We start from the raw sequence: 57,671 nt of genomic DNA on the forward strand, positions 1-57,671 counted from the left end.
ATGCATTCAGCAAATTCTCGTGATCCTTGAGTGGATCAAACCGTCCTACCATACCGATTAGCCAGCGATCCCCCACACTCCAGTCCGCACGCAGCCGTACACGCGCCTCTCCATCTATACAAAAGCGAACCAAATCATAGCCGTTGGAAATTACTTGCAATTTATCCGCCGCATAACCTAGATCACGATGTACTTCCAAGGCTTTTTGCGCGCAACATATGATGGTTGAGGGCACCCCGGAACTGATACGGGCACATAATCTGGCTACCCAAATGGTAGAGCGCTTCGATCTCTCCGTATCCAGCATAGTATGGTGAATACCCCAGAATACACGCTTTACGCCAGCCAGACGGGCAATAACGCCACCAATCAGGTCAGCGTGGTACATCCACGTTTGCACCACTTGCGGGCGAACCTGACGCAGCAGCTGCCACAGTTGCCACAATCCACTGGCCGTAACCCGGCCCCGTGGCATGCTCAGACAAGACACCTGCACCCCAGCCGAACGCAACAATGAGCCATATTTTCCATCATCCATTAACGAGACGACATAATGTTTGACAGTTTTGTCACTGGTACATAAACGGTACAGGACAACCTCGGCACCGCCATCGTTGAGACCAGAGATAACGTGAAAGATACAGCTCATCAAACAACTCGCCTCAATACCAGCATTAAAATCTTATAAAAGAATATCGACAGTATTAACAATAAAATTGGGAAAATAGAAGCAACAAAATTAGATGGGTTTGCATAAAAAATAGAAATAAAACTAATTTTTACGGCAGCGTAAGCCAGAAAAATACAACGCAATGAATCAGATTTGATGGCACCAAAAAAAACCTGCAGTAACTTTATAAATCCCCCAAATACCACACTTGTTATAAAAACCCCGAGAACATGCGCCTGCATAAGCCCTAATGTTATCAAATCAACAGGAATCGTTCCGGTTACACCATAATCCCCTTTTTTTGCACCTGAGATGACCAAAGTATTAATTTGTTCAACACCTTCAATCAAACCTGTAGTCCATGAAGAAGGAAGGAGATATAGTGGTGAATACAGTAAATCAGTAAAACCTCGATATAAATAATCTCCTCGTTCTAGCTGAGAAAAAAAACTCACGAAAGGGAAAGAAATTTCTTTCACCACATAGTATGAAAAGTTATCAGCTCCCTTTATTTCAAAGACATTGCTGATGATATATAGAAAATATAAAGTAGCTAGGCTACCGATCGTTCCGCCAATCACAACCATCTTGGCTGGAAAATGCCTCAGATAAATAAAAGCCAGTAGAAATACACATAAATAAATAACGAAGCCAGCTCTGCCAGACCACGAATACAATATATAAACTGAAAATAGAAATGCCAGCCAGAATCCCACAAAATTGAAAAATGTTTTGTTGCCATCTCTTCTGGCAGCCCAAAAAATATAGGAGGAAAAAAGAACCAAGTGGCCAAAAGGCTGCAAGAAACTCCACGGGTTATCTATCTCAAATATTCCCGATCTGATAGCCCTGGAATATTCAAGATAAGAAAAAAAGCCTCCAAAAGCACTGACATACAAATATCTCAATATAAAAGCGATAATAAGCATAGACCATGCAATAAATGCCAACTCTTTATAGCTAAGAAAAAAAATTCGTGATGATATCCTGATAGTAAAAGAAGTTGCTGATCTTAAAATATTCCACCCTAAAAATATGCCAAAAATAGAAAATAGAACGGATAAGTTATAAAATATCCAATAGTCTTTATCAAAAGCTATTCTTCCTGCTCCAAGAAAACCAGTTCCGGAGATGGCAGCATGTACAACAGCAACCCATCCCAACCCATATACCATGCCTATTGCCAATAGCGACCAAGATACCAGTGGCGGGTATTCCTTTCTCTGTGCACACACAACAGCCAATGCCAGTGAAACAAAAAAGATCAGAATACCTGCGACACTCGTTATAACAATCATTCAACAGCAGAAAATTATTGAGGCTGATTTCGACAAATCAACGAATGCTATCTTGGTATCAATAGCCTAAAATATGCATTAATCGCATTCTCGACATTAAAAAACAATGCACGTTCTATACTGTTAGCTGTATCAGATATTTGCAGATCTTCTGATATTGCCTTCGCCAATGCTTCCATATCTCCCATCGGTACCAGCTTCCCCCATTTACCTCCCTCCAGAATTTCATCTGGCCCATTCGGGCAATCCGTACTCACAACAGCAGCACCACAAGCCATTGCCTGAATCAGTACATTTGGCAATCCCTCCCATCTGGAAGACAGCACAAACAACTGTACACGACTCATCCATGCAAAAGGATTTTCTGAAAAACCCGGCAGTTGGATACTATCCTGCACCCCGAGAGATGCTGCCAGCTGTTCCAGCTCCGCACGCAACTCGCCTTCTCCCAGGATTACAAGACGGCAGTCGTACACGGCGCGTACCTGAGCGAAGGCACGAATCAGGGTAGAAAAATCTTTTTGCAGCGTGAGCCTTCCCACACCTAGAATAACAGGTGGTTTACTCTCTCCCAGCCACGGGTGTTCCAGCGGCATCCTGGATTTTTCGATCAATTCTGGTGTTACCACCGGGTTGAAAACCACAGATATCCGGTCACGCGGGAGGTTAATAGTTTTTGCCAGATCATTCGCCACGCCTCCGGATACTGCTGTCACCCCATCCGCTTTACGATAGGCCCACCGCATCATGTATAGCACCACACGCGAGCGCAGATCTTTTGAAGAGCTTCCGGATAACGAAACATTGTTACGTTCACTCACTACCAAGCGGACAGGTACTCTGGCCAGCATCCGTGCCACGACAGCAATCACATTGGCATGATTGAGCGCAGATAACATAGCCCGAGGGCGTTCCCGACGTAGATAACGCACCAGGCCGGGCAGGCTGGTCAGCACCCGGCTGGATTGCAAATCCACCACGCGCACCCCGGGTGATATTTCGGAAAGATAAGGGCCCTCTGCCTGCGCCAGTACAAGATCTATCTTCAAACCTCGATCAGCAAAACCATTGGCCAGCGTGACCATGGCTCGCTCGGCACCACCACCGCGCAGAGATGGAAGGTATATGGCAATATGCATCAGTTTTTCTCCACTGAAGAGGTGATCAAATCATCCACCATAAAATCTTGAGGATAAAAGCTTCCCTCCACCCATGTCATATCACTCTTCCAGTAACCTGGACATGGCAGATAACCATAAGATGCGAATGCATAACTCATCTCTACAACCAACGGGACGCCATCAGAAAAAACAAAATCCAGGGCAAGAGACTGTGATCCGGTTTTTTCTGCCAGATCAAATGTCATCCTGATACAAGCTTCGGGAATCAATTTCGGGTCATACAGAATTTTTCCACTCCCGGATGCTCTGAAATCCCCTTCACGCACCATCCTTTTTATGCCAAAAGCCCTTTTTCCTATGACAATCACCCGAATATCAAAATCGTTATCGGGAACAAAATCCTGGAAATAGGCATAATTTCTTTGAACCGGTAAACGTTTAAGGGTGGGATTTTTAATCAGTGCACGGAAGATTCCCCTGGAGATATTGAAAAAGGAAACAAAAGTCTTGTCTCTCCTAAACTGCCACCAGCGCTCACTCAAAGCATTCCAGCGCGAAACCGGTGGAAACCCGGTTGAAAAAGCCTTGTTGATAAGCTTTTCTGCTTTGTTTATATCATTCACCAGAGAAACATTACTGCTTCCAGCCCCCCCCCTCAGTTTGAAAACTTTTGGATATTCCGTTTTCCGGGCCCACTCCAGCGCCTTATCTCGACCAAGAAAAACGTAACTCTTAACCATAGGAACCCCTAAAGCTTCCATCAAGTATTTCTGTGCTATCTTGTCGTCAAAATGCCAACAAGTCTCAAAACTCGGAAAAACCTGGATCCCCATCAATTCCACAGCTTTTATCAACCCTCGTGCAATCAGCATGTCTTCAGCATAAGTCTGACTCCAGTTCCACATCAAAAACGAACAGTCAGCCAGTTCCCTAATAATATCGGATGAATGACAATCAACTGTTTTATACGGAATATTTTTTTGCCGGCAATACTCTACCCAACGGTCACTAAAGCTCCCTGACCGATTATGTATGCCGATCTTCTTCACAATAGATCTTCCACTAAAAGATTTTTTCAGCACATTTTCTGTAAGCAAGAAATCCCCATACCGCCATCACAACTCGTGCACCCACCAGCATGACCACTGCGCCATAAATTCCAAAAACCGGAACAATACTCAGCCCTATTAAAAAAAACAGAACAGATACCCATACAGAAATCAATCGGACATATCTGTCTTTCCCAGCCAGTACCAATCCGTTATGATGGAACGATAAAGTCATGAAATAAGCTAAAATCCCGCAGCTCATGAGCTTAATGTAATAAGCAATGCCAGCACTTTTATCAGCAAACAAAATTGTCGTAATAAAATCAGAAAAAATAAAACAAAGGATCATGAGTAATAAACCCATGAGCAGCATCAGCTTATGAAACTTTGGAATTACATTTCTATTTCTGGCCAAATAGGGGAAAAATGCATTCGAAATTATCATCCCGGCAGAATTGAATACATCGATTACTTTTGCCGCTGCACTGAAAAACCCTACTGCTATTGGCCCTTCAAACGTTCCCAGTAGAAAAAAAGCAGAATTGTTATACAAATTGGGCGCCAGTTGAGAAATAAAAATATCCCGCCCTTCTCTGTACACATCTTTTATCTTTTTTAGAGGAGGGATTTTGTACGAAACTTTATACTGACTGAATATCCAGAAAGCAGAAAAAATTGCACACCCGGCCATCGCTGCTGCATTTAATGCCGGAACCAGGTAATAATCTGACTCATCCTTAATAAGGATAAACATACCAGACAACATCAACAGTTTCGATGTGATACTAATAATAGCGCTCTGTCGCATTCGCTCCATGCCTCGGAAAAACCAGAGGGGAAACAAAGCCTGTGCAAAGATAAAAGCAAACGAAAATATGTACAGCCAAAAATGTTGATAAAAATCACTTATAAACAACACCATCGGAAAATAGATCAGCGCACTTGCCACGATAAGTAACATCGTAGCAGTAATAGTTTCGCTGTAGATAACAGCGATCTCTTCAGAATTATCACGATTTTGCGCAATTTTTCTAACTGCCGTTATCGTGAAACCATATTGCATCACTGCAGAAAAATACAAAGCAAAAGACAACGCATAGTTGACCAGCCCGAAACCCTCTATGCCCAGCACACGCACCAGATATGGCAGGGTTATTAATGGCACCAGATAATCCAGGCCTCGCACTATTGCAAGTGATACCAGATTGCCTAATACCCTGCGAAGATCGTTATTTTTTCTGGAAATATCAGCCAACGCAGTACATAAAAATTCTAGTGATCAAGAAATTTTGGGGACAAATATTTATAAATCTTCGTAGTTTTTGAATCCCAAGTACGGTACTACAGTCTCAGATCCGATTCCTGCGGGTCAAGAACATATTTGAGATCGTACAGAACAGCATTAGGTTTACCCAGTGCGCGAATGGCAGAAACACCCATGTCTTTGAACTGATGATGCGCCACGGCCAGGATAATGGCATCATAGCTGCCGGGTTTGGGCGCTTCGATCGGCGTGATACCGTATTCGTGCTGCGCTTCCTGGGGGGATACCCAAGGGTCGTATACATCTACGGCACAATTGTAGTCCTTGAGTTCGGCAACAATGTCCACGATGCGGGTATTGCGCAGATCAGGGCAGTTCTCCTTGAAAGCGAGGCCCATGACCAGTACCCGAGCCCCTTCCACCTGGATGCGTTTCTTGGTCATGGCCTTGACCAGTTGGGCAACAACGTAAGTTCCCATGCTGTCATTCAGCCGCCGACCAGCAAGAATGATTTCCGGATGGTAACCAATCGCCTGGGCCTTATGCGTCAGGTAGTACGGATCAACCCCGATGCAGTGGCCGCCCACCAAACCGGGGCGGAACGGCAGGAAATTCCATTTGCTGCCTGCTGCCTTGAGTACGGCCTCGGTATCAATTCCCATCTTGTTGAAAATCAATGCCAGTTCGTTGATGAGCGCGATGTTCAGGTCACGTTGAGTGTTTTCAATCACTTTGGCAGCTTCAGCCACTTTAATGCTTTCCGCTTTATGTGTACCGACAGTAATGATTTCGTTATACAGCCTATCTACTAGATCAGCGACTTCCGAAGTGGAACCGGAAGTCACTTTTCTGATAGTAGTGACGCGGTGCTCCTTGTCACCAGGATTGATCCGTTCCGGACTGTAGCCACAGTAAAAATCCTGGTTGAATTTAAGGCCGGATACACGTTCCAATACCGGCACACAATCTTCCTCGGTACATCCAGGGTAGACCGTGGATTCGTAAATGACAACATCACCCTTTTTCAATACCCTGCCAACCGTTTCAGAAGCTTTGATAAGTGGAGTGAGATCAGGGCGTTTGTACTCATCAATTGGTGTGGGAACAGTAACGATATAGCAGTTGCAGGCGCGCAGATCATCAACGTTCGTGGTATATGTCAGACACTTTGCTGCTGCCAGCTCCTCTCGGGTAGTTTCCAGTGTAAAATCGTTTCCGTTTTTGAGTTCATCGATACGATACTGATTGATGTCGAATCCGACCACAGGACGCTTACGGCCAAATTCAACAGCCAGTGGAAGGCCCACATAGCCAAGTCCGACAACGGCAAGCCTGATGTCATGGAGTTGCATTTTGTCTCCTACAGATTGAAGTAATCGCGATACCACACCACAAAGTTGGCTATCCCTTGCTCAACCGGCGTGGCTGGTTTGTAATCAAATTGTTCGACGAGATCGGAAACATCGGCATAAGTATCCGGCACATCGCCGGGTTGCAGAGGCAACATTTCCATCTCGGCTTTTTTTCCGAGGGCTTTTTCCAGGGCAGCGATGTAATCCATCAGCTCGACCGGACTATTATTACCTATGTTGTATACCCGCCAGGGAGCCATACTGGTGCCAGCATCCGGGCTTGCTCCACTCCAGACCGGGCTGGATCGGGCAGGCTGATCCAGTACACGAATGACTCCTTCAACGATGTCATCGATATAAGTAAAATCTCTGCGATGTTTACCATAATTGAAAACCGGAATTTTCTCTCCGGCCAGTATCGCTCTGGTAAATTTGAACAGCGCCATATCCGGACGCCCCCACGGGCCATAAACGGTGAAAAAGCGCAGACCAGTAGTCGGCAGATTATACAAATGGCTGTAGGTATGGGCCATCAGCTCGTTCGATTTTTTGCTGGCTGCATAAAGGCTTAGCGGATGATCAACGTTGTGATGTACTGAGAACGGCATCATCGTGTTGGCGCCATAGACGCTGGAACTGCTGGCATACACCAGATGCTCGACATCATTATGGCGACAACCTTCAAGAATATGAGCAAAGCCGACAATATTGCTGTCAATATAAGCAAGCGGGTTTTCGATGGAATAGCGCACCCCGGCCTGCGCTGCCAGATTCACCACGCGTTGCGGTTTGTGCGTTTCAAAACAGGCTTTGATACCTTCACGATCTGCCAGATCGAGACGCAAATGGGTGTAACCAGGATGATCAGTAAATCGGATAAGGCGATCTTCCTTCAATTTGGGATCATAATAATCATTATGGTTATCAATACCGATGACGGTATCACCTCGTTCAAGCAACCGCAGCACCAGGGTAGACCCAATAAAACCGGCTGAACCGGTAATAAGTACTTTCAATTCATCGCTCCCGAATAAATCACGTGTATAAACTTCATTGGACCAGTAATGACTCGTTTTGGGGTTCGACACCACGCTACTGTCATACTTGGACTTCCAGCACATAGCAGGAAATCAGATACGGTCAGATCTAAATTCCCGAAATACAAAACGCGCAACCTCAAACTTCAGTTGAATGGATACCTTCGCATTTACCCGATAGCACTTCACAACATCTCATTTCTTTATTACATGAAGCACCCCAGAGCACTAAAAGATTATCATTGTGTCTCATTTGCACAAAAGAAGATAAAACCAGGAAATCAGGTTTTCCCTGATATTTGGGAAAATTCGTGAATGGCAGTTAAAATATACCAGATAGGCGGCAAGAAAAATAACAATAGCGTACTGCCCTATAAATGATGTATAAGTACTCCCTGTGCGTGCTGATATAATTAATCATCCAATCCGGATCATCTCATCAGCAAGCCGTTAAAAACATAACAAGGATAGTCGAACAAAGCGCACAGCGACCAAAACAATTGGCGGACGGACGAGAAGCAAACATCGTGTAACACCGCAAATAATCCATCATAGTGGCTTTTTAACAGTCTGTCAGCCCGCAAAAAGTAAATCCCTGTATCAATAAAAGAGAAAGCTGAAAAATTTTCGGATTTCAACGTGGTATGGAAAATCTGGATTGTTCAACAACATATTGATTGTTTGCGTGGGTAATATATGCAGAAGCCCCATGGCGGAAGCAGTTTTGAAACACACGCTGACCACCGCGGGTAAAACGAGTCGTTTTGTCAGTTCTGCTGGTTTAGGCGCATTGATAGACCATGAAGCTGATCCTGTAGCCTGCCGGTTAATGGTGGAAAAAGGGCTCGATATCTCCGCCCACCGTGCCCGACAATTGACCGATGATATGATTCACAAGGCTGATCTCATACTGGTCATGGAAGCATGGCAAAAATCTGCGATAGAAGCACGTACACCCAGTGCAAAAGGAAAAATATTCCGTCTCGGAGAATGGGAAAAAATTGATATTAGCGACCCGTATCGGAAAGATTCATCAGAATTCATACGATCACTGGCGCTCATTGAACAAAGCGTAGCTCAGTGGGCAGCAAAATTATGAAAGCTCGCTATTTACATTTACCTGAAATATTTACCTGACCCCTAAATACTTTGACTCCTAGGTTAATGTACACCTTCACAAAGGCCAGCAAACCTCTTCAAGTATGATCAGTGTATTTACCAAATCCTGTCTTGTCCCGCTGATATTATGCCAACTTGCAGCCTGTACCATAATACCGGGCCAGCACATGAGCCCGTTCACACGTCAATCCAGTGTGGAAATGCCCTCCCGGGAAAACGATGAAGCCATTCTGAAGAGGCTCAATATTCAGACGATCAATGCTGAACTGATCATCGAGCTCGAGAAAAATTACAAAAATTTCAGCCTCGCCCCTGATAATGTTGCCAATCACTATTTCGATTATCGTATCGGTTCTAGTACTATCAAAGGTACTCCCATAAAAAATGAGCCCTACACTCAATACCGGGTGGGGCCGAGAGATATTCTCAATATCACTGTCTGGGATCACCCCGAACTCACCATTCCTGCCGGAGAATTCCGCTCTGCCGAAGCTGCAGGAAATGTAGTCGGTGAAGACGGCACATTTTTCTACCCTTATGTCGGTATCGTTCAGGCTGCCGGGCGAACAGTCGAAGATATTCGCGAAGAGCTGACCAAGAGACTTTCGAAATACATTGAGTTCGTTCAACTCGATGTACGGGTAGCGGCCTACCGCAGCCAGCGGGTCTATGTAGTAGGCGAAGTTACTCAACCCGGCGTTCAGCTGGTCAGGGATATTCCCCTAACGGTACTGGAGGCCATCAACAATGCTGGGGGCGTAAACTCTGATGCGGATTTACGCAATATCATCCTGACACGAGACGATAAAACCTACAGTATCAACCTGCTCAGCCTCTATGAAGGAGGAGACGTTACCCAAAATGTTCTGCTCCAGCATGGTGATGTACTGAATGTGCCAGACAGCTCACTGAACAAAGTTTTCGTACTGGGAGAAACCAATCATTTCGTCGCCGGTGGTGCTATCGGCCGGTCACGAAGTCTGGTAATGAATAAGGCGCGCATGACGCTGACTGAGGCGCTCAGCGAGGCCGGTGGCTTCGATCAGGAAACCTCCGATCCCGCCAGAATCTTTGTTTTCCGTGGAGGACTAGGCAAACCGGAGATCTACCATCTGAACGCAAAATCGCCTGATGCCCTGCTTCTGGCCGACCGTTTTCCGCTGCAACCCCGTGATGTCATCTATGTCGACCGAGCCGAAGGAATACGCTGGAACCAGATCATCGGACAGATTCAGCCAACGATAAATCTGTTGAACGCATTTGATGGTGCATTGAGAATTCAACCCTTTCTGAGACATTAGCACCAGTATCGTTTCATTGTTATATCACTGTACCGCTGTCAGCCTCACAGCACAAAGCCATACAAGACCGAGGCATAGAACTGCATCATTGCTTCAATAAGAAACCATCCTCCAATCCTGTAACTCATTTATCTTGTGATATGCCATCCGACTCATCAAGAAACCTTACGGAGCCTGTAACCCCCCAAGTCAATGACGAAATTGATTTGGGTGAATTGCTGGATATACTGGCCGATAACAAGAAACTGATTCTTGTCATCACATTCATCACCTGTCTTATCGGTGCTGCCATATCATATCTGAGCCATCCAATCTATAAAGCAGACAGCTTGTTACAGATCAAGGAAAACGGCCAGTCCATGGTGGAACAACTGGATTCTCTATCAAACTTCTTGGAGACCAAAACCCCTGTACAAGCCGAAATCGAGCTGATCAAATCCAGGATGATCTTGGGAAAAACGATCAAGAATCTGCATCTCGACATCGTTGCCGCTCCCAAATTCTTCCCTCTCATAGGGAGTGCAGCAGCAAGATGGTTGCAACGGCTTAATGGCGACGACACACTATCTACTCCACCCTTCGGATTGGCGCATTATGCCTGGGGAGGGGAGGCCATCCAGGTAGATACACTCGAAGTTCCCGAAAACTGGAAGAACGAAGAAATCATTTTACGGGCAACCAGTGAAAGCCAGTTCAAACTTATCTATCAGGATGAGGTTTTTCTCGAAGGTGAAGTGGGCAAGCTGGCCGTCAAACAACCGAAAGGTTATTTGCAGCCTGTCAAAATTTTTGTCACCTATCTGCGATCACGCCCCGATACCTTGTTCATCCTGACACGTCGTTCCAAAGGTGAAGCAATTCGACGATTGAAGGAAACCCTTTCCATTACAGAAATTGGTAAGGGTACCGGTATCCTTGAATTAGCCATCGAATCAGATGATCGAAAAGAAGCCGTTCGCATTGTCAATGAAATTGCCAACACCTATCTCCAGCAGAATGTCGAGCAAAAATCGGCAGAATCCCAGAAAACACTTGTATTCCTGGAGAAACAATTACCAGCACTCAAGGAGCAATTGGAAACAGCCACCAGTGTCCTAAACGATTACAGAATCCGCAAGGGCTCGATCAATCTGGATCTTGAAACTCAGAACATACTAACAGGAACAGTCGAACTGAATACCCAGGTTACACTCTTGCAGCAAAAACGGGATGAATTACGACAGAAATTCACGGAATCTCATCCTAATGTCATTGCAATTGACAAGCAGATCAGCAGACTACAGGCACAAATCAATGCTTTTGATAGAAAAATCGGGGGGTTACCGGAAACTCAACAAATTATTCTGAGATTATCACGAGATGTGGAAGTCAATGCTGAACTCTACACTACGCTGCTGAACCATGCCCAGACCATACGTGTTGCCAAAGCAGGCACGGTAGGCAACGTAAGAATCATTGATTACGCCATGCTACCTGATCTGCCGGTCAAACCCAAAAAAACTCTGATCATGGGCACTGCATTGATAGCAGGGTTAATGATAGGAATCGTAATTACTTTTATTCGCAAATCACTCAGCTATGGTATAAAAGATCCCAGCATAATCGAGAAATCTTTGAATATACCGGTTTATGCAACGATCCAGTACAGCAAATATCAAAAATTAATCGAAAAGAAACTGAAAAGTGAACCAACATCGAGCAATCATTCTCCACTTTTACTAGCACTGGAAAATAAAGAAGATCTTGCGATGGAGAGTCTGCGCAGTTTGCGTACTACCCTGCACTTTGCGTTTCTGGAGGCACACAACAATATTGTCATGATTACCGGACCGAGTCCAGGAATCGGTAAAACGTTTGTTTCAGCGAATCTGGCCATCACAATGGCGGATGCCGGCAAAAAAGTATTGCTGATAGATGGAGATTTACGCCGAGGTAATATTCATAAACACATGCGCTTGGACAGAGAAAACGGCCTCTCCGAACTGATCAGCCGATCAATTGATCTGAGTGATGCGATCAAATCAATTCCACAAGCAGCTATCGATTTTATTCCGACCGGCAAAGTCCCACCTAATCCCTCGGAATTACTGCTGCATGAGCGCTTCAGTCAATTGCTGAAGACTGTCAGTAATCAATATGATCTGGTCATTATCGATTCTCCACCCATCCTGGCTGCCACTGATGCCGCTATCATCGGTCGTCTGGCCAGTGTCACCCTGATGGCAGTCAAAGCCGGAACTCACCCGCTACGAGAACTCGAACAGAGTGTAAAGAAACTTGTACAAGCAGGCGTAAATCTGAAGGGTGTGATATTCAATGGCATTCCTGAGACCTTGTCGCGCCACAAATATGGTCAGTATGTATACCAGTACGATTACCGGAGTAAAAAGCGATGAATGAACTCACCTCTACATTCTTCAGTATTTCTACAGATATAAACAAACCAGTAAAACCTGAGCTTTCAGAACAAATTACTCTATTCGCCATCAGTACAATACTGGCGGGTCTTACCATCCGCCTAGCAATTTCTCTGGCACATACTTACGGCATTCTGGATCATCCAGGACAGCACAAACAGCACAAGCACCTCACACCATTCGTAGGAGGAACTGGAATCTTCGCTGCCCTGCTCGTCGCCTTCTGTTTCTTAATCGGTTATTATCCGGAACAGTCAGTGAAGTGGCTGGGACTGGGGATCAGTTCTGTCATTATTTTTACTATGGGTTTTGCTGATGACATCCTCCAGCTCCACTATAAAACACGCCTGGCCGTACAAACTGTCGCCGTTCTGATCATGACGCTGGTAAGCGGGATTGTATTGACTGATCTTGGCAATATTTTCCCTGGTGAAACTCTGTCGCTGGGAATTTTCGCCATACCTTTCACGCTCTTTGCCACTATCGGGGGTATCAATGCACTGAACATGATAGATGGAATAGACGGATTATCCGGTTCCGTAACACTCATGAGCCTGATACTGCTGGGTTCAGTAGCGCTGATAGGCGACAATCAACCCAGTCTCATTATCATCATTGCCCTCATCGGTGGCACCATAGGATTTCTGTTTTTCAATCTCCGCTATAGGCTGCAACCCCGGGCAAGAGTATTTCTTGGTGATAACGGCAGTATGCTATTGGGATTCGTGATTACCTGGCTTCTGATAGATCTTTCTCAAGGCAGTAACCGGGCCATGACACCCGTTACTGCTCTCTGGCTGTTTTCCGTTCCTCTGATGGATACCATCAGTATCATGCTGCGCCGAATCTGGCAGCACAAGTCGCCATTTGAACCAGATCATAATCATTTGCATCATATCCTTCTCAACGCCGGCTACCGTGTCAACGATGTCATATTTGCCATTGTCTTGATACATTTGTTGTTTGGTCTGATCGGACTCACCGGCCTGTATCTGAAAATAAATGAACTCACCATGTTCATGGGTTTCCTGCTACTTTTTTCCGGATATTTCTACTTGTCTCTCCATCCCTGGTACTTTATTACGGCCTTGCGTCAGTTTCACACGCTTTGGGGGCTTACCCCGACACAGAGTCATGGTTTCTTCCTGGGCAGCTACACTCCAAAGGAAGCGGAAAACCTGGTCCGTATGCTTTCACAGGAACTGAGACCCAGCATGGATTCACTGGTACATGTAATCAAAAATAAAACTCCATCATCAAACGATGAAGAAAACCAGTATGCTGTCGTCGTCAATATACGTTTACTGGATACAGATGTCAGAATAAAAGACAAAACCGAGAGCTTCGTAACTTCAGCTCAGAAGCGTATAAACGAACATTGCGGTATCCAGTTGCGTCCTTTTGTAGAACACAACCCGCGGAATGATAGAAGAATACAGGATAAAAATAATTCTTCAGGAAACAAACGTGTGGCCGACCGGCGCAAACCCAACCAAAAACTGCTGGTATTTGAAGCAATGTTTGATCAGACTTCAATATCTGAACGAGATTATTACCAAGAATCAGTAGAATCAGTAGAACCACCAACCAACCAGAGTAATTCCTAAAGATCCAACTTTCTTCAATTCAGCCAGGAGTGCGAAAGCAGTCACAAAAAGGAATATTTTTTGTTTCCTTGCAGGCACAGAGCCAGACCGGGCCGGTTTCCCTGACAGCGAATACCATAGGATTCATCCCGGTACCCCGGTGAGCACCGTCACAAAATGGTTGTGACTGGCTGAATCCACATCGACACCAGTAATACCGTTTATTGGCTTCCAGTTGAACTTGGATCGGAAATTTGGGTTTCGCCCCGGATTCATCCATGGTTCGATTCCGGCTGACGAGGCTGACAAGTTACAGGTACACCTGTCAGTCAAACAAACTCAGCGCTGTCTTACTACCCGCAGCAATATTACGCGCCGCCATTGTAGATTGAATATCAGCCAATCGCTGCCGGCTTCTTTTCACACCATTCTCGCTCAATGGCACTCTATTATCATCAACCAGAATACCGTTCAGCGTCGATGAAAAAAGCCTGGCAATATGCGCCATCTGGTCAAATACTCTTTCACCGTTCGCGACTCGAGGAACATCCAGCAGAAAAGTAATACCCCGGGTAGTCAGTGTTCGCATGTTGGCAGGTAAAAATGGAGCTGACTCAAAGTTACCCAGTGAAAACATCACCTCATTGGTTTCACTGTCACGATATTTGAACACACCGTCTGATTCCAGCCGGAAGCCGGAAGCTTCTGCCAGTGCCCGAATCTTGGTCCCGACAAAAGCCCCTCCATCCTTACTGATGATATTGATCCCCATAATCACATCGACATCAGCACAGAATCTGTCCAGATCAACTGCCCTGGCATAAGCTTCCGAAATATCGGGACATTCGATTTCCGCCTGAACTTGTGCGGAAAAATCCTCGACCATGTCACGGAATCTCGACAGATTGATTTCAGTGACCGGCCCGGAACGATCTGCAAGCTGCAAACATCCTTTCAGCTGGATATAAGTATTCCTGGGGCTAAGAGTATCGAGCGAGATTTCCTCCCATGACTGCCCTTCTTGCAGACCAAACCAGTGTACCGGCTTACCATAATCAAATTTCTGCTGCAGCAGATCAATCAGTTTCTCGTGTGGGATAGGTAAGCTTGAGCGGATATCGGCAATGTAATTGATCGTGCTGTCGATATCGATCATTTTCTTCTGTATACCGGGCTCTTTCGGTATCGGCTGGTCATCCGCGATTTGCCGATCAACCGAGATATTGGCAGAACCTGCAGCAGTATCCGGTGCAGAGGATGCTTCATCACCAAATTGTGGTTCGATCCGCTCGCTGCCAAACACTGGCTTATGTTCATCATTCAGTAAAACATCATCATGCTCGTGCCTGAATATATTCTGAACTTTGCGATGATAGCGTGCCAGCTGAATCCTGTTGAATATGACGACACCGACAATAATGACTGCGCCGATAATAACCAGACTGATCTGCAAATCACTCATAAACTGTTATCCCCCTTTGGCACGATTATAATCGTTCTACACACACTCAAGTAGTTCATCAACGAATATCAGATGTTTGCGGATAAATCCTCGGCGGCCATGATTTTATCGATATCCACCGTCACCACCCGGGAAACTCCCTGCTCACGCATAGTTACACCGATCAACTGCTGCGCCATCTGCATGGTGATTTTGTTGTGGCTGATGAAAAGAAACTGGGTCTCCCCGGACATACGTTTGACAAGCTCACAAAAACGCACTGAATTACTGTCATCCAATGGCGCATCTACCTCATCCAACAGGCAAAACGGTGCAGGATTCAACCGAAACAGGGAAAATACCAGCGCCAATGCTGTCAATGCTTTTTCCCCGCCGGAAAGCAAGTGGATGGAACTATTCCGTTTACCCGGCGGATGAGCATTCAACTGCACACCGGCATCCAGAATATCCTCACCGCTCAGCACCAGCTCTGCAACCCCTCCACCAAAAATGGAAGCAAACAACCCGGCCAGATTCTGATTGACCTGATCGAATGTTTCTCGCAAACGCTCCCGGGTTTCGCGGTCGATCCGATGAATAGCCTGCTCCAATGTCGTAATGGCTTCACGTAAATCATGAGATTGCTCTTCGAGATGAATCCGGCGTGATCTCAATGCCTCCAACTCCTGTAATGCTGCCAGATTGACCGGCCCGAGAGCAGTGATCTCGCCGGTAAGCCGGTTGATGCGTGTTTGCAGTTTTGCTGGCGATTCATTGATGAACTTCGGCACCATTTCCAGCACAGTTTCACCTGATTCCGCCAACTTGTCTGCAAACCGGGCTTCGGTCATTTCCGCTTCCTGTTCACGGAGCCGCGCCTGACCAACCGCCTCACCACATTCTTGCAGCCGTTGTTCGGCATACATCCGGGTCTGTTCCATTTCCCGCAATGTATCGTCCATATTTTCCAGCTCGTGCCGAACTGCCATCAGCGCCTGTTCATGCTGATCATGCTGCATCTGCCAATGTGCTGTATCCGCTGTCAGTGTCGATTCATCCAGATCGGCGCGAGCGTGCTGCAATTTTTGCATATTCTCCGCCAGAACGACGCTGTTCCGGGTAATCATACCGATACGCCGTTCACAATCAATGACTCTGTTCTGACAATCCTGTTCGCCGAAAGCAGCTTTATGCAACCTCTCCGATAAATGTTGCATCAGTAATCGCTGTGATGCCAGTGCCTGCCCGGATGACTGGCAGGCGGATTCTGCCTGATTTACCTGCGCTTCCAACTCCACTCTTTCTGTCTCACACACAACGAGATCTGTTTCCGCCTGCTGTTTCTGTGACGATTCTTCTTCGATCTGCACCACCAGATCAGCCAGTTCAATTTCAAGTTGAGCCTGCTGTTGCGTCACGCGCTCGATTTGCTGTGTCAACCGCACAACTTGTATCTGCCGATCGTGTTGCTGCGTTCTGATTTCTTCGATCACTTTGCGAAGTTGCACGATATCCGCCACGATCCGCTGATCATCCCGTTCCACCGCAGCCAGCGCCTGCTGCCGGGATAAAACAGACTGTCCGATTTGTTCACATTCTTCCCTGATCTGAGCAATTTCGCGCTGGCGCTGCAAGATACCATGCACTACAGAATCAGGCGCAAAGTAACTTACTCCACAACCAGTCACACTGTGCCCTTCTGCCGTTACCAGCATCTCTCCGCTGGTGAGCAACGATCTTTCAGCCAGCGCAGCTGCCAGGCTGTCGGTGACGAATACGCCGTGCAGCCAGTTTTCCAGCACGGCCTGCGCCGCCGGGCTGCGGCAACTCAGCAATGTACTGAGTGGCTTCCATGTTTGTTGATCCGGCCTGGCAGTATTGACATTGCTTACTGATCGATCCGGCACGAGTTCGCACACGGCCCATTTTGCCGATGGCCGCTGTGCTTCCCATTCCAGTGTCTGTTCCAACCGGTCTACGGTGACTGCCTGGATACGCTCGCGCAGCACGGCTTCCAGCGCTGTCTCCCAGCCTGATTCAATCGAAATCTGCTGCCACAGCCTCGGCAACAGATTCAACTGAAGTCTGGCCATCCACGCATTCAACTCCTGGTTATCCTCGATCTGATCCTGCAAGCGTTGCAGAACATCACACCGGGCATTTGCCCGGGCCATATCTCGCTCAAGCGATTGAATGATTTGCAAGATCGCATCACGTTCATGCTGTACGGTATGCATCTGCGTTTCCAGTATGCTAAGCGAATGCTGCTTCTGCTCCAGCATAACTGCAAGCTCTGCAGATTCCATCTGCAATTCATCCAGTTGCACCGGGTCGATCTCTGGCTGGCTCGACTGTTCTTCCAGCAAGCGTTCGCGGCGCACCATCAGCTGATGCAACGTTTTTTCAGCATACGCCCGCTGGTTTTGCTGCAATTTCTCATTCTGTCTGGCCAGAGCCAGCTTTTCCCGCAACCCGGTCAACTGCACCTGATCCGCTTGCGCAACCGATTCCATTTGCGGCAGCTTCCCGGCCTCCACGGCGTGTTCCCCTTTGCAGGACAAGTGATAATTCTTTGCCTGCTCCAGTTTATCCTGCCAGGACGTCAGGTTTCCGTTGACCTCATTCAGTTGCTGCTCGTGGTTCTGCAGTTGCATCGCAGCCTCGGTAATCTGACGATCGAGCTGTTCTCTGTTTGCACGAATATGCCGAATGCTTTGTTCGATACGTGCAATTTCACCATTGGCAGCATATAACTCTCCCTGAATCTGATGCTGGCGATCATTCACTACCCGGTGGTACAGGCGCAACTCATCCAGCTTTTCGCCTATTTCCTGCATACCGGACCGGATGGTTTCCATTTCCTGCACCAGGCGTTCAACCTCTGCCTGTGCCTGGCGCCGTGATTCGGCGGCCTGCTGCTTGTGCAACGTCCAGAGTGTATGCTGCGCGGCAGTCAACTGCCCGTGCAAATCCTGATAACGAGCTGCACGTTCCGCCTGTGCTTCAAGATACTGCTGCTGTTTGTCCAACTCTTCGAGAATATCGTCTACACGTTGCAGATTGCCACGTGCATCAGTCAGGCGCAGCCCGGTTTCATGACGCTTTTCGTGATATCGGGTAATGCCGGCTGCTTCTTCGAGAAAGGTGCGCAGCTCCTGTGGCCTGGCCTCGATAATGCGGGAAATCATCCCTTGTTCGATGATGGCGTAACCACGCCCGCTGACACCCGTTCCCAGGAACATGTCGGTGATATCCCGCCGGCGCACATGAATATTATTGATGTAATAGGACGATTCTCCATCACGCTGGATTACACGCCTGATGGCAATTTCGCCATAGGATTTCCACTGGCCCGCCGCTTTGCCCGAGCTGTTATCGAATACCAGCTCGACACTAGCCCGGCCGACCGGCTTGCGCATGGCGGATCCATTGAAAATCACATCCTGCAGTGACTCTCCTCGCAGTGCCGAGGCACGTGATTCCCCCAGCACCCAGCGTACTGCATCGATGACATTAGATTTGCCGCAACCATTCGGTCCGACAATCCCGACCAGATTCCCCGGCACAGGCACTACCGCAGGATCGACGAATGTTTTGAAACCGGACAGTTTGATTTCGGTCAGGCGCAATTTGGAAGGTAACAGGTTATAATTTCAGCCAAACAAGTTATTTTAACAGGCTGTCGAAAAACGTGAGCAGCGGATATAGCATAAGACGGAAACGGATAAAACAGCGGAATTTACCGGAAGTAAATAAGCATTTAGGTCTGTTCCAACACAGCAATGCACCTATCAGGGCGTTTCCCAACCTGCTAAACAATTTGCGATTTGCCTGCCGTACACATCGAGGAGACTATGACCACCCAACCTTCGAAGCAACTGGAAATCTTCGAAAATCCCGTACAGACACGCGACTACCGGATTCACATGGAAATACCGGAGTTTACCTGTCTCTGCCCCAAAACCGGACAGCCGGATTTTGCACGACTGATGCTGGATTATATTCCCGATAAAAAATGTATCGAACTCAAGAGTCTCAAGCTCTACATCTGGTCATACCGTGATGAAGGTGCTTTCCACGAAGCAGTGACCAACCGGATTCTGGATGATCTGGTGGCCGCCATGAAACCCCGCTTTATCCGGCTGACTTCGAAATTCTATGTACGCGGGGGTATTTTCACCAATGTCGTCGCGGAACACCGCAAGAAAGGGTGGCGACCCCAGCCGCCTGTATTACTGGAAGCGTTTGAACAGCAATTCAATACCCACGGCTGATCATTCTTTTCTATAAATCCCGCCAACTTTTTCTGGAAACTACCATGGACCAGTATCGCGAAGAATATGACGCAATGGGTACTGTGCGAGTACCTGCGGCCGCTCTCTGGGGCGCACAAACGCAACGATCGCTCAGCAACTTCAACATTTCGGGCGAACGTATGCCACCGGACCTAATCCACGCACTGGCGCTAGTCAAACGCGCCGCCGCCAGTGTCAACCATGATCTGGGATTACTGGACGAGAACATCGCCCGGGCAATCGTCACCGCTGCCGATGAAGTACTGGCAGGGAAACATACCAACGAATTCCCGTTGGTAATCTGGCAGACCGGATCTGGCACCCAGACAAACATGAATATGAACGAGGTACTGGCCAATCGTGCTTCGGAAATTCTGGGTGGTACACGTGGCAAAGATCGCAAGGTGCACCCTAATGACCACGTCAACAAAGGGCAATCTTCCAATGATGTTTTTCCCACTGCTATGCACATTGCTGCCGTGGAAGCTATCTGCAACCGATTAATTCCGGCTCTAGAAACGTTGCGTAAAACCCTGGCTTCCAAATCGGAAGAGTTTTCAGAGATCGTCAAAATCGGCCGAACACATTTGCAGGATGCCACCCCGCTCACACTGGGACAGGAGTTCTCGGGCTATGTTTCACAGCTCGACCATAGCCTAGCTCATCTCGAATCTGCGCTACCGCATCTGCTCGAACTGGCGCTGGGAGGGACAGCCGTAGGCACTGGTCTCAACACTCACCCGGAATTTGCAAAGCGTGTCGCAGCAGAAATTGCACGCCTCAGCGGCTATCCTTTCATAACGGCTGCCAATAAATTTGAGGCGCTGGCGGCGCATGATGCCCTGGTCCATGCACATGGAGTGCTGAAAACACTGGCAGCAGCACTAATCAAAATTGCCAATGACGTTCGCTGGCTGGCATCCGGCCCGCGTTGCGGCATTGGTGAAATCTTTATTCCGGAAAACGAACCCGGTAGTTCGATCATGCCCGGAAAAGTCAATCCCACCCAGTCAGAGGCAGTTGTCATGCTTGCTTGTCAAGTCATGGGCAATGATGTTGCAATCAATCTGGGGGGAGCCATGGGAAATTTCGAACTTAATACCATGAAACCCCTGATCATCCACAATTTTTTACAAAGCACACGTTTGCTCACGGATGGTGCAGAAAGCTTTAATACCCATTGTGCGAGCGGTATTACGGCCAATACAGTTCGAATCAAGCACCATTTACAAGAATCACTGATGCTGGTTACCGCATTTACTCCTTACATCGGTTACGACAGGGCAGCTGAAATAGCCAAAAAAGCCCACCATGAAATGCTGACACTAAAAGAAGCCGCAATCAGGCTAAGTTATGTCACTGCAGAACAATTCGATATGTGGGTTGATCCACGAAAAATGACAGGAAAGTGAAAAAGAAAAGGTGCTGCGAAGAAGAGGGAGAGAAATTTACTGAGCCCGTACAAACGGCCAACCAATTTTAATGAACTGGCTTCTCAAAAAGTAAGGCAACCTAGACCTAGTAGAATCCAGGTTGCCTGAATATAGTACAAAAAATGATAAATATTAGTATTTGCCGCCAATTCCACCAAACCAGATCACAGCACCGATTACAATAAAAGCTGCTGTGCTAACCAAAATTACTTTCCATGCTGCACCATTTTTCTCGATTTCCCTTTGAGTTGTCGCTGCATCATCGTATCCCATGCTTTATCCTCCTAATAATAATTAAACTTTTTATCCTGCCTCGGATAAACTCCCATTCGCGCGGGAAACCGACGGCGACTTTTTAAGTCTAGGTACCCGACACTACCTGCCTTATGTGTTTTTTACCTCTGCAAATCCATAAAGCTAAGAATGATTCTAACCCAGATTTTTTTACAATGGAAGCAACTATTTTGGCAACAACTCAATCCAAATGAGACTGAGAGATTATCATTCCACATATAGCTGCCATACAAAGCAAAAATTCGGCGGATAACCCATGTCAATCAGCACGAAGCCGGCTGATTGATATGATTAGCCCAATCCAGTGCATTGAGCTCTGCTTTTACCAAATCAGGCTGATCGAGAAATTCGAGCTCCACCATAGCTTTCTCAACCTGTTCCGCATTTCCTCTTTCTCTTGCTTCAATCAACCGCAGTTTACAGCCAAGCCGACCTTCACGATGCACGAGGGCACGAATAACTTCATCCGGCATTTCCAGTTTATCCACGATCTGCTGAATTTCCATCCCGAAGAGTGTATCCAGCAAAGACATTATCCCTATCATGAAAGCCCGATCATGGTAATTTTTGTCATGCGGGCGATCAATGGTTGCAATCAGCTCCATCAGTCTTCCACGGATAGCCGCAGTTTGCATCAATGCATTGGCTTCATTCAATTCTCTAGAAGGATCTGCAGCATACAGCAGCAACTGAACCCACCTTCTCAAGGGCCGGTAACCCATCGCAATGATGGCCTGCCGTATTGAGCCGATTTTTTGAGGCAATGCCGCCGCTACCGAATTAACCATCCGCAAAAGGCTGTAACTCAAACCTGGTTCGCGCTTGAGCAATTGTTCTATTTCATCGATTTTCGCATCACGCATCACCAGCGACAGCAACCGCAGAAGAGATAATTTACCGGATTCGATTTTGCCACCAGAAACAATGACCGGCCTAGCAAAAAAATAACCCTGGAACATCTCGAAACCCAGATCCATACACATTCTGGCACGTTCTGGATTATCTACTTTTTCCGCCAGTAGGACAACCGGCCATGCTTTCAGCTTCTGAATCAATTCGCTGATTTCGCTATCTGTCAAGGCCAGCACATCAACCTTGACCACATTGACAATTGGAAGCAATGCACTGATTCTATTGTCAATCAGGGTCACATCATCCAGTGCAAGCTGATACCCCATCTGTTTCAGCTCGGTACAACGCTGCACTACTTCAGGCGTAGCAGAAACTGTTTCCAACAGTTCCAGCACCACATGTTTACTGGACAGCAACAAAATGGTATCGTCCATGAGTAGTTCATGGTTGATATTGATAAACCCACGCAGATTACCCAGTACCTGCTGAATTCCCAGGTAACCATACATATTTACCACCACATTGGCAGAAGCACGGAAACCGTCTGAAATTTTTGCCTGATTATCTTCTGTTGTCCGAAACAGGAGTTCGTATGCGATCAGATTCTGATTACGATCCAGAATCGGCTGTTTGCCCAGAAAAATACTCTCCATTAAACGTTACTCATTAACAGGTGTAATCATTACGCGACTCTTGCCGGAGTGTTTGGCCTGGTAAAGTGCCTCATCTGCACGTTTGAGCAAGGATTTCTGGTTTTCGTGAAATTGTCGAGAAGCAACGCCACTACTAAAGGTAACTAGAACAGAATTACCTTCCATATCCGATAACGCTTTTCTGGAAAAATTATTCTGTAGACGTTGCATCACCCAGACTGCTGATTCCAACGTAGTATCCGGCAACAGTATGACGAATTCTTCACCGCCGTAGCGGGCGACCACGTCACTTGGCCGTAATGATTTCTTTGCCATCTTTACAAAGTGAATCAGGACATCATCACCAAACTGATGGCCATGGGTATCATTGATTTGCTTGAAATCATCCAGATCAAGCATAACCGCACACAATGTATTCTCATTCCGGTCAGCACGCGCTGCCTCTCGCACATAAACAGCATCCAGCCCACGCCGATTGAACGCGCCGGTCATCGGATCGTAATGTATTAACTCTCGCAGTTGCTCCAGCTCCAGTTTGAGTAACTCGATCTGCTTCTCTGTGACTCGCACCTGCTCCTGCGCACTGTACATTTCATTGCTGTAACGCAGATTTCGGGTTTCCCCCAGCACAGTATCCAGGATATTGATAATTTCGTTTACATCACTGGTCTCCCGGATACGACGTGCGTACTGTTCGACCTGCTGACCATACTCATCCGCGCCAACCACTGGATTCCGGTTTTTTACTATCCCTCTGGTCTTTTTCTTGCCGGCAGTCGAAGATTTGACCAACCGCAATCGCTTCTTATCATCTGAAATCTGCATGATCATCCTCCTGAAACTTCACTGTAATCGTCGTAATCACCCGGAGATATCCGAGAGGCTGCCTGGGGAGCACCACTGCAAGCCAGGAAGAACATCATCCCGAAGCATGCCTTCTGCAGCAGCAAGACTAGCAGAATCTATTAGAAGCAAAAGAAGGAATTGGGGAAAATCACGCCGGTTATTCGGGCATCCACAGGCCAGACATTCGGCTACCAGCAAGGCAAGGATGAAAACCAGTTGTACTGAAATTGCCGGATCAGAGCATATTCATACTAACGAAGTACTGCTGCTACAACATTATTTGATACACACTGCCCGTACCTGATGAATATCGGTAATTCCCTGTAACACTTTTTCAATCCCGTCCTGTTTCAGGGTGCGCATACCGTCATGCAGTGCAGTTATCAGCATCTCAGCAACACGTGCGTGTTCCTGTATATTTTTCTTGAGTGCATCGGTAGCAGTCAGCAATTCATGCAAACCCACCCGGCCGGCATAACCCGTTTGTGTACAGTGGTCACAACCAACCGGTTCATACAGGGTAATCTGCCCGTTTTCATCGCCATACTGCTGAACCCAGCGGGATTCGATTTCACGGTAGGCTGCCTTAGGGTCAACCTTGAAGCGCTCGATATTCTTCAGTTCTACACAATACTCTGTCAGCAGCGCATGAATTTCCTCCCGGCTGGCTACGTGAGGTTTCTTACATTTGCACAGTCGCTTGGCCAGACGTTGTGCCAGAATCCCGAGTAAGGCATCAGCAAAATTGAACGGATCCATACCCATATCCAGCAAACGGATGATGGATTCGGGTGCACTGTTGGTATGCAGGGTTGCGAAAACCAGATGCCCGGTAAGCGAAGCCTCGATACCGATACTGGTTGTTTCCTTGTCCCGCATTTCACCTACCATGATGATATCGGGATCTGCCCGCAGAAAGGATTTCATTATCGTGGCGAATGTCAGGCCGGCTTTAGGGTTGATCTGCACCTGACGCAACCCTTTCTGCGTAATTTCAACCGGATCTTCCGCCGTCCAGATTTTGGTTTCTGGCCGGTTCAGGTATTTGAGAATGGAATGCAACGTCGTTGTTTTACCGGAGCCCGTCGGACCGCAGACGAAGAACAGTCCGTAAGGTTTACTGATGATCGATTTCAGTCGTTCCAGGTTGAAGGGGGTAAATCCCATTTTCTCCAGCGGAATCGGTTCCCCAGCAGCCAGAATACGCATCACCACGTCTTCCACACCACCAGCAGAAGGAATCGTCGCGACCCGAAGCTCGATATCAAGGGGGGCGAATTTGCGAAATTTAATCTTGCCATCCTGCGGTTTGCGTTTTTCTGAAATATCAAGATCACACATGATCTTGATACGAGTGACCAGCGGATTGCGGTAACTGGCAGGAATTTCGATATAAGGCATCAGTGAGCCATCCTTGCGAAAGCGAATACTGGTTTTCCCCTTACCTGGTAAAGGTTCGACATGAATATCAGAAGCGCCTGTTTTATAGGCGTCCATGATGATGCGGTTGACCAGCTTGACCAGCTCGTTATCCGCAGCAGCGGAAGCTTCATCCGTTTCAGTTTCTCTGCTTTCTTCTCCGCCATCACCCTCACCTAGATTGGAAAGCATTTCATCGATGCTTCCACCAAGATTCTCGGTTTCATTGCTGCCATAAAACAGATCCAGCATGGCCTGAAATTCGCGCCGGGTACAAACCGTGTAGATGATCCTGCGCTTTGGAAAAATCTGGTTGACGATACGTAACGCCCTGATACGTTCGGGATCCAGAGTCAGGACCATCAGCCCTTCAGTTCCATCATCAATCGGCAGCCAACTGTTGCTCTCGACAAATTCTCGCTTGAGATTCTTGAGCAGATCCATCGGCTTGATCCGATCCGGTCGGTATCGTTCGTATCTCACGCCAAAGAAGACAGCCAGTGCCTCTCCCACCTGTGTCACACTGATACCGAATTCATCGATCAACACATCTTCCAGATCATGACCTGTTTCACGCGCCCGCCTGCTTGCCAGCTCAAATTCATTAGCGCTGATCAAAGCGTTGATGATCAACTGGTCATAACGGGTTCGACCCAGTAACTGCTGCATTTGGCGCCGTCTGAGCGCAACTGCCAGCACCTGACAGATTTCACCCAACTCATCCACAACCTTTTGTGAGAAAGGTTCATCGGCCTTGTTATTGATGAGCTGCATCACACCCAGCAGATCGTTATCACCGGCATTCAGAATCGGTGCCACAAGCATCTGTTTGGTCCGGTAACCGGTCCGCTTATCCACTTCCTGCAAAAAACGCAGATATTCCCCCTGCTCCCTGAGCTCACACCGATCATAAACATCCCCGAAATTGACGACTCTCTTGTGGAGCCCCACAAAACCGGCAATACTATGTTCGTTGATAGGCAGTTTCAAATTCTGCCAGGAATCCAGGCCGATTTTAACGCGTGCCGTAAGACTGGTTTTATCATTATCGAGGGTATACATCGTAAGGCGATCCGCGTTGAAAATCTCGCAGATGTCCCGACTCGTTTCAAATATGATTTCATCAACATTTCCTGCCGCCTGAATCCGGTCAATCACAGATTGCAAACGCCCGTCAGAATTCGGCGGTATTTGAGTATCCGATACAATGCCGGAACCAGCTTCAGAAGTCAGAAATATGCCCATGTTCACTCTATCCTAGAATTCAAATATCTGATTACTCATCAACCTGCGCAGATCAAAACGGCTGACACTGGCAAGAATTTCCTGCATAGTCAGTTCAGCTTCACCCTGACGCAGATGGGTAATGTATATTTCGGCATCGTGTTGCAGTTTATTCAGTTCATCTGCGAGCAAGGCAGGATAGAAATGCCCGGAACGCCTCGCGATATCATGTTTGATATCACTAAAAGCAGACTCGATGATCAGATAGCGCAGGTTGGTAATCCGGTTGATGGCTTCCCACAATTCATCATTGGCAGTGGTATCGCCGGTAAATACCAGACTGGCCTGACCGGAATCGAGCTGAAAGCCCGCAGCCGGAATGGCATGATAAGCAGGCAGCGGTGTGATCCTGCGCGAACCCAGTACTATAGTCTCACCCACCGCAAATGGCTGGTAACGCATATACGGATGAACGGTATCAGGGATACGGGAAAAATCCGGCCACACATGCCAGTTGAAGATATGCTGCTGCAGACATTCCAGCGTCGCTGGCAAAGCGTGCACAGTCAGCGGACGCTCACGCAGACTGCCAGTCGTATCGACCAGAAAAGGAATAAAGGCAATATGATCCAGATGGGAATGCGTGACAAATACATGATCGATTTTCAGCAGATCATCCAGAGCGAGCGTGCCGACTCCGGTACCGGCATCGATCAGAATATCCTCGTCCAGCAGCATTGCAGTGGTATGAGAATTACTCCCGATTCCACCGCTACAGCCCAATACCTTCAATTTCAAGTTTATGAACCCTCCACCCCGGATTTAATAGCAACCGCCAACAGATCATTTGCTTTAACAGATGGAGGATTACGGCTGATTCCCGCTATTTGAGCAACAAAACCGGAACAGTCGAAAGTTGAATCAGTTTGCTGGCAACTGAACCGAGCAATAAACCCTTGACCGCACCCAACCCGCGCGGACCGATAACGATCTGGTCACACTGTATCTCCTCGGCAAATTGCAGGATCATCGTCACCACCTCCCCCACGACGATATGGTGCCGATAGGCAACCCCTTTTTCTTCCAGATAGCCGCGGGCCTGTTGCAGATTTCTAAGACCTTCCTCACGGTAATAATCACCAATCTCTTCCTTGCTGACAAACATGGAAACATTGCCAGTCAGCGGCATCCGCACGTTCAGCAGGTGAATCTCCGGTTTTTCACGGTACCAGTCGAGCCTTTTCACAAACTCCTCGACAGCCCGTCCGGAAGCTTCAGAACCATCGATCGGCAGTAACATTTTTAACATAAAGCGCCTCTCTTTCACGTGTGTTTCATCACAGACTATACTTCGGTGCAAGGTCACAGCCCGTTACATCATTGCCTGCTCCGCCGGATGATCCGTTTCAATCTTTTCCCAGTAAATCCATGGACATTTGCGCTTTTTTCTGTATCCGGATCGTTAGCCATTTTCCGATCCCGATCACCAGCAGCGAACAGGCTGCCGGCACCAGCCATTGCAGATAGACAGCCCGTGTTGCAACCCATTCCTGACTAACCGTATCACCTGTGAGCAAATCACCGGCAATCCAGCCGAGTAAACCGGCACCGATGACAACAATGACAGGAAAACGCTCAATCCATTTCATCACCAGTTTGCTACCCCAGATGATGATAGGAACGCTGAATAAAAGACCGAATATTACCAGCGTAAGACTGTCTCTGGCTGCACCGGCAATTCCCATGACATTATCCAGACTCATCACCGTATCGGCGATGATGATGGTTCTGATCACGCCCGGCAGGGTCGTCGCTCCCCCTTTCACAACCGGCCCGCTTTCGCTGGCAGGCTCCGGCAATAGCAGTTTAACGCCGATCCACAGCAACAACAAACCACCAATAATTTTCAGATAAGGCAACGCCAACAGCTGGAGCGCAAAAAAGACCAGCAGGATTCGTATAACGATCGCCCCCGCCGTTCCCCAGAATATCCCCTGATTACGTTTATTCTCCGGCAGATTCCGGCATGCCAGCGCAATTACCACGGCATTATCCGCACCCAAAGCAATATCGATGGCAATGATCTGAAAAACGGCAATCCAGAACTGTGGATCAGTCACTTCCATATTTTCTACTCCTGTCGCTCGGAAATAAATGCAAATACCTCATCCCGCTGACGCAAGGTGTCCCGGTAGCCCAGATCGATCAGGGCCCGGCAAAAAGGAGCCTCAAACAATACATAACTGAGCATGGCAGAACCCTTCGGACCCATTGCCCCAGCAGCATGGAAAAAGTAGCGGATTGGGCGCGGCAAACTGCTGGCATACGCTTGCGTCAGCTCATCGATCCTTTCGCTGGGTGTAATCACCATACAATCCACCGTACGCAGCGCAGAAATGCTTTCCATTTGTGTCTCAGGAATCAGACTCAATGTCTGATTGATACGCTGCAAACGCTCAAGATCACCATCCAGGGTATCGACGAAAATACTATTCATCACATGCCCGGCAATCTGCGCCAGCGGCGGATATCCGGTCACCTTGACACGTTCGCAATCTGTTTCCTTTTTCTCGTTCACACCAATCACCAGTAAGCGGTCTGCACCGAGATGCAATGCGGGACTAAGCGGTGCAAGCTGCCGCATGGAACCATCACCAAAATACTCACGATTGACCCGGATTGCCGGAAAAATAAATGGAATTGAAGCAGATGCCACCAGATGTTGCATACCAATACGTGAAGGAACACCAATGCGTTGCGCACGCTTCCAGGGAATAACGCTGGGATTAGCCTGATAAAAAGTAACTGACTGCCCGGATGCATACCCCCAGGCCGTTATTCCTAGTGCGTGCAATGCCCCTGCATGAATGCTCCTGCGTATCCCCCTGAAGGGCAAATGACAAGCTAGCAGCTGTCTAAGCGGGGTGTTGTCCAACAGCGAAACAGGCTTACCCGCCATTCTGCTCGACACGATCGAACCAAAATAACGCAACGCATTATGCAGCACCCCGATCAAATCAGAGCGATAGATCTGGGCAGTATGGAGATTGCTCCATACTGCTTCCAGTCGCTTGATCCCCGTAGAAAAATGGGTTGCAGCCATGGCAAGACCAGCAGCATTGATTGCGCCGGCGGAGGTACCACAGACAACCGGAAAAGGGCTGCAAGCGTGCGGAGGCAATATCTCGGCAATTGCGCGCAGCACGCCAATCTGATAAGCGGCTCGCGCACCACCTCCAGTCAGAACCAAACCCAGTCTCGACGGTTGAGAGCCCTGTGAAACAATTTCGTCCACTGGCAATTTACCTTGCCCAGATTTTTACCAGCATCAATCCTTCCACTCCTGTTTTACCTTTCCAAGTTTTGGTCTACCAGACAGTACACAAGATACGAGATTCCTGCGAACTATTTTATTCGACTGGTAACGTCATACCAGTCTAACTGGTAATTCGGCTAAACTACCGGATACAATCCTGATATGCCACAGTGCTAAAATAGCATCGCACAGCTATAACCTGTGCTTCCCTTATAACCCATCTGCACAATACACCATGACACATACCGGGCTTTTCCCCCCTGTTGAACCTTATGATCACGGCATGCTTCCGCTGGACGATACTCACACCATGTACTGGGAGCAATCAGGTAATCGGAACGGTATCCCCGTCTTATTCCTTCACGGTGGGCCGGGAGCGGGCGCCACACCTGCTCATCGACGTTTCTTTGACCCTGCCTGTTATCGGATCGTCATTTTCGACCAGCGTGGCGCCGGGCGTTCACTACCTCTGGGTGAGACCAGAGAAAACACTACTCCGCTGCTCATCGAGGATATCGAAACCTTGCGACGATATCTCGGTATCGAACAATGGCTGATTTTTGGCGGATCCTGGGGCAGCACACTGGCACTCGCCTATGGCGAGGCTCATCCTGATCGCTGCATGGGATTCATCTTACGCGGCATTTTTCTTTGCCGCCCCGGTGAAATCAACTGGTTCTTGTACGGCTTGCGCAACTTTTTCCCAGAAGTCTGGCGCGAATTTGTCGCCCGCCTCTCATCAATCGAACAATGCGACATTCTTTCTTCTTACTATCGTTTGCTGATGGATCCCGACCCTGCTGTTCACATGCCAGCGGCGAAAGCATGGGGGCACTACGAAGGAAGCTGCTCAACCCTGCTGCCCAATCCTGACACAGTCGATTATTTCACCAGTGATACGGTCGCGCTCGGTCTGGCAAAAATAGAAGCACATTATTTCAGGAACAATATCTTTCTGCCGGAAAACAGTCTACTGGAAAATATACACAAGATTCACCATCTGCCCGGTGTCATCGTACAGGGACGTTACGATGCTGTCTGTCCGATCGTCAGCGCGCATGATTTGCACCTGGCTTGGCCGCAGGCCGACTATATCGTAGTCAATGACGCCGGTCATTCGGCTTGGGAAGCCGGCATTCTAGCCGAACTCGTCAAGGCCACCGAGAAACTTAAACTGATACTGTAAATCAGGTTATACAATTCCAGCTTGACTCCAGTCGAGATAAATCGATCAGCCCGGCAAGCTGCCGCATATCAAGTTGTTCCTGAAATGGTAAAACACCCAGCAATGGGCAATCGAGCCACTCAGTCAGGGTCTGCAAATTTGCCGCCGGTTGCAGCATTTCCAGATCAATGGTATTCGCTACCCAGCCTGCCAGTCTCAATCCGGCTGATTCAATCGCACGGGCTGTCAGTAACGCATGATTGAGACAACCCAACCGCATACCCACCACCAGAATTACCGGCAATCCCAGTATCCTGGCGAGATCGCTGGTGTCGTAGCGGTCATTCGGCGCGTCTGATGACGACAATGGCACCCGAAAACCTCCAACCCCTTCGACTATCGTTACTTCTGCTGCCGCCTGCAGCTGTTCACAAATCCGCCGAATCATCCCCAGGTCGATAACGACACCTTCCTGTCGAGCAGCGATATGCGGCGCAATCGGTTCTACAAAGGCATAGGGATTGATCAGCGATTGCGGCATGCTGACATTGCTGGCTTTCTTTAGATTTTCCACATCCTGCCAGTGCCCGTTTTCACAGCCTGCCGCTACCGGTTTCATCCCGATCACCGTACGACCTGCAGCCGAGAAAGCGTGCAGCAGGGCACAGCTCACCACAGTTTTACCGATTCCGGTATCGGTGCCAGTGACAAAAAATCCGGCGGGTATCATTACGGCTCCAGACCAAGCTTGCGCCGTGTCTCTGGTTTCAACTGGATCTGGCGCGATTCCGGTTTCCAGGCATGGCCATAAACCACTTCATAAGTAGCCGGCAGCCTGCCGTCCTGGCGCAACGCCTCATACCGATTGATCACCTGCTGCCACGCTGCTTTACCGGTCAATCCGCGTCTGCGCCCTTGTGTCACGTTGCGGGCACCAATCGCCTTGAGATCGTGCATCACATCCCTGACATCCTCATAAGTCAGCGTGATGTATTCCATATCCATGACTGGTAATGAAAAACCACAATTCACCAGCATGTCACCGATATCGTGCATATCAGTAAAACGATTGACATGGCTGAATGAGTCCGCTGACTTGAAAGCCTGCCGCAATTCCTTCAATGTATCCGGTCCGAATGTGCTGAACATCAGCAGGCCGCCGTTCTCCAGCACACGATAGGCTTCCGCGAATGTTTGCCTCAGATCATTGCACCACTGGATCGCCAGATTGGACCAGATCATCCCGATACTGGCTTCGCGCAAAGGTAATTGCTCGATATCCGCACAAATATAACTCCTGGGCTGATGACGCCTGAATGGCAGCCAGCGCTGCCAGCCCGGTATTTGTTCCGAGATTGCCGTGCGTGCACAGCGATGCATCGTCAGCGCAATATCCATCGGCATGATTTCTGCTGCAGAATAACGTTCAATCAGCTTGCGCGTACCGTAACCGGTTCCGCTGCCTGCATCAAGTATTCTGGCAGGAACATATTTGATGTATTCCAGACGGGACAGCATGCGGTCACATATCTCCCGCTGCAGCACGGCAGACTGGTCATAATCGGCTGCTGCCTGCTCGAACGATCGACGCAGCATGCGCTTGTCGAGTACATGATCATAATGCATCGAAACAACTCACGAATTGTTCAGGAAAAGAAAGAAACGGCGCATGGCCGCAATGGGGAAACAGTACCAGCCGCGCCCGGGACAAATGTTGCTGCATCCAGTCTGCTGCACCGGCCGGAGTGATGACATCGTTCTGGCCGTGGATCAGCAGTACAGGCTGACTGATCCGATTCAATTCAGCTCTCAAATCACTGGTCTGCAAAATTTTCAATCCTGCCTGAAGTGTTGCCGGTGTTGGCGGCTGGTCACGTAAAATGCTCTTACGCAACCACGCCAATACCCGGGCTTGATCCTCACTGCCGCTGACTTGCAGGGTCAGAAAACGGTTGAGCGTCTGGATATAATCGCGCGCCAGGTTTTCCATGAACAGCACCAGAGTGGAGGCTTCCATTCCCCATGGCCAGTCTGCGCGCCTGACAAAACAAGGGGTACCGGCAACCAGTACCAGTTGCTGGACACGTTCCGGCACCTGCAATGCCAGCTTGATCGCTACCTGACCTCCGAGCGACCAGCCACACACGCTATAACGATCGGGCAAACAGTCTGCAATCACTTCGGTCATCTGGTCCAGTGAATCCAGCGCACAATCACGACTGGCACCATGCCCCGGCAAATCAATCCGATGCAGCCGGAAGCGCTGCGCCAACGATTCCGCCACGCCATCCCACACACCACTGTGCATGGCCCAGCCATGCAACATCACCAGATCAGGACCATTTCCGGTCGTCTCGATATGTATCCGGGCCATGTCAGTATCTGGCCAGATCATACAAAGCTGCACCCAATCGATCGACATCCGCTTCGGTATGCGCGGCAGACAAACTGATACGCAATCGCGCCATACCTTGCGGTACAGTCGGCGGTCGGATAGCCGGCACCCAGATACCACGCTCACGCAATGCCAGATCCAGCCGGACAGCTTCCTGACTTTCACCCACCAGCAAGGGCTGTATCGGTGTTTCAGACGGCAATAATGACCAGGGAAGGGAGTGCAATCTCTGCCGCAATCGCTCGATTAGCAAAACAAGTCGTTCTCGCCGCCCGCTCTCCTTGCTGATCAGTTGCAGGCTGGTCAGTAAGGTATGCGCCAGCAAAGGTGGTGCTGCCGTAGTATAGCCATAGGTGCGGCCATGCTGGATAAGTGTCTCAACGACAGGGGCTTGTGCCGCTACGAAAGCACCGGATACCCCTGCCGCCTTACCCAACGTAGCCATGTAAATCAGATGGGGTGTATCCCGTTCCATCCTCTGTGAATGATACGGACTGCCTTTGCCTTGTTCCCCCAGCACCCCGAATCCATGCGCATCATCCAGCAGCAGCCAGGCATCAAAGCGCTGACACAATGTCAGCAGCTCAGCAACCGGTGCCATATCACCATCCATGCTGAATACCGCATCAGTGACAACCAGCCGGCGCCGGGCTTTTGTCGTTTCCAGCTGCTGTGCCAGGGTATCGAGATCGAGATGCGGGTAACGAATGAAACGGGCGCGAGAAAGCAAAGCAGCATCATTGAGTGAAGCATGATTGAGACGATCTGCAAAGATCGCATCTCCCCGGCCTGCCAGTGCAGTTACCACCGCCATATTGGCCATGTACCCAGTAGAAAACAGCAATGCACGCGGTAGATCGACAAACGCTGCCAGCGCCTCCTCCAGTTCATGATGTGCACGAAAATGACCGCTGATCAGGTGAGAAGCGCCTGAGCCAACACCATAACGCCGCGCACCTTCCGCTGCAGCTTCGATCAGGGCCCGGTGATTGGCCAACCCCAGATAATCGTTACTGCAAAAAGCCAGAAAATCCCTGCCATCGATAGTAACATGCGGAGATTGCGGCCCTTCAAGCACCGGACGCGAACGGTACAGCCCTCCCTGCTGGCGCTCCCGTAACGCTTCGCTCAGATCCGCCAGCATACGACTACCCTGCACACCGACTACAATGCATGCAGCCCCAGTTTTTCAAACAACGCCAGATCTTTTTCCGTATCCGGGTTACCCGTCGTCAGCAATTTATCGCCATAGAAGATGGAATTGGCGCCCGCCAGAAAACACAGTGCCTGGATGGCTTCCGGCATTTGCCGACGACCGGCGGAAAGTCTGACCATTGCTTTGGGCATGGTAATACGTGCTGCTGCAATGGTACGGACGAATTCGAACGGATCAAGTTCGGGCGTGCCATATAAAGGGGTACCCTCTACTTGAACCAGATAATTGATTGGTACCGATTCGGGATAAGGATCGAGATTGGCCAGTTGCACAATCAATCCTGCCCGGGCCATGCGTGATTCCCCCAGGCCGACGATACCCCCACAACACACGTTGATATCGGCGCTGCGCACTTCCTCCAGTGTATCCAACCGATCCTGATAGTCACGTGTGGTAATGATTTCACCGTAAAACTCGGGGGCAGTATCAAGATTGTGATTGTAGTAATCCAGTCCCGCCTGTTTGAGTTGAGCAGCCTGGCCCGGCTTGAGGATACCCAGGGTGGCACAGGTCTCCATCCCCAATGCCTTGACTGCACTGATGACTTCGGTCATGTACTCGATATCGCGCTGCTTCGGTCCGCGCCATGCCGCCCCCATACAAAAACGGGTGGCACCGCTTTCCTTAGCCTGGGTAGCTGCTGCCACGACTTCCTCACGCGACAGAATCGCCTGATTCTCCACCCCGGTATGGTAACGCGCCGCCTGCGGACAATAGGCACAATCCTCTGAACATCCACCGGTTTTTACAGAAATCAGCGTGGACAGTTGCACAGCATTAGCGGCGTGATGCTCGCGATGCACCGTCTGTGCCTGAAAAATCAGATCAGAAAACGGCAGATCCAGCAGCGATTCGATCGCTGCGATCGACCAGCGCAATGACAATGATGATCCCTGCTGTGTTGCCGAATCAAGGTGAGCCTGTGCACATCCGCACTGTTTTTCAGAAATTGGACTGGTTACGGATTCCATGATCATTCTCGGCAAGAGCCTGCTCCAAGTTATAATGAATAGCGCGAAATCATCACGGATAACACTCGAGTTGTCAATTCTTTCCTCTCTAATATTAAACAGGCGATTAAATTCTGAACAACTGTTCAGTCATAAACACTGTGTATTGTGCCAGGCACCTGATCATCAGGATATCTGCAATGCCTGTCTGCGGGATCTTCCCGGATTGCCGCCAGTACACTGCCCGTCCTGCCTGTTACCGATGACTTCACCGGAAATTTGTGGTACCTGCCTGCGCAATCCGCCGGCCTGGAGCCATGTCCGAGCCGCTTTGCGCTATACCTTCCCGGTAGATGCTCTGGTGCAGGCATTGAAATACCGCTCCGATCTGCCACTGGCACCGATATTGGCCAGTTTGCTGCTGGGCAGACTCCGGAATGATCCCCTGCCTGATTACATCATCCCGGTACCGCTTCACCCGGCCAGACTGCGGGAAAGAGGATTCAACCAGGCACTCGAAATCGGCCGTCATTTATGCAAGCAAACGGGAGTCGAATTGCTGTCCGCCGCCTGTACACGCATCCGCAGCACACCTTCGCAAACTGAGCTGCCGTGGAAAAACCGTCCGCAGAATGTCCGCAATGCCTTTACCTGCAATCGGGATTTTTCCGGAAAACAGGTCGCCATTGTGGATGATGTCATGACCAGCGGCGCCACCCTGAATGAACTGGCCAAAATCATACGCCGACAGGGAGCGACCGATGTCCGCGCCTGGGTAATCGCTAGAGCATTTCCGGGCACCCCAGCCGCAAGAAGAGCAACTGACCTTCCCGGGAATAACGAAACCGGTCAGCCGATCGAGCCTTAAAACTAACCCGTATGCTCCAGATCATTCTCCACCAGCCCGAAATTCCCCCCAACACTGGCAACATCATCCGTCTGTGCGCCAACACCGGCGCACAACTACACCTGATCCAGCCACTGGGGTTCGATCTGAGTGACCGGCAACTACGGCGCGCCGGCCTGGATTACCACGAATGGGCCCGCCTTACCGTGCATGAAGATTTGGCATCCTGCCTGAAGCTCATGGATGGATGCCGCATCTTTGCTGTCACCACCCGGGCAACTCAGCACCATGGTAAGGTGGCTTATACAGGCAATGATGTGTTCCTGTTCGGCTCTGAAACCCGCGGATTACCCACCGAAGTGCTGGAAAGCTTCCCGCAGGGTCGCCGCATCCGTATCCCCATGCTTCCCGCTTCCCGCAGTCTGAATCTCTCCAATGCGGCAGCAGTCATCATTTACGAAGCCTGGCGGCAAATCGGTTTCGAGGGTGGCATCTAACTGACAACCTGCCCGTTACTGCTACCCGCTCATCATAAATCCACAATCAAACCTGCTCTGTTGCAGGGCTGATTCATCCCGGAAATACGATGGTGATACCCTGCGAATGAAATGACCTCGTGCTATGCTATGAATAGCTGTGCAGTAGTTGTGGTCTTTCAGGCATCGCATATTGAACCGCAGCTATTCACGCCAACCGGTTTCAAAAAGGAGGATCGCAATGACTTCATATTTATCTGAAGAAGCAGGCCCTGACCTGACACAAGGTATTTCCCTCTCGGATTTTGGCAATCAACCCCTGCTGCGCGGGCATGTAGGAGACGAACCTGTCATTCTTGCCCGCATCGGTGATGAAATAACAGCCGTCGGCGCAACCTGTACACACTATGGTGCTCCACTGACGGAAGGATTGGTTGTCGGTGAAACGGTGCGCTGTCCCTGGCACCATGCCTGTTTCTCACTGCGCAGCGGTGAAGCACTCGGTGCGCCCGCATTTGATCCCTTACCATGCTGGCAGGTTGAGCGTGAGGGAAACCGAATCGTCGTGCGGGACAAAATCACACAAAAACCCCGATCTATACCCGCCACGGCAGCAAACCAGCCAGCCAGTGTTGTTATCATCGGTGGCGGTGCTGCGGGTTTTGCCTGCGCGGAAATGCTGCGCCGACGCGGCTATCAGGGACAACTCACCATGCTGAGTGAAGACTCCGATGCGCCCTGCGACCGCCCCAATCTGTCAAAAGATTACCTCGCCGGCAATGCACCGGAAGAATGGATTCCCCTGAAATCTGATGATTTCTACGTGCGCAACCGTATCGACCTTCAGCTTCACACGACGGTAACAAAAATCGATACCACCGAGCATACCGTCACGACTGATGACGGCCGCATCTTCCCGTTTGATCGCCTGCTGCTGGCAACCGGCGCCGAACCGGTACGGTTACCGATTCCGGGGGCAGATCAAAGTCATGTCTTCACCCTGCGTACATTGGCCGACAGCCGCGCCATCATCGAACGGGCAAAGCATGCCAAAGCCGCGGTTATACTGGGATCCGGATTCATCGGTCTGGAAGCGGCTGCAGCCTTGCGTGCACGGGAACTGGATGTGCACGTGGTTTCGCTGGACAAACACCCGCTGGAAAAAATACTTGGCTCTGAACCGGGTGATTTCGTTCGCAATCTCCATGAACAGCATGGTGTACAGTTCCACATGGATACCTCTCTTGCTCGTATCGAGCCACACAAGGTCGTACTGAGCAACGGCAGCGAACTGATGGCCGATCTTGTCATCATCGGAGTCGGTGTCAGACCATGTATATCGCTAGCGGAAGAAGCTGGTATCACCGTCGATAACGGTATCCTGGTGAATGAGTACCTCGAAACCAGCATACCCAGCATCTTTGCAGCAGGTGATGTCGCACGCTGGCGTGATGAAGCCAGTGGCAAAACACAACGAATCGAACACTGGGTACTTGCCGAACGGCATGGACAGGTAGCGGCAGAAAACATACTCGGAACACGTACTGCTTTTCGGGATATCCCTTTCTTCTGGAGTGCCCATTACGATATTTCGATCCGTTACGTCGGCTATGCAGGACCATGGGATACACTTGAAATCGAAGGTGATATGGCTGCGTATGACTGCCTGATCAGTTACAAAACAGGAGGTAAAACAGTCGCCGTTGCAGCCATCGGGCGCGACAAACAGGCGCTCGAATACCGGGCCTTGATTGCCCAGCAACAACACTGATCTGCCAGGCTAGATATTGCCCTGGTGTTGGAATTAGAATTAACTCATTTCGGACCATCAACTACGGAGAAATTTAATCATGAGCAAACCATTCAAATACAGCCGCCTTTCCAAAGATGACGCAGCACTGTTACTGGTAGACCACCAGGCAGGTCTGATCTCATTAGTCCAGGACTTTGGACCGAGCGAGTTCAAGAACAACGTTCTGGCTGTCGGTGCATGTGGCAAGTATTTCAAATTACCCACTATCCTTACTACCAGCTTCGAAGAAGGTCCGAACGGGCCACTCGTACCAGAGCTGAAAGAAATGTTCCCAAATGCTCCCTACATTGCCCGGCCCGGCAATATTAACGCCTGGGATAATGAAGATTTCGTCAATGCGGTGAAGAACACCGGACGTAAACAACTCATCATCGCCGGCGTCGTTACCGAAGTCTGTGTGGCTTTTCCAGCCTTGTCAGCATTGGAGCAGGGTTATGAAGTATTCATCATTACCGACGCTTCGGGTACTTTCAACGAAGTAACCCGCCATACTGCCTGGTTACGGATGCAGGCAGCCGGTGTACAGTTGATCAACTGGTTTGCCATGGCCTGTGAACTGCATCGTGACTGGCGTAACGATATCGAAGGACTTGGGGAGCTCTTCTCCAATCATATTCCGAATTACCGGAACCTCATGACGAGCTATTTCGCAATAGCAGGCAAGAAATAATAGTATCCAGCAAAGCACTCGCCGGTTGACCGGAAAAATGAATCTGCCCTTTTACACCATCGGGCACTCTACCCGCACGCTGGAAGAGTTCATCGGGTTACTGCATGCAGCAGAAGTGGAGCAAATTGTAGATGTACGCACCGTTACACGGTCACGAACCAATCCGCAATATAACCAGGAGACATTTCCCGACAGCTTGGCTGCATTCCGAATCAGCTACGAACACATCCCGCAGCTGGGTGGTTTACGCGCCAGGTCTAAAACGGTGCCGCCCGATGTAAACGGTTTCTGGGAAAATCAGAGCTTTCATAATTATGCTGATTACGCACTAACTGATACTTTTCATCATGGCCTTGCCAAACTGATCGCTCTGGGACGAAAACGCAGATGTGCAATCATGTGTTCGGAGGCTGTCTGGTGGCGCTGCCATCGTCGCATCATTTCTGATTACCTGCTGATGCACGGTGAAACTGTTTTTCACCTGATGAGGCATAACAAAATAGAAATTGCTCATTTGGCGGAAAGTGCCTCTGTGCAGCCACCTGAGAGGGTGACCTACCCCGTCACAAAATTCCTCGACTGATGAAGGCGTATTCGCATCAACCGTCACATATCCAATATGATTTAGGAAGTATCCACACTATCAAACCACATATACTGCCATGCAATTTTCTGTTGTAACGTATGGAACGGAAGGAGATACACGCCCCTTGGTCGGGCTGTGCCGTGGTTTATTGGATCGAGGCCATGGCGTTCAGTTATTTGCCGATAGATCCACTCTCTCCACTGCACAGGCTCAAGGTATTCCCACCTTCACTCTGGCTGGTGACATGAAAGCAACCGTTGGCCCTGGAGGCGCACTGGCAAAACTGATGCAAGACGGTAGTGATGTAACGCGCATGTCAAAAGCTGTTGCCCAGATCGCCAACGACAACACCACATCCTGGATGCAAGATGCAGCGGAACAATCTCATTCTGCTGATGCCTTGCTGTTTTCAGGCATTACGAGTTACGTGGGCCTGTCTGTTGCAGAGCACTTGCACATTCCTGCCATCGGGCTTGGTCTTTGGCCTCTGTCTCCGACCACTGCATTTCCTTCTCCCTTGCTTCCTCCCTGGAAAATGCCGGGCTGGCTCAATCGGCTCAGCCATCAGGCAGTCAATGCACTGATATGGCAATTGTTCCGCAAGGGAATCAATGCCGCGCGTCATCAGTTAGGGCAAACCCCGCGCAAGCAGATGTGGCGGGATTATCCGATTCTCTTCGGTATTTCGCGTCATCTCGTGCCACAACCTGCGGACTGGCCCGATATCTGGGAAATCTGCGGTGCATGGTCGGTTGAATCCGAAACGTGGAAGCCTCCTGCCCCATTAACCGAGTTTCTTTCGGCAGGTGAACCGCCAATCTACGTCGGCTTTGGCAGCATGGGTGGCTTCGATAAAGACAAACTGCTTGCAACCGTCGTCAAAGCTATCGACGGACGCCGCGCCTTGTTCTTTCCAGGCTGGAGCGGTATCGACCCGACCTCATTGCCAGACAATTTTTTTGTGATCGGATCCACACCATACAACTGGCTATTTCAGAGAACGTCGATGGTGATTCACCATGGCGGCGCAGGTACGACACACACCGCATCACGAGCTGGTGTCCCCTCGATCGTCATCCCTTTTACAGGAGATCAGTTCTTTTGGGCAAAAAGATTATCCCTGGCTGGTGTCGCGCCGGACTATGTGCCTCATGACAAGATTAATCTGCATGACCTGTCACGCATGATCGCCTTCGCTGAACGTCCCGATACAGTCCAGCGTGCAGAGGGCACTGGGACAAGCTATGGCAACTGAAAATGGGGTGTTATACGCTGCGGAACGTATAGAAAAGCTACTGACTGACAGTAAATAATCGACACTTTCCTATACGCCACTTCAGAATAGTAAGCGTAAAGTGTTGAGAAATGATTACTCCAACCTTTTCAAACGGAACAGCAATTGCTGGATAGTTTCTTGTACATCATCAATAATTGATTGCGAAAAGGATTCAGGAAATAACCGTTTCCTTGCCTCTTCAACATACTTATAAAAACTCTCTGCATATTTGATGCAATCCTTAGGTCGTTTAGTCTCAGGTATGACGATATCCAAGGTCCCTCTCAAAGCATAAGTAGTTTCTACAAGGCGATCTGTAACATCAACGAGCGAATCAATTGCCTGATCTAAGGATATATGTGTTTCATAACTTCCCTTGCCCGTAATAGACCAATGGGCTAGTTTCAAGGCATTACGAAAAGCGTATAGCTCTCCCAGAAAAGCAGCTTCTGTAGTTTTATCTTGTTTGGTATCTGCCATGGTTTTCTCCATTTTTGTTTAGTACCTGCTGCGCTTATGCCAGCTTACCGTTTTAAATTTACTGCAAATAAATATTACTCCAAATAGATATATAACTTATGAAATCGTAACAGAATCGCGGGAACGCACTGTAATCACACTTTCATTTCAAAGCGAAAAAAATCAGCAAGCTGCTTCGATTCATTGATCTCATCATGAGGCATCAGCAGATACTTCCAGGGCTTGGTCCCGATACTCTTCGCATGTTCAGAAGCATGCCTGCACCATTGCATGGCAGGAGCTGCCTTGGCCTGCACTTCTTGCGTACCGATGTCTGCACGAGCCTTGGTCTCGACCATCAGAATGAATGAATCCATCTCCACCACGAAATCGGGAACGTACTCTGGTTGTTCGGTACCCAACTTATAGTAAAGCTGAAACTGCCCTTTGGCAGGCTTGAACCACTTGCTGGCATCGCGCTCCAGGATGATAGCAAAGCGGCGCTCCGTATCCGAATCAAACTTCTGCAGCGGGTACAGACACTTGGTAAATCCGCCGAACAACATCTGCTTGATGCGTCCCACATCCTCCACGGTTTCGCGAAAATGGCGCGGTGTCTGATCCGCCACAGCCGTGTAGTTGCAAGGCTTGAGTTCCGTAAAACCGCGACTGACTTGCACCTCATAATCCGTTGCCTTCTCCCAGAAGTGGGCCATCATCTGGGCGTGAATTTCCCGCGCAATCAAGCGGCGATCCCGATCCAGAATGCTGGTGGCCTCGTCCTCTGACAGATAGCTGCGCAAATGCTGCACCATCTGCCCTGCGAGGTCGTAGAGCAATCCGGCGTGGGTAAAGTAATCGATATCGTCGAAATCCACCAGCGCATGAACAATATAGTCTTCCGGACGCTGCTCCTTCAATCCGATCTCCGCCGCCAGCGTAAACTGCTCATTGGTACGCAGCATCTGGCCGACAATCTCGCGCTTACTCGGCTGCAGGTAAAGCTGACTCACATCCAGCGTGAACGGATGAAAACCTGTCGTCACCTCGCCTTTGGGCACTACGGCAATACGTGGGATGTCGATGGTCTGCTGCACCACGATTTCCGTCGTCTTCGCCACAACGACCGATAAATCCAGAGTGGGGGTAGCCTCATCCGCACCCGCCAGCAGCTTGCCCTGCATCGGCTTCAACCGCTCCGCTACTTCCGCCAGAATTTCCTGCTGCACCTCCGGCTTGAGCAGTGCGCCACTGGTCGGTACCAGATCGTGCCTGACTTCGTATTTACCGATGACCTCCATCACCACGCGCGCGGCCTGTTTCTCAGCCTCGGTAGTAAATACCGGTTGCGGTGTGACATTGGATGCCGATTCATCAGTCGAACCGGATGTGTCCGTCTGTATAACCGGGGAATCCGTCAAGCCAAGGCAGGCCGCTACGCCAGACTCAACTTGTACGCTGACCTTCTTATCGTCCGCACTTGGCGCTTCGAGGATGAATTGCTTCAGCCGGATCGGCGAATCGCCACGGTTGGCTTCGTCGATGATTTCCTGAAACTTGTCGTGCGCGACGATATTCAATCGATCCACCGACGCTACGCCCGTGCGCTTGCCGTAGGGCAGTCGCAGGCCACGTCCGATGGACTGCTCGATCAGCGTGCGTGCATTGGCGGCACGCAGCGGCACGATGGTGTAGAGGTTAGTGACGTCCCAGCCTTCCTTGAGCATGTTGACGTGGATGACGATCTCGGTGGGCTCATCCGAGTTCTCCACATTCAACAGCGCCTCGATCATCTTCTCTTCCTCGGCGCCAGTACGGCTGGAGTCCACCTGGATGACCTTGCCCTGGTAGCGCGCTTCAAAGAATGCCGAGGACTCGATCAATGCCTTCAACTGCCCGGCATGCGTCGTATCGCGCGCGATCACCAGAATGAAGGGTTTGACAACCTTGACGCCGTTCTCCCGGGCATAGGTCAATAGCTCGACCTTGGTGGCCTCGTGCAGGCGAACGCCATCCTCCAGCTTGATCTTCTCGATCTCTTCCGCAGCGTGGTTGCTGGTCTTGAAGTTGCGCTGGGTGACGACGGCCGGCTCTTTGACGAAGCCATCTTCCATGGCGCGTGCCAAGGGATAGTCCATCACCACATTCTTGAAAGGTATGGGGGCCTTGGCGGACTCCACGAATGGCGTGGCTGTCACTTCCAGCCCGAACAGCGGGTTCAGTTCGTTGATTGCCCGCATACCAGCCTGGGCACGATAGCGGTGCGATTCGTCCATCAACAGCACCAGGTCAGGCAAGCTCGCCAGATGATTGAAGTAGCTGTCACCCAGCACCTCGCGCATGCGCTTGATGCGCGGCTCCTTACCGCCGCGCACCTCGGAATTAATCTTGGAGATATTGAAGATATTGATGCGCACGTCGTGGGCAAAACCTATCGAATGATCGTCAACCGCCGCGCCGCTCTGGTCGTAGTTATCACCCGTGATAATCAGCGGCGCTTGCTGCGCGAACTCGGCTATACCCTTGAACACGTACTTTGGCGTGTTGCGCGTAAAGTCCGTGATGAGCTTGTTATAGATCGTCAGATTGGGAGCGAGCACGAAGAAATTGTTGATGCCATGTGCCAGATGCAGGTAGGCGACAAAAGCCCCCATCAAGCGCGTCTTGCCGACTCCGGTGGCCAAAGCGAAGCACAGCGAGGGGAAGTCACGCTCGAAGTCTTCCAGCGTCGGGAACTCGGCTTTCAGGGTCGCCAGGATCAAGGCAACGTCCCTATCCTTGCCCAGCATTTCCGGCGCGGCTTCCAGAGCGCGTACCAATCGTGCCAGGGATTCGGCTTGTGGCGGCCGCAGCGACAGGCGGCCAGTGACGTGATTCTGAACACGCGAACTCATGCTTTCCCCTCATTTTTGTTCTGGTCGCTGCCCTGGCTAGGGTGATCAACCTCAAGCTGCTTCAACATCCGGTCGAAATCGCTCTCGAACAGCCTGTCCTGCACGATGCGGTATTTCTCGAATTCGCTTTCGGCGTGTGCCTTGGCGATTTCCGCCGTGACCTTCCCCGCGTCTTGCAGAACTTCGCGATCTGTCGCCTCCAGAAAGCGATTCAATCGCGTTTCCCAGTCCTGCATGGTCATGGGGATCTTGCGCAACGCCATGTCCTCGGCCACGTCCAGATAGGCGGAGACCAACCGGGTAAGCTGCGCCATTTCGTGTTCGCTCAGATAGTTTTTGGCGAGCACTACATCGAACTTCTGGATCTTTCCTTGAGGAGCGTCTTTCCAGGTGGTCAGCCCCATGTTGGCCTTTTCGGCATCCGCCCGGGTGTAGACCACTTCTGCGGCCGTCTGCCCGTGGATTGCCCAATGCAGTTTGTTCTGCACGGTGGCAAAAAAGCGCTTGGTGGCCTGCGCCGTCACGTCGTAGTCAATGGCGGTGGCATAGATATCGGTGATCTTCTGGTAGAACTTGCGCTCGGACAGGCGCACCTCGCGCACGCGCTGGAGCTGTTCTTCGAAGTACTGCTCCGTCAGGATAGAGCCGCCGCTTTTCAGGCGTTCGTCGTCCATCGTGTAGCCCTTGATGGCGAATTCCTCGACGATGCCGGTGGCCCACTTGCGGAACTGCACCGCACGCTCGGAATTGACCTTGTAGCCCACGGCGATGATGGCGGCCAGGTTGTAGTGCTTGGTGTCGTAGCGCTTGCCATCGGCGGCAGTTATTCGAAAATTTCTAATAACTGCCTCTTCCTGCAACTCACTGTCGTCAAACACTTTTTTCAGGTGGTAATTGATGGTGGGTGTTTCCACATCGTAGAGCTGCGCCATCATCTTCTGGCTGACCCAGACGTTTTCATCGGCATACACCGCATCGACACCGCCCTGGCCGCTGGCCGCGACAAAGGTCAGATATTCCGCTGCCGAAGAGCGAACTAGAGACGCAGGCTTCTTCTTCGTCATCAGGCATCCTCCCCGTCGCCAAACAGGTCCGTCGTCCGGCTATCGCTGGGCTTTTTGCCAGACTTGGCCGTCTTCGCTACAGGTACTGGCGGCGACGGCTCGGCCAACGGCAGGTTCACCACATTCAAGCTGTAGTCGTCATGGCCCCATTCGCAGCGGGCCAGCACCATCTTCGGAATCTTCTTCAGCGTCAGGTTCGGCCAACGCGCAGCGGCCGCTGCTGCGCTGATACCGTGGAAGGCTGAGCAGCACACCAGCAGGCTTTGCTCTGAGCCCACCTCATCCGACAAAGCCTGCAACTGGGCGGCAGACAGGTTTTGCGTGGTGACGTAGATGAAATCCCGCTCGCTGGAATGCCCTTGCTGCCACCAGCGCGTTTCTGACGGAGCGTAGGTAAAGCCTTCCAACTTGCACAATGCCTCGGCCAATTGCGCGGCGTTGTACTCCGGGTTGATAACCGGATTGCCCCAGCGGTCCTCCACGATCAGGCTGGGAGCGAGACGGTAGTAACGGAAACCACCGCCGCCTTGCCAGTTCACCGCCTTGGTGATGCCGCCCAGGTCTTCGCCGTCGATGACCTTCTTCAGGCGCGGAATGATGTGGGTATGGCAATGCTCGCCTAATTCCAACATGATCCAGCGGCGGCCCATCTTGTGAGCAACAGCCCCAGTGGTGCCGGAGCCTGAGAATGAGTCGAGAACAATGTCTCCCGGTTGTGTTGAAAGCTCGATGCACCGTTTGATCAATGCTTCCGGCTTCTTTCCATTTGGGAAAGAGACTCCACCTTCGTTGTGAAGATTGTTCGATAGCAGATCGTCCCATAGATTCGTGAGCGGGGATGCCGTGCAAGTAGTACCGTCGATATCGCGAGTCTTATTTTTGTAAAAGACTAATTGCTCACCGCCAAGGAAATAATAATCGTCCTTTCCATCTCGAGGAGAACAGAAAACCTGCGTACTGTCGGAGTTTGATTTTGACAGCGCTTCCCTAGCTGACTCATTCACATCTTTGGGCGCAACACGCGCGGTGCGAACGACTCGGTGGGCATTCGATACAACAAAATCAGAGAGCTTTATCTCAAGTTTGTCTGCGTACTTCGCCTTGGCAGCATCCCATGAATCCAACCGACCACTTCTAAGGAATGCTTCTCGCAAACCGATTAGCCTCCAATCGCTATATCTATCCTCATAGTTTTCGATAAACTTTGAATAGCGATCATCACGGGGACCTGGAACGAATACCCGATTGGGCGACCATACACTCTTATCTTTTGCATAATAAAGCAGGTAGTTGTTTGTGGTGACTAGCCCTGGGTTAATTGCCTTAGGACCTGAAGCGGAGCTTTGTTTGAATGTAACAATGCCGATTCGATTAGCGCGACCAAAGACCTCATCAAGCAACACAATCAGATAGCCAAGCTCGTTGTCATCAATATGGACAAAAAGTGATCCATCATCCGACATCAATCGCCGGAGTACTTCTGCTCGATCCCGAATCAACCCAAGCCAGATGGAATGCTCGTAGCCATCGTCATAGTGCTCAAAGGCCTGTTGTGTATTGAACGGCGGATCGATGTAGACGCACTTAACTTTTCCCGAAAAGTCCTGTTCCAGCGCCTTAAGCGCCAGCAGGTTGTCGCCAAAGATCAACCGGTTGTCGAAAATGTCGCTCTCCGAAACACGCTTCTTGGCATGATAAGACTTATCGGAGTCTTCGAGCAGGATGCGAGGCTCCAGCTTGGGCCGTTTATCCTTTCCAATCCAGGTGAGTTCGAGTTTTTGTTTCTTGCTCATGTGCACTCAAGTCGGTTTTTTCAGCGGATGTAAGCGGCGCGTGTCACCGCCATTTCTCCAATAGCTTCCAGTATCTTTCATGGGCCGTCCATGTTCCGGGCAAACCACGGCATCGGATAACTGCTCAACCAATTTGGCAAACTTGATGCCGTCAGCGGGATAGAGGTCAAAAGCCACTGAATTGAAATGAGCGCCCATGACATTTCTGGCTTGGGCTATCTTTCCTATCTCATCAAGGATGGGCTTGATTTCCGTGGTTGTTGTGACGTGTCCGGCAGCCAGCGTTTCGGCTTTGAGCGCAGCCAGTAATTTGCTATTCACTGCACCAAGCAGGTCGCTCAACACATAAGTATTACCCTGTCGTCTTGGAACGGCACAACCATATTGCAGCGTGATGAAATCTAACAAGGCTTCAAGAATCACGCCAGCTTTGCCAGTGATTGCTTGTACATCAGAATTCGGGTCTGCCAGCAGGGTTTTCAGGCGGGCAATTTCTGGAATCATTGCGCCACTCAAGGAAATGCCCTTGTCGAATGTCCAGTAGCCAAGTTCAATGAAATGACAGACCTGATCAGGCTTGAGAACGCCCCAACGGAATTTTTCACGCCACGGGCGGTAATGAGTGGTAACAACGGTATGCTGGAACTTCTGGCTTGCATCGTAAATCATACCAATGATGCGCTCGACATGCGGTTCATCCACGCTGCCCAATACATCATCCAACACCAGAATCTTGGCTTCAGGGTTTTCTCGTTCAGCCAGCGCAAAGAATACGCATAACCCTAGCGTGTCCAGATGCGAGTCACTGAAATAGGCTTGTGGCGGAGAAGCAGATTTGCCAGCGAAATTAGTTGAAATGTCCAACGAACTGCGTTTCGCCGCATCCATTGCAAGGACAATTTTGTTTAGCCCTTCGCCCGGATGGATGTCTTCATAGAGTTCCCCAACGCGGGTAGAAATAGCGCCAAGTATCTTGTCCGTGTAGTTCTTGCGCTCCCTCTCAATGAGGCTCAGAACTTGTTCTAATCTTGGAAGCGTGACGTGTAACTCTTTGGCGACACCCTCACTCACCTCAAGCTCCTTCAGCGAGCGACGTAGCGTCTCCACGAAATTCTTGCTGTCCACGCACGCATCTGATGCCTGTTTCCAATCTGTCCGTTTGTCCTTGTTGCTATCTATCCAGTTGGCCCATTGCGCCGCTGTATCAGGCACGGGGAAAGTTGGCCATTCCAGTTTGGGAAGATGCTTGGACTCTTTGCAATAGGTTTCCAACTCCGCAAAATCATTGGCTGCATCGCGGTTGAAATCCTCAAAACGCTGCTCCGCTTTTTGCACGGCGGATTCTTGTATTGCCACAGCTTTCTTTGCTGCTTCCAGTTTGACATGTAACCCTTGCGCCTCAATTCGCTGATTGACCTCCACGGCTAAGCCTTCAGCGTTCTCACCACTTTCGCAAAGCGGACAAACCGCTGGATGAGGATGTGTCGTGAAGTGTTTTTGCGCTGCCTTCAGAATTTCCATGATTTCCAGATAATCATTGGCGACATCACTGGTCAAGGCCTCTAGACTCACTTTGGCCGTGCTCAACGCTGCTTGTGCAGAATTTAGCTGGGCAGAGAGGTCGGTCAGCTTCGCTGGGTGAGATGAAACATTGTCCCAACGGGAAATCAAACCATCTATGGCAATCTTCTGTTGGTCAAGTGCCTGCTGATCTTTCTGAATTTCAGCTTTGGCCCATGAAGATGCATCGAGCGCGGGGCTTCCCGCTTGCTTCCAGAAATTTTCAATGGTGGTTCTGTTCGCACCCACACGGGTTGTCGCACTTTCATAGTCTCGTGACTTGTCAGTGATTAACTTTCGCAATGTGTTTTCTGAAGTCTCAACGCCGGAAACATCCACAAAGCGACTGATTTCCTTGTAGCGATCGGCTGGTTGCGCCGCAATCAGATTCAATATCTGGCTACGCCTGAGAACATCCACGCGCGGTTTCAGTTGCTCGTTATTGAGGGCCACATTTGCCTTGGCGAGTGAAAGAACGCATGTGCCAGCCGAGGTGGTCAGCTCCACTTTGACTTGTGCGTGCGTTTTTCCAACGGAAGGCCAGTAAGTTCGCGTAACGCCCCCCACGCCCCGGTTTTCCAGAGAGCCAACCTTGCCATTGCCAAGCAAATCAAACGCATCGGAAATGGTGGACTTACCAGCGCCGTTTTCGCCGTAAATTATGGTCAGCTTCCGCCCTTTCTCGAATAGCAAGGTGAAGGGTGTGGTTGAACCACGCAAGTTTTCAATGGATAGGCTGGTGAGTGTGGGGAAAGTCATTGCTTTGCCTCCTTTTCCAAGGCCTTTTCAACTGCCAACAGCCAATCCTCGGCTTTCATTGTTCCGGCGGCAATCTTGCCCTTGTATTTCTCGGCATCCACGGCAAGCAGCAATTTTTCTTTCACCAACAAAGGTGAAATCACTTCAAGCAATTCTTGAGATGGAGATGCCATGTCTGCCTCACCACTTTCTTCTGAATTTGTCTTTCACTGTGGACGAAATATAAGAGTTCAGTCCACGGCCTTGTGCTGCCAACTGCTTCATCCTCTCCACCACTGCCGCGCCAGGGCGAGCCGAGTTGTAAAGATAGTGGCGGTAAGTTCCACTCTTGAAAACTACATGAATTGAATCATCCGTCGTTTCGTAAGCAACAACATTGGAATTTCCACTTAGATTGCGGTAGGGTGTCATTTCAGCTCCCATTCGATGGTGAACGATGTATTTTCTTCAATCTGTTGCTTGAGCTGGTCCTCTAATTCGCCAATCAGCTTGTTACGCTGTTCTTCCACTTCGTCCTGCCTGGCGAACAGTTCCCTGCGTAGTTTGCTGCGCCTGGTTTCCAGTTCTCGCTGGCGTTTTTGATGCACCAGCTTTTCTTCCAGCGTGGGTGACGCAGCGGCGGTGCGGCGCACCTCCTTGATCTCACCGTCGATAGCCTTGATTTCCTGCTCCAGCCCGAGCTTCAGGTCATCGGCCCACGCATCGAGCTTCTGCACCTCCTGCTCGAAGTAGCCCAGGTTGCGCTGATTGATCTCGCCCAGTAGTACGGTTTTCCGGCTTTCGACATCGGCGACGAGTTCGGCACATGCTTCCAGGTGCGCATCTCCTTCGACTTGCGCAGGCAAGCGCAGCAATTTTTCTGGATCGTCCTCTGGCAGCGCTTCCCCTGTCTTGGTGCAGGCGGAAACAAGCAGGTGCTGCTCCTGATCGTTCAGGGTTTCGACGGTTAGCAGGGTCACGCTTAGCCAGCCACTCTGGCCGCGCCATTTCTCAAGGCTGACGATTCTTTTGCCGTGGGCGGCGTAGTCAAACGCCAATCGTGCAGGGGCTTGTAGATCTCGCGCCTTGGCGCGCTCAATGGCCCATTCCGCCAAGGGATGGCCCATACGGTAAAGATGTGCATCGCCGCTGCGCCTGGGCAGTTCATAGCGCCCCGCCAGCACTGTCTGTTCGCTTCTGCCTGTGGCGTGACCTAGTCCATCGGGCAAGCTGTGCAGGACAAAGCCATTAATCTCTTCGGCATTGGTCGTTTCGTTAGTGTCGAAGTGGGCATGATCCCGCAACTCCGTGCGGCTCAAGTCCATCAGCAGACGCTCGTACTTGTTCAGCACCGCTTGGCTGTCCTGGCTACGGATGCGCAGCTTCTCCTGCACTTCCTCGTCGAAGTTCTCCAGCAGAAGCTGCCGTGTTCTGAGCATGGCTTCGTCAATCTCACTAGCGAGTTCGCGCTGGAGGTCTTCGAAGCGGCTGCGGATTTCTTCGGGCTTGCGACAATTCTGGTAGATGGCGGCGATCCGCCGCTCGAAATCCACGCCGGAGCCGATGGCTCCGAGCACTTCGTCACTGGCGCCGAACACGCCTTCGAACAGCTTGAACTTCTGCGACAGGAGGTCGTAGACGCGCGCATCCGCCTCGTTGCTGCGGTCCACGAAGTTGACCACCACCACATCGTGCTTTTGCCCGTAACGGTGGCAGCGGCCGATGCGTTGCTCGATCCGCTGGGGATTCCACGGCAGGTCGTAGTTGATGACCAGAGAACAGAATTGCAGGTTGATGCCTTCCGCGCCTGCCTCCGTCGCGATCATAATGGTGCCGCGCTCTTTGAAGTGCTCAACCAGCGCGGCACGAGTGTCAGCGGTTTTGGAACCAGTAATGCAATCGCTGCCTTCATGGCGTTGCAGCCAGTCTTTGTAGATGACCTGCGCTCTGGCATCGCTGTTGGTGCCATTGAACAGCACGATGCCATCGCCGTAGGGTGTTTCAGCCAACAGGGAAAGCAGGTAATTCTGGGTGCGCTTGGACTCGGTGAAGATGATGGCCTTCTTGCCCGCACCTAAACGCTCCAGCTCAGCGAAAGCTTTGCCCAGTGCTGTCAGCAGTGCCTGCCCCTTGGCATTCTGTCGAATACCCGTAGCCAATTCCTTGAAGCGTCTGAGTTCGGCCGCTTCGTCGGCAATGGCTGTTCTTTCGTTGGAGCTGGCATCGACATCATTGGCGGTTGCGCCATTCCACTCGTCTGCGGTTTCATCCAGTCCTTCGTAGTCGTCATCCAGCGACTCTGTCAGGTCAGGGACATCAGGCAACTCATCCAGTTGTCCTTGAAGGCGGTTGGCCATAGTCTCCAGCGCCCCAGCAATGGCGTGGCTGGACGAGGCCAGTAGCTTCCATAGCACCAACGATATCAGTTGACGCTGGCCTTCAGGCAGTGCCTTGAGATTCGGGCGACGCAGGTAATCGGCGACCAATGCGGTAAGTTGCTGCTCTTCCTGGCTTGGGGTGAATTCTTCGACGATGGCGATACGCGCGGTATACGGCACGTATTGCTGAACTTGCCGACGCAGCGTGCGTTTGCAAAGTGGTGCCAAACGCTCTCGCAGTGCCCGGTTGGACTGTTCGGTTCTGACGCCAGAGAATTGGGTCCGAAAGCTGTCGAGATCGCCAAACACACGCTCATCGATCATGCTCACCAAGCCGTAAAGCTCCAGCAGGGTGTTTTGTAGCGGTGTTGCCGTCAGCAGGACTTTGGCATTAACGTGCTCCAGCGCGTCGCGGATCGTCCGGGCAATGACGTTGCCGTTCTTGTAGACATTGCGCAGACGGTGGGCTTCATCCATGACCACCAGATCCCAATGAATGCGCTTGAGATCATCGGCCTTGGCTTTGGCGAACTGGTAGGAGCAAATGACCGGCCCGCCTGCATGCAGGAAGGGTTGCGTGACACCTTCCTTGCGCAGGGCGTTGTAGTTCTTCGCTTCGAGGATCAGCCCCTGAAGATTGAACTTGTCCTGCAGTTCCTGGTGCCATTGCTTGCGCAGGTTGGCCGGCACGATGATCAACATCTTGCGACGCCGCTCCGCCCAATGTTGGGAGATGACCAACCCGGCTTCGATGGTTTTGCCCAGCCCCACCTCGTCCGCCAGGATCACGCCCCGCGATAGCGGTTTGCGGCAGGCAAAGAGCGCGGCTTCGACCTGATGCGGATTCAAATCCACTTGGGAGTCCACCAGCGCGCTGGCCAGAGATTCCACGCTGTCTTTGGCTGCTCGGCGAGTAAGTTGCCAAGCAATGTACTGGCTCTGATGCGGCGTCAGAAACTGCTGCACCATCTGTACCACCTCTCCTCTTTTTTCATGGATTCAAATTCAGTAATGACAAAGGGGCCATACCAAGCCCCCTTCCTTTTTGCCAGGCACTGTATCAGGAATTCAATTCAATGCCGATCGAATATTGTTGCTGAGGTTTTCGTTCAGGATGCGCGGTGTGACGAAGATCAGCAATTCGCGTTTGTCATCCCGTTTCGCGGTGTTTTTGAACAGATTCCCCAGTACGGGGATATCTCCCAAAAGTGGAACCTGGTTACGATCCTGCTTTTCGACCTGTTCGAAAATACCGCCGATGACGACTGTACCGCCATTCTCCACCAGTACCTCGGTAACGATCTGCTTGGTGTCGATCGCTGGTCCGGCGGGTGTATTTTCTCCCCGGGTATCCTGATTGACTTGCAGTTTCATGATGATGTTGTCATCAGGGGTGATTTGCGGCGTAACCTTGAGACCAAGCACAGCTTTTTTGAACTGGATCTGCGGCCGTGTCACGCTGATGGTCTGAAACGGGATTTCGGTACCCTGCTCGATACTTGCTTCTACACGGTTGGCTGTTACCAAGCGCGGGCTGGCAATCACCCGGCCCTTGCTGTCCGACTCCAGTGCGGAGAGTTCAAGATTGATTAGCGTGCCATTGTTGATCTTGATCAGGCTCAGGCCCAGTGCGGCCGGTCCACCTGCAACACCGGCCAGTGCAGCCGCCGGCAGATTGACGTTGAGATTATCCCCGCCAGAAGGTGATACCGTACCGGCAGCCAGTCCGCTGGAGTTGCCCAGATTGCCGGAAATCCCCAGCCGCCGCCCATTGGTCTCGCTGCCAATGCGGGTGGCGTTCTGCACCCCGAAACGGGCTCCCAGGTTACGGCTGAATGTATCGGTTGCTTCGACGATTCGGGTTTCGATCATAACCTGTCGTACCTGAGTATCGAGGTTGGCGACGTGTCTTGCTACTTCTGCCAGCCGTGTGGGAATATCGGTAACGGTCAGGGTATTGCTGATGTCATCCACTTCCACCGAACCGCGCTGGCTCAGAATACCTTTGAGCGGAATCGAGCTGGCGGTTCTGTAATTCAGTTTGAAAGCCTCGGTTTGCAATACTTCCAACTCGGTGATCTGCTGGTTCTGCTCCAGTTGCAGCTTTTCACGAGCAGCCATTTCTTCCCGTGGCGCAATGAAAATCACATTGCCCGCCCTGCGCTTAGCGAGATCATTCGTTTGCAGCACGATATCCAGTGCCTGATCCCAGGCAACATCTCTCAACCGCAAGGTCAGATTACCTTTGACGGAGTCACTGGCGATGATATTCAGGTCAGTAAAGTCTGCAATTACCTGCAGAATCGAACGAATCTCGACATCCTGGAAATTGAGTGAGAGTTTTTCACCGGTATAGCCCCCATCGATCAGTTTCTTGTGAATGGGGATATCTTCGGCTTCAGCCATCGGTCTGATTTCCACTACAAAACTGGTGCCGGTCTGCCAGGAAGTATGTTCCCAACGCCCTTTCGGCTCGATGATCATCTGCACGTTGCCCTCCCGGGTAATCGTCTCGACTGACTGCACCGGTGTGGCAAAATCCAGTACATTCAACCGCCGTTCGAGATTAGGGGGCAGATAGGCTTTTATGAATTCAACCAGCAATCTGCTGCCGTGACTATGGACATTGACCACTGCGCCCGGCTGCGAAAGTTCTACTTCCACCCTGCCTTCGCCCTGGGTACCCCGATGAAAGTCGATATCGCGCAGACTAATCATTTCGCTTTTCGCCGGACTGGAAGCCGAAAGGGGCGGGCGGGCAGAAGTTCCACCAGAGATTTCATTGCTTTTGAGCGATATCAGTAAATGATTACCTTCGACATCGGTTTCATAGGCAGCCGTGTTTGACAGATTCATCACCAGACGAGTACGGCCCTCGGCAGGTACGACATCGATATTTTTGATGACACCACGACCGGGAATTTTGCCCGATTTGCCCAGTGCACTGTCCATCTGCTCCAGGTCAAAGTAAAGGCGATCAGGATCATTCAGCAACACTCCGGCAGGTGGTACTTCAACCGGTTTGTCCAGAGTTAACCTGACAACCGTCCTGCCATCAGTCTGTGACGAGATATCCACTACGCGCAGTGTGTTGACCGATGCGACTACAGTCTGCACATAACCCCAGGCAAGCAGCAAAATACAGGTCGACAAGCATCGCCAAACCCGCTGAACAACCCTGATGACCCGATTCTCGTACTCTTTGTTTCCCATTATCCAGTTCATTATTTCCGCTCCTGAGTTTGCAGCATGAGTACACTGGCCCGTTCGCTCCATTCGTCCCCGCTATCCCGTGTAATCTCTCTCAATTTGATCTCCGCTTCGGAAACGCCCGTAATCAGGCCGAAATTCTGGCCCAGGTAATTACCAACTCTGACACGATGAACCGAGTTATCCGGAGCTCTGACCAGGGCAAAAACATTATTTCCGCGCCGCAGCGAACCCACCATGACGAGATTCTCCAGTGGAAAACTCTCCAGTGCTTCCTTCGCTCGCTTCAAATCAGGTTCCAGTACATTGCGATCCGGTCTCCCCGGCTTGTTTTTCCGGTTACTGAAGGGGTCAGGAATATCGAACGCCTGATAAACAAAATGCTCCAGCGGCCTGATTTCTGGCAGGGAATCCACTTTTCCCTTCAATCCCGCACCTGATTCTCTGACGAAAGATTCCAGATCTTCATAACCCTCCGGGCTGCATGCACCCACCAATGACAGCAGCATCATTACAGCTATCCACCAGCTGAACCGGCTGCTCATGACGCCCCCTTTGGATTCTTCTGTTTGTCTTTCTCTGTTATTTCTCTGTTATGTGCTGCGATTTCCTCATCGTCGAGATAACGAAAGGTTTTCGCCGTCGCATTGAATATCAACTGATGATCTTTGCCGGGAGTGATCTCGATATTGTGCAGCGTGACAATGCGCGGCAGCTGAGCTACATCACTGGCAAAAGCACCGATATCGTGATAATTGCCCGTTACTCTGACAGTAACCGGCAATTCGGCATAGAAATCCCGCAGCGTCTCTCTGGTATCGGGTTTGAACAGTTCGAACTGCAATCCACGTCCCAGCCCTGCCCGATTGATATCTACCAGCAGCGCATCCAATTCAGATTTGTTGGGCAGTTGCTTGAGCAAGGTGCCCAATGTTTGTTGCACTTCTACCAGTTGCTGACGCAGGGCATCGAGATTGACTGCACTGGTCTTTTTGGCAAGGAAAGTACTTCTGAGCGTATTTTCTTCTTCCCGCACTTGCTCCAGTGTCGTCCACTGTTCTTCCCAATCCAGAAAATAACCGGCCACCATCAGGATTGCCAGCAACAGTGCAAGCACACCTGCCTTAATTACAACCGGCCAGCTCCCCGGCTCATTAGGATTGACATGACGCAACTCCTCCAGCAGATTCATGGCTGCCCCGTCGCTGCGGTAATTTTTGATGTCATTTCCTCTCCTCTGGTATGGCTGTCTTCTTCCGGTAACTCGGTCAACCTGACACTCAAATCGAATTCACTGAGCCTGATTCCGTTTGCGGTAGCCGCCTTGATTTCGATCAGGAGTGGCGACTCCATCCAGGATGAAGCATCCAGATTACGCATCAGCGTCGAGACCCAGGCATTGGACTGAGCATAGCCGGCAAGACGAACATGCTCGTTCGTCTGCTTGAAGCCCTTCAGATAAACCCCTTCCGGTACTCGCCTGGCCACCTCGTCCAGCATGTGCACCACCTTGGCACGATTGCCTTGCAGTGATTCGACGATCCCTTTGCGTGCCAGCATTTCCTGAATTTTTTCTCTGATCGATCTGATCTCGGCAATCTGCCGGTCCAGCACGGCGATCTCATCCTTCAGATACTGATTGCGCCCATTCTGGTAATCGATTTTATCCAGTACCATTTCGTGTACTCCCCATATGATCAGCATACCCAGTATCACAGTGAGGCCGGCCAGTACGGCAAACTGCTGCTGGCGTGCCTTGCGCCTGAGTTCACGGTATGGAAGCAAATTGATGCGTATCATGACGGGTCAAATCCTCTCATGGCCAGGCCGCAGGCCGTCAACAGAACAGGAGCATCCATTTTCAGTTGTCTTGGTACCATCCGACCGGACAGTTCCATATCAGCAAATGGATTGATGATCCGGGTAGTCACTTTGGTACGTTCAGATATAATCTCTTCCAAGTCAGGAATGGCTGCGCACCCTCCTGACAGAAAAATGTAGTCCACCTGGGTATACTGGGTAGAAGTAAAAAAAAACTGAAGTGCCCGAGATACTTCCAATGCCACCGTTTCACAAAAGGGCTGCAACACATCATGCCGGTAATTTTCCGGCAATGTTCCGTTGCGCTTGGCAATCTCGGCTTCTTCGGGAGAAAGATTGAACTGGTTCTGAATTTCCTGTGTCAGCTGATCTC

49 protein-coding genes (1 of these 49 running past the window's edge) are annotated in these 57,671 nt (G+C 50.3%); 13 read left to right on the top strand and 36 right to left on the bottom strand.

The features are described 5' to 3' along the window. The 7 genes from ABUL11_RS02730 to ABUL11_RS02760 form a co-directional block, all read right to left on the bottom strand. On the bottom strand, nt 1–649 hold a 649-nt coding region (locus ABUL11_RS02730; RefSeq protein WP_350282329.1), incomplete at its 3' end, for a glycosyltransferase. Continuing rightward, entirely contained in the window at nt 649–1,968 is a 1,320-nt protein-coding gene (locus ABUL11_RS02735; protein ID WP_350282330.1) for a hypothetical protein, read from the bottom strand. The genes ABUL11_RS02735 and ABUL11_RS02730, both read right to left, overlap by 1 nt. A gap of 47 nt (nt 1,969–2,015) precedes the next feature. Then, nucleotides 2,016–3,107 (bottom strand): glycosyltransferase, encoded by a 1,092-nt coding sequence (locus ABUL11_RS02740; protein WP_350282331.1) that lies wholly within the window; start codon nt 3,105–3,107, stop codon nt 2,016–2,018. Then, entirely contained in the window at nt 3,107–4,186 is a 1,080-nt protein-coding gene (locus ABUL11_RS02745; RefSeq protein ID WP_350282332.1) for an ATP-grasp domain-containing protein, read from the bottom strand. The genes ABUL11_RS02740 and ABUL11_RS02745 overlap by 1 nt, the downstream gene beginning before the upstream one ends. Then, a complete protein-coding gene (locus ABUL11_RS02750; protein ID WP_350282333.1) occupies nt 4,152–5,393 on the bottom strand; it encodes an oligosaccharide flippase family protein in 1,242 nt (413 codons plus the stop codon). The genes ABUL11_RS02745 and ABUL11_RS02750 overlap by 35 nt, the downstream gene beginning before the upstream one ends. A gap of 86 nt (nt 5,394–5,479) precedes the next feature. Further along, a complete protein-coding gene (gene tviB / locus ABUL11_RS02755; RefSeq protein WP_350282334.1) occupies nt 5,480–6,754 on the bottom strand; it encodes a Vi polysaccharide biosynthesis UDP-N-acetylglucosamine C-6 dehydrogenase TviB in 1,275 nt (424 codons plus the stop codon). An 8-nt stretch (nt 6,755–6,762) separates the two neighbouring features. Then, on the bottom strand, nt 6,763–7,770 hold the full coding sequence (locus ABUL11_RS02760) for an NAD-dependent epimerase (protein ID WP_350282376.1): 1,008 nt from the start codon (nt 7,768–7,770) through the stop codon (nt 6,763–6,765). Nucleotides 7,771–8,464: 694 nt separating this feature from the next. On the opposite strand from ABUL11_RS02760, the gene ABUL11_RS02765 reads away from it, so the two are divergent. The 4 genes from ABUL11_RS02765 (at nt 8,465) to ABUL11_RS02780 (ending at nt 14,235) form a co-directional block, all read left to right on the top strand. Continuing rightward, nucleotides 8,465–8,890 carry a low molecular weight protein-tyrosine-phosphatase gene (locus ABUL11_RS02765; protein ID WP_350282377.1) on the top strand — a complete coding sequence of 142 codons (426 nt, stop codon included), beginning with the start codon at nt 8,465–8,467 and terminating at the stop codon, nt 8,888–8,890. A gap of 103 nt (nt 8,891–8,993) precedes the next feature. Beyond that, the gene (locus tag ABUL11_RS02770) at nt 8,994–10,211 is read left to right on the top strand and encodes a polysaccharide export protein (protein WP_350282335.1); all 1,218 of its coding nucleotides are present in this window, start codon (nt 8,994–8,996) and stop codon (nt 10,209–10,211) included. 140 nt (nt 10,212–10,351) lie between these two features. Beyond that, complete coding sequence (locus ABUL11_RS02775) at nt 10,352–12,607, top strand: polysaccharide biosynthesis tyrosine autokinase (RefSeq protein WP_350282336.1); 2,256 nt, start codon at nt 10,352–10,354, stop codon at nt 12,605–12,607. Then, a complete protein-coding gene (locus ABUL11_RS02780; protein WP_350282337.1) occupies nt 12,604–14,235 on the top strand; it encodes an MraY family glycosyltransferase in 1,632 nt (543 codons plus the stop codon). The genes ABUL11_RS02775 and ABUL11_RS02780 overlap by 4 nt, the downstream gene beginning before the upstream one ends. Nucleotides 14,236–14,254: 19 nt before the next feature. Here the strand turns inward: ABUL11_RS02780 and ABUL11_RS02785 are convergent, their stop codons facing one another. From ABUL11_RS02785 to smc, 3 genes are all read right to left on the bottom strand, one after another. Beyond that, nucleotides 14,255–14,494, bottom strand: coding sequence for a CDGSH iron-sulfur domain-containing protein (locus tag ABUL11_RS02785; RefSeq protein WP_350282338.1), 240 nt, complete (start codon nt 14,492–14,494; stop codon nt 14,255–14,257). Nucleotides 14,495–14,539: 45 nt separating this feature from the next. Then, on the bottom strand, nt 14,540–15,676 hold the full coding sequence (locus ABUL11_RS02790; protein ID WP_350282339.1) for a cell division protein ZipA: 1,137 nt from the start codon (nt 15,674–15,676) through the stop codon (nt 14,540–14,542). Between the two features lie 68 nt (nt 15,677–15,744). Further along, the gene (gene smc, locus ABUL11_RS02795; RefSeq protein ID WP_350282340.1) at nt 15,745–19,284 is read right to left on the bottom strand and encodes a chromosome segregation protein SMC; all 3,540 of its coding nucleotides are present in this window, start codon (nt 19,282–19,284) and stop codon (nt 15,745–15,747) included. Nucleotides 19,285–19,509: 225 nt separating this feature from the next. Between smc and queF the strand changes: the two genes are divergently transcribed. Together queF and fumC are read left to right on the top strand one after the other, a co-directional pair. Next, on the top strand, nt 19,510–19,929 hold the full coding sequence (gene queF, locus ABUL11_RS02800; protein WP_350282341.1) for a preQ(1) synthase: 420 nt from the start codon (nt 19,510–19,512) through the stop codon (nt 19,927–19,929). A 44-nt stretch (nt 19,930–19,973) separates the two neighbouring features. Continuing rightward, nucleotides 19,974–21,362 carry a class II fumarate hydratase gene (gene fumC, locus ABUL11_RS02805; protein ID WP_350282342.1) on the top strand — a complete coding sequence of 463 codons (1,389 nt, stop codon included), beginning with the start codon at nt 19,974–19,976 and terminating at the stop codon, nt 21,360–21,362. Between the two features lie 153 nt (nt 21,363–21,515). On the opposite strand, the gene ABUL11_RS02810 is transcribed toward fumC, so the two are convergent. The 8 genes from ABUL11_RS02810 to ABUL11_RS02845 all read right to left on the bottom strand — a co-directional run bounded on the left by ABUL11_RS02810 (nt 21,516) and on the right by ABUL11_RS02845 (nt 29,966). Next, a complete protein-coding gene (locus ABUL11_RS02810; RefSeq protein ID WP_350282343.1) occupies nt 21,516–21,656 on the bottom strand; it encodes a hypothetical protein in 141 nt (46 codons plus the stop codon). A 284-nt stretch (nt 21,657–21,940) separates the two neighbouring features. Further along, a complete protein-coding gene (locus ABUL11_RS02815; protein WP_350282344.1) occupies nt 21,941–23,182 on the bottom strand; it encodes an EAL and HDOD domain-containing protein in 1,242 nt (413 codons plus the stop codon). A gap of 6 nt (nt 23,183–23,188) precedes the next feature. After that, complete coding sequence (locus tag ABUL11_RS02820; protein ID WP_350282345.1) at nt 23,189–24,007, bottom strand: GGDEF domain-containing protein; 819 nt, start codon at nt 24,005–24,007, stop codon at nt 23,189–23,191. A 297-nt stretch (nt 24,008–24,304) separates the two neighbouring features. Then, nucleotides 24,305–26,692: a GspE/PulE family protein gene (locus ABUL11_RS02825; protein WP_350282346.1), complete on the bottom strand. Its 2,388-nt coding sequence runs from the start codon at nt 26,690–26,692 to the stop codon at nt 24,305–24,307. 12 nt (nt 26,693–26,704) lie between these two features. Beyond that, nucleotides 26,705–27,469, bottom strand: coding sequence for a 3',5'-cyclic-nucleotide phosphodiesterase (locus ABUL11_RS02830; RefSeq protein ID WP_350282347.1), 765 nt, complete (start codon nt 27,467–27,469; stop codon nt 26,705–26,707). 85 nt (nt 27,470–27,554) lie between these two features. Beyond that, nucleotides 27,555–27,980: a universal stress protein gene (locus ABUL11_RS02835; protein ID WP_350282348.1), complete on the bottom strand. Its 426-nt coding sequence runs from the start codon at nt 27,978–27,980 to the stop codon at nt 27,555–27,557. A gap of 97 nt (nt 27,981–28,077) precedes the next feature. Next, on the bottom strand, nt 28,078–28,797 hold the full coding sequence (locus ABUL11_RS02840; RefSeq protein WP_350282349.1) for a TerC family protein: 720 nt from the start codon (nt 28,795–28,797) through the stop codon (nt 28,078–28,080). Between the two features lie 5 nt (nt 28,798–28,802). Further along, complete coding sequence (locus ABUL11_RS02845; RefSeq protein ID WP_350282350.1) at nt 28,803–29,966, bottom strand: patatin-like phospholipase family protein; 1,164 nt, start codon at nt 29,964–29,966, stop codon at nt 28,803–28,805. Between the two features lie 256 nt (nt 29,967–30,222). On the opposite strand from ABUL11_RS02845, the gene pip reads away from it, so the two are divergent. Next, nucleotides 30,223–31,173 carry a prolyl aminopeptidase gene (gene pip / locus ABUL11_RS02850; RefSeq protein WP_350282351.1) on the top strand — a complete coding sequence of 317 codons (951 nt, stop codon included), beginning with the start codon at nt 30,223–30,225 and terminating at the stop codon, nt 31,171–31,173. Between the two features lies 1 nt (nt 31,174). Here the strand turns inward: pip and bioD are convergent, their stop codons facing one another. From bioD to bioB, 5 genes are read right to left on the bottom strand one after another with little or no spacing between them, the layout of a single operon-like run. Further along, nucleotides 31,175–31,882: a dethiobiotin synthase gene (gene bioD, locus ABUL11_RS02855; RefSeq protein ID WP_350282352.1), complete on the bottom strand. Its 708-nt coding sequence runs from the start codon at nt 31,880–31,882 to the stop codon at nt 31,175–31,177. Beyond that, nucleotides 31,882–32,778: a malonyl-ACP O-methyltransferase BioC gene (bioC, locus tag ABUL11_RS02860; RefSeq protein WP_350282353.1), complete on the bottom strand. Its 897-nt coding sequence runs from the start codon at nt 32,776–32,778 to the stop codon at nt 31,882–31,884. The genes bioD and bioC overlap by 1 nt, the downstream gene beginning before the upstream one ends. Further along, nucleotides 32,768–33,526 (bottom strand): pimeloyl-ACP methyl ester esterase BioH, encoded by a 759-nt coding sequence (gene bioH / locus ABUL11_RS02865; protein ID WP_350282354.1) that lies wholly within the window; start codon nt 33,524–33,526, stop codon nt 32,768–32,770. The genes bioC and bioH overlap by 11 nt, the downstream gene beginning before the upstream one ends. Nucleotide 33,527: 1 nt before the next feature. After that, nucleotides 33,528–34,691 (bottom strand): 8-amino-7-oxononanoate synthase, encoded by a 1,164-nt coding sequence (gene bioF, locus ABUL11_RS02870; RefSeq protein ID WP_350282378.1) that lies wholly within the window; start codon nt 34,689–34,691, stop codon nt 33,528–33,530. 20 nt (nt 34,692–34,711) lie between these two features. Next, the gene (gene bioB / locus ABUL11_RS02875; RefSeq protein WP_350282355.1) at nt 34,712–35,734 is read right to left on the bottom strand and encodes a biotin synthase BioB; all 1,023 of its coding nucleotides are present in this window, start codon (nt 35,732–35,734) and stop codon (nt 34,712–34,714) included. 145 nt (nt 35,735–35,879) lie between these two features. On the opposite strand from bioB, the gene ABUL11_RS02880 reads away from it, so the two are divergent. The 6 genes from ABUL11_RS02880 to ABUL11_RS02905 all read left to right on the top strand — a co-directional run bounded on the left by ABUL11_RS02880 (nt 35,880) and on the right by ABUL11_RS02905 (nt 41,360). Beyond that, nucleotides 35,880–36,581, top strand: a complete 702-nt coding sequence (locus ABUL11_RS02880) for a ComF family protein (protein WP_350282356.1) — start codon at nt 35,880–35,882, stop codon at nt 36,579–36,581. Nucleotides 36,582–36,592: 11 nt separating this feature from the next. Further along, a complete protein-coding gene (locus tag ABUL11_RS02885; protein ID WP_350282357.1) occupies nt 36,593–37,057 on the top strand; it encodes a tRNA (cytidine(34)-2'-O)-methyltransferase in 465 nt (154 codons plus the stop codon). Nucleotides 37,058–37,277: 220 nt separating this feature from the next. Beyond that, entirely contained in the window at nt 37,278–38,807 is a 1,530-nt protein-coding gene (locus ABUL11_RS02890; RefSeq protein WP_350282358.1) for an FAD-dependent oxidoreductase, read from the top strand. A gap of 79 nt (nt 38,808–38,886) precedes the next feature. Then, nucleotides 38,887–39,519, top strand: a complete 633-nt coding sequence (gene ycaC / locus ABUL11_RS02895) for an isochorismate family cysteine hydrolase YcaC (protein ID WP_350282359.1) — start codon at nt 38,887–38,889, stop codon at nt 39,517–39,519. Between the two features lie 37 nt (nt 39,520–39,556). Continuing rightward, the gene (locus ABUL11_RS02900) at nt 39,557–40,102 is read left to right on the top strand and encodes a DUF488 domain-containing protein (protein ID WP_350282360.1); all 546 of its coding nucleotides are present in this window, start codon (nt 39,557–39,559) and stop codon (nt 40,100–40,102) included. Between the two features lie 79 nt (nt 40,103–40,181). Then, the gene (locus ABUL11_RS02905; RefSeq protein ID WP_350282361.1) at nt 40,182–41,360 is read left to right on the top strand and encodes a glycosyltransferase; all 1,179 of its coding nucleotides are present in this window, start codon (nt 40,182–40,184) and stop codon (nt 41,358–41,360) included. Between the two features lie 114 nt (nt 41,361–41,474). Here the strand turns inward: ABUL11_RS02905 and ABUL11_RS02910 are convergent, their stop codons facing one another. The 13 genes from ABUL11_RS02910 to ABUL11_RS02970 all read right to left on the bottom strand — a co-directional run. Next, nucleotides 41,475–41,861, bottom strand: a complete 387-nt coding sequence (locus tag ABUL11_RS02910) for a DUF5856 family protein (protein ID WP_350282362.1) — start codon at nt 41,859–41,861, stop codon at nt 41,475–41,477. 134 nt (nt 41,862–41,995) lie between these two features. Further along, a complete protein-coding gene (locus tag ABUL11_RS02915) occupies nt 41,996–44,734 on the bottom strand; it encodes a DEAD/DEAH box helicase (RefSeq protein ID WP_350282363.1) in 2,739 nt (912 codons plus the stop codon). Continuing rightward, entirely contained in the window at nt 44,731–45,798 is a 1,068-nt protein-coding gene (locus ABUL11_RS02920; RefSeq protein WP_350282364.1) for a virulence RhuM family protein, read from the bottom strand. Before ABUL11_RS02920 ends, ABUL11_RS02915 begins: the two co-directional genes overlap by 4 nt. Next, nucleotides 45,798–47,591 carry a site-specific DNA-methyltransferase gene (locus ABUL11_RS02925; RefSeq protein ID WP_350282365.1) on the bottom strand — a complete coding sequence of 598 codons (1,794 nt, stop codon included), beginning with the start codon at nt 47,589–47,591 and terminating at the stop codon, nt 45,798–45,800. The genes ABUL11_RS02920 and ABUL11_RS02925 overlap by 1 nt, the downstream gene beginning before the upstream one ends. Before the next feature lie 6 nt (nt 47,592–47,597). Continuing rightward, nucleotides 47,598–49,910 (bottom strand): AAA family ATPase, encoded by a 2,313-nt coding sequence (locus tag ABUL11_RS02930; protein WP_350282366.1) that lies wholly within the window; start codon nt 49,908–49,910, stop codon nt 47,598–47,600. Further along, nucleotides 49,907–50,083 carry a hypothetical protein gene (locus ABUL11_RS02935; RefSeq protein ID WP_350282367.1) on the bottom strand — a complete coding sequence of 59 codons (177 nt, stop codon included), beginning with the start codon at nt 50,081–50,083 and terminating at the stop codon, nt 49,907–49,909. The genes ABUL11_RS02930 and ABUL11_RS02935 overlap by 4 nt, the downstream gene beginning before the upstream one ends. A 7-nt stretch (nt 50,084–50,090) precedes the next feature. After that, complete coding sequence (locus ABUL11_RS02940) at nt 50,091–50,321, bottom strand: hypothetical protein (protein WP_350282368.1); 231 nt, start codon at nt 50,319–50,321, stop codon at nt 50,091–50,093. After that, complete coding sequence (locus ABUL11_RS02945) at nt 50,318–53,236, bottom strand: SNF2-related protein (RefSeq protein ID WP_350282369.1); 2,919 nt, start codon at nt 53,234–53,236, stop codon at nt 50,318–50,320. The genes ABUL11_RS02940 and ABUL11_RS02945 overlap by 4 nt, the downstream gene beginning before the upstream one ends. A 99-nt stretch (nt 53,237–53,335) precedes the next feature. After that, nucleotides 53,336–55,492 (bottom strand): type IV pilus secretin PilQ, encoded by a 2,157-nt coding sequence (locus ABUL11_RS02950; RefSeq protein ID WP_350282370.1) that lies wholly within the window; start codon nt 55,490–55,492, stop codon nt 53,336–53,338. Beyond that, nucleotides 55,492–56,022 (bottom strand): pilus assembly protein PilP, encoded by a 531-nt coding sequence (locus ABUL11_RS02955; RefSeq protein WP_350282371.1) that lies wholly within the window; start codon nt 56,020–56,022, stop codon nt 55,492–55,494. Before ABUL11_RS02955 ends, ABUL11_RS02950 begins: the two co-directional genes overlap by 1 nt. Next, the gene (locus ABUL11_RS02960; RefSeq protein WP_350282372.1) at nt 56,019–56,669 is read right to left on the bottom strand and encodes a type IV pilus inner membrane component PilO; all 651 of its coding nucleotides are present in this window, start codon (nt 56,667–56,669) and stop codon (nt 56,019–56,021) included. The genes ABUL11_RS02955 and ABUL11_RS02960 overlap by 4 nt, the downstream gene beginning before the upstream one ends. After that, on the bottom strand, nt 56,666–57,277 hold the full coding sequence (locus tag ABUL11_RS02965; RefSeq protein WP_350282373.1) for a PilN domain-containing protein: 612 nt from the start codon (nt 57,275–57,277) through the stop codon (nt 56,666–56,668). Before ABUL11_RS02965 ends, ABUL11_RS02960 begins: the two co-directional genes overlap by 4 nt. After that, nucleotides 57,274–57,671, bottom strand: partial view of a pilus assembly protein PilM gene (locus tag ABUL11_RS02970; RefSeq protein ID WP_350282374.1) — the 3' end only. It continues 754 nt past the right edge of the window; only the last 398 of its 1,152 coding nucleotides appear in the window; the start codon falls outside the window, past its right edge; the stop codon is at nt 57,274–57,276. The genes ABUL11_RS02965 and ABUL11_RS02970 overlap by 4 nt, the downstream gene beginning before the upstream one ends.

Source organism: Nitrosomonas sp. (assembly GCF_040256045.1).
Lineage (GTDB): Bacteria > Pseudomonadota > Gammaproteobacteria > Burkholderiales > Nitrosomonadaceae > Nitrosomonas.

Bases quoted from the DNA above. Each gene is read 5' to 3' on its own strand.
- ABUL11_RS02735 (WP_350282330.1), bottom strand. From the start codon at position 1,968: ATGATTGTTATAACGAGTGTCGCAGGTATTCTGATCTTTTTTGTTTCA.
- ABUL11_RS02740 (WP_350282331.1), bottom strand. From the start codon at position 3,107: ATGCATATTGCCATATACCTTCCATCTCTGCGCGGTGGTGGTGCCGAG.
- tviB (WP_350282334.1), bottom strand. From the start codon at position 6,754: ATGCAACTCCATGACATCAGGCTTGCCGTTGTCGGACTTGGCTATGTG.
- ABUL11_RS02770 (WP_350282335.1), top strand. From the start codon at position 8,994: ATGATCAGTGTATTTACCAAATCCTGTCTTGTCCCGCTGATATTATGC.
- ABUL11_RS02775 (WP_350282336.1), top strand. From the start codon at position 10,352: ATGCCATCCGACTCATCAAGAAACCTTACGGAGCCTGTAACCCCCCAA.
- ABUL11_RS02780 (WP_350282337.1), top strand. From the start codon at position 12,604: ATGAATGAACTCACCTCTACATTCTTCAGTATTTCTACAGATATAAAC.
- ABUL11_RS02785 (WP_350282338.1), bottom strand. From the start codon at position 14,494: ATGGATGAATCCGGGGCGAAACCCAAATTTCCGATCCAAGTTCAACTG.
- ABUL11_RS02790 (WP_350282339.1), bottom strand. From the start codon at position 15,676: ATGAGTGATTTGCAGATCAGTCTGGTTATTATCGGCGCAGTCATTATT.
- queF (WP_350282341.1), top strand. From the start codon at position 19,510: ATGACCACCCAACCTTCGAAGCAACTGGAAATCTTCGAAAATCCCGTA.
- fumC (WP_350282342.1), top strand. From the start codon at position 19,974: ATGGACCAGTATCGCGAAGAATATGACGCAATGGGTACTGTGCGAGTA.
- ABUL11_RS02810 (WP_350282343.1), bottom strand. From the start codon at position 21,656: ATGGGATACGATGATGCAGCGACAACTCAAAGGGAAATCGAGAAAAAT.
- ABUL11_RS02815 (WP_350282344.1), bottom strand. From the start codon at position 23,182: ATGGAGAGTATTTTTCTGGGCAAACAGCCGATTCTGGATCGTAATCAG.
- ABUL11_RS02820 (WP_350282345.1), bottom strand. From the start codon at position 24,007: ATGCAGATTTCAGATGATAAGAAGCGATTGCGGTTGGTCAAATCTTCG.
- ABUL11_RS02825 (WP_350282346.1), bottom strand. From the start codon at position 26,692: ATGGGCATATTTCTGACTTCTGAAGCTGGTTCCGGCATTGTATCGGAT.
- ABUL11_RS02835 (WP_350282348.1), bottom strand. From the start codon at position 27,980: ATGTTAAAAATGTTACTGCCGATCGATGGTTCTGAAGCTTCCGGACGG.
- ABUL11_RS02840 (WP_350282349.1), bottom strand. From the start codon at position 28,797: ATGGAAGTGACTGATCCACAGTTCTGGATTGCCGTTTTTCAGATCATT.
- pip (WP_350282351.1), top strand. From the start codon at position 30,223: ATGACACATACCGGGCTTTTCCCCCCTGTTGAACCTTATGATCACGGC.
- bioD (WP_350282352.1), bottom strand. From the start codon at position 31,882: ATGATACCCGCCGGATTTTTTGTCACTGGCACCGATACCGGAATCGGT.
- bioC (WP_350282353.1), bottom strand. From the start codon at position 32,778: ATGCATTATGATCATGTACTCGACAAGCGCATGCTGCGTCGATCGTTC.
- bioH (WP_350282354.1), bottom strand. From the start codon at position 33,526: ATGGCCCGGATACATATCGAGACGACCGGAAATGGTCCTGATCTGGTG.
- bioF (WP_350282378.1), bottom strand. From the start codon at position 34,691: ATGCTGGCGGATCTGAGCGAAGCGTTACGGGAGCGCCAGCAGGGAGGG.
- bioB (WP_350282355.1), bottom strand. From the start codon at position 35,734: ATGGAATCCGTAACCAGTCCAATTTCTGAAAAACAGTGCGGATGTGCA.
- ABUL11_RS02885 (WP_350282357.1), top strand. From the start codon at position 36,593: ATGCTCCAGATCATTCTCCACCAGCCCGAAATTCCCCCCAACACTGGC.
- ABUL11_RS02890 (WP_350282358.1), top strand. From the start codon at position 37,278: ATGACTTCATATTTATCTGAAGAAGCAGGCCCTGACCTGACACAAGGT.
- ycaC (WP_350282359.1), top strand. From the start codon at position 38,887: ATGAGCAAACCATTCAAATACAGCCGCCTTTCCAAAGATGACGCAGCA.
- ABUL11_RS02900 (WP_350282360.1), top strand. From the start codon at position 39,557: ATGAATCTGCCCTTTTACACCATCGGGCACTCTACCCGCACGCTGGAA.
- ABUL11_RS02905 (WP_350282361.1), top strand. From the start codon at position 40,182: ATGCAATTTTCTGTTGTAACGTATGGAACGGAAGGAGATACACGCCCC.
- ABUL11_RS02910 (WP_350282362.1), bottom strand. From the start codon at position 41,861: ATGGCAGATACCAAACAAGATAAAACTACAGAAGCTGCTTTTCTGGGA.
- ABUL11_RS02915 (WP_350282363.1), bottom strand. From the start codon at position 44,734: ATGAGTTCGCGTGTTCAGAATCACGTCACTGGCCGCCTGTCGCTGCGG.
- ABUL11_RS02920 (WP_350282364.1), bottom strand. From the start codon at position 45,798: ATGACGAAGAAGAAGCCTGCGTCTCTAGTTCGCTCTTCGGCAGCGGAA.
- ABUL11_RS02925 (WP_350282365.1), bottom strand. From the start codon at position 47,591: ATGAGCAAGAAACAAAAACTCGAACTCACCTGGATTGGAAAGGATAAA.
- ABUL11_RS02930 (WP_350282366.1), bottom strand. From the start codon at position 49,910: ATGACTTTCCCCACACTCACCAGCCTATCCATTGAAAACTTGCGTGGT.
- ABUL11_RS02935 (WP_350282367.1), bottom strand. From the start codon at position 50,083: ATGGCATCTCCATCTCAAGAATTGCTTGAAGTGATTTCACCTTTGTTG.
- ABUL11_RS02940 (WP_350282368.1), bottom strand. From the start codon at position 50,321: ATGACACCCTACCGCAATCTAAGTGGAAATTCCAATGTTGTTGCTTAC.
- ABUL11_RS02945 (WP_350282369.1), bottom strand. From the start codon at position 53,236: ATGGTGCAGCAGTTTCTGACGCCGCATCAGAGCCAGTACATTGCTTGG.
- ABUL11_RS02950 (WP_350282370.1), bottom strand. From the start codon at position 55,492: ATGAACTGGATAATGGGAAACAAAGAGTACGAGAATCGGGTCATCAGG.
- ABUL11_RS02955 (WP_350282371.1), bottom strand. From the start codon at position 56,022: ATGAGCAGCCGGTTCAGCTGGTGGATAGCTGTAATGATGCTGCTGTCA.
- ABUL11_RS02960 (WP_350282372.1), bottom strand. From the start codon at position 56,669: ATGAATCTGCTGGAGGAGTTGCGTCATGTCAATCCTAATGAGCCGGGG.
- ABUL11_RS02965 (WP_350282373.1), bottom strand. From the start codon at position 57,277: ATGATACGCATCAATTTGCTTCCATACCGTGAACTCAGGCGCAAGGCA.